Consider the following 57,671-nt stretch of genomic DNA (forward strand, 5'->3'; position numbering starts at 1 on the left):
AAGCGGGGTTGGTCTCCTTAATTGACCACCACCGTCGCTTTCAGAACGTCACGTGAACCGCCGTGTACGGAACCGTACGCACGGTGGTGTGGGAGGACGGCGGGGGCAACCCCGCCTCCTACCCGATTTCAGGCTTCGTCGGGAGGGATTTCCATTTTCTTGCGTGGGGGCCGGCGTTTGGGTTTCGCCTCGGTCACTCCGGTTTCCGGAGTCGCCGCCGGGGTTTTCCGGGCGCGCGGCTTTCTCTTGGGCGCGGGTTTTCCTTCTTCCATCTCAGCTGTGGCTTCGTCCTGCGCGAGCGCATCGACAGGGGCCGATTCCGCAGCCTTCCTGCGCGGAGCCCGGGGCTTGCGAGCTGGCTTGGCGACGGGGGTCTGTTCCTCACCGGTTGTCGGCGGTGCGGCCTCTTCCGCCTTTGTCTCTTGCGCTTCCGGACCGGTTTCGGTGACCGGAAGGGCGGAAGGCTCCGGGGGCACGGAAGCTTTTACGGGCGGTTTTCGACTCCGAGTGCGTGTCGGTTTCTTTTGGGGTGCGCTTTCCGTCTCCGGAGCATCGGCCTTGGTCTCCACGATGGGGGCCGTGTCGGTCGCTACGGGTGTCGGCTGCGGTGTCCTTTCCGGGAGGATATCCGCCGCCGGAAGCGCTTTGGCGCGATCTTCCGCGAATTCCGCCGCCGTCACTGAAGTATCGTCGGGCGCCGTTTCTTCAGTTGCCCGCGTTTCTTCGCTTTCCGCAAAAGCCGGCTGGGCGCCGGCCGGTTTCTTGCGCCGCCGCCGGCGTTTCTTGGCGGGTTTGGCTTCTTCCGGCCCGCGAACTTCGGGGCTTTGCTCATCCGCCGCCTCAGTGGCGGTCTCAAGCGCTTCTTCCGTTTGTTCCGAGGAGACTTGCAGAGGGGATTTCTCTTCTTCCTCTTCCTCCTCCTCTTCGATCGAGTTTTCCGTCGGTTCCTCGCCGTTCGCGGCGGTCGCCGTTCCATCCCCATTCTTTTTCTTGCGCCGCCGCCGCTTGCGCTTCTTCTTCGGTGCCTCTTCGCCTCCTTCGGCGGCTTCGGCGGCTTCGGCGACTTCGGCGACTTCGGCGACTTCCTTCTCGCCGTCGGCTTCAGAGACGGCTTCCGTTTTCGTCGCCTCGACGGGGAAGTTTTCCGCTTCATCGGCGCGCGGATGTTCGTCATCTTCCAGCGCCGCTCTGGTAAAGGAACTGGCGTCGACGAATTCTGCCGTCTGCTCTTCCTTTTCCCGCTTGGCGAAGGTCAGCTCGAACTGTCCCGGTTTGAGATCGACCCGTCCGCGAATGACGATGGAGAGCTTGTGCTGGCGCTCCATGAGCAGCAGTTCCTCGCGCCGGGCGTTGAGCAGGTAGGTGGCGACCTCCATCGGCACCTCGCCTTCGGCCAGGCCGATCTGTCCCTTGGCGATGCCGGCCTGGAGTTTGCGCATGAAGGCCACGGCCTGGGCCTCGGTGCTTTTGATCCGGCCGCTCCCCTCGCAGTACGGACAGGTGAGGAAGGCTCCTTCGGCGAGGGTGGTCTTGATCCGTTGTCGGCTCATTTCGAGCAGGCTGAACTGGCTGCTGATGTGGCCGACGGTGACCCGCGCCTTGTCCATCTTCAGCGCTTCCTTGAGGCTCTTTTCCACCTCGCGCACATGTTTGCGGTCGCGCATGTCGATAAAGTCGATGACGATCAGGCCACCCAAGTCGCGCAGGCGCAGCTGTCGACCGATTTCGGCGGCGGCTTCGAGATTGGTTTTGTAGGCGGTGGCTTCGACCCCCTGTTCGGAGGCCATTTTCCCCGAGTTGACGTCGATGGCCACCAGCGCCTCGGTGCTGTCGATGACGATGGAGCCGCCGGAGGGGAGGGGAACCTTGTTCTTGCTGATGGTCTCGATCTGCTCTTCGATTTGGTAGCGGGAGAAGATCGGGCGTTTTTCCTGATGGAGCTTGACTAGGCGGGCGTATTCGGGCATGACCTGCTGAAAGAAATCCCGGGCTTCCTGAAAGACCTTGGCGTCGTCGACCAGCACCTCGTCGATGTCGGCGCTGAAATAGTCGCGGATCATGCGGATGACTAAGTTCGATTCCTTGTAGACCAGGGCCGGAGCCTTGGCCCGTTTGGCCAGTTCCTGGATGTTTTCGTAGACCCGCAGCAGGTAGTCGAAGTCGCGCTTTAGCTCTTCCTTGCTCTGGCCGATGCCGGCGGTGCGCACGATGTAGCCCATGCTTTCGGGCAGATTCATCGACGCCATCGAGCTTTTGAGCTTCTTGCGCTGGGCTTCTTCCTCGATCTTGCGGGAGACTCCCTTGGTATCGCTCTCCGGCATCAGCACCATGTAACGGCCCGGCAGGGAGAGGTAGGTGGTCAGCGCCGCCCCCTTGGTGCCGCGCTCCTCCTTGACCACCTGGACGAGGATTTCCTGCCCCCGTTGCAGGATGTCGCTGATGCGCGGCCGTCCCTTGTTTTCGCCGCCGGCGGCGCTGCGCCGGTAGCAGAGGGGATGGATCTCCCCCATCTGCAGAAAACCGAGACGGTCGGCGCCGTAATCGACAAAGGCGGCCTGCAGCCCGGTTTCGACCCGGACCACCACCGCCTTGTAAATATTGCCCCGGGTCTGTTCCCGGCCGATGACTTCGATTTCCAGTTCGGTAAGGGCGCCGTCCTCGACGATGGCCGCCCGGTGTTCCTCCGAATGGGAGGCGTTGATCAGCATCTTTTTGCTCATGGAATTCCTTCTGATCCAGCCATGGGCGGATCGCAACGGGGTGTTCGGCGGCGCTCGGAATCGCCGCCGGGGATACGAGGGTTGACCAGTTCCCGGCCGCTTCCGCCTGGGCGGAGATCAGTCGGAGCCGGCACTCTCCCCCGGATCCTTCGATAAAGTGGGTTCGCTATATCCAGAGCCGGAAAGCTCGATGGAGGCGGTTGTTCACGGCGTCCGACTCGACATCCGTTGCGGGGATGGAGGGCAGCCGTAAAAGCGTCGCAACTATAACAGAGCCCCAAGGTTTTGAACAGAGGGAAACTGTGAAAGGGCAAGCTAGAAAATTCAAGGTTTTATGGTGCCGTTCCTTGTGTTATAAAAGGCCTCATGTTGCAACTCAGAAATGTCATTAAAGATTTCGCCGACCGGCGCATTTTCGCCGGTATCGACTGGCATATTCGCCCCGGCGACCGCATCGGCCTCTGCGGGGAGAACGGCGCCGGCAAGACCACTCTGCTGAAAATGCTCGCCGGGCGGATCAGTCCCGACGGCGGCGAGGTGCAGACGGCGCGGGGGACTACCTTCGGCTATCTGCCCCAGGACGGCCTGGAGCATCGGGGGCGCACCCTCTTTGCCGAAGTGCGCGAGGCGTTCGCCGAACTGCTTGCCATGGAGAAGGATCTGGCGGCGCTGGAGCAGGCCATTGCCGTCCGTCACGGGCAAGCGGACATGGATCGCTACGCGACCTTGCAGGAGGCCTTTCGTCAGCGGGGCGGCTATGTCATGGAGACGGAAATCGCCAAAGTGCTGCGCGGTCTCGGTTTTGCCGAAGGGGACTGGGACAAGCCCTGCGAGCACTTCTCCGGCGGCTGGCAGATGCGCATCGCCTTGGCCAAGCTGCTGTTGCAGCGGCCCAATCTGCTCTTGCTTGATGAGCCGACCAACCATCTCGACCTGCCGGCCCGGGACTGGCTGGAGGATTATCTTATCGGCTACCCCTTCGCCGTGGTTCTGGTTTCCCATGACCGTTTCTTTCTTGACCAGGTGGTGGGGCGTATCGTCGAGGTCTGGAACGGCAAGCTCACCGAATACCCGGGCAATTACAGCAAGTATCTAATCGAGCGGGAGGCGCGGGTGGCGGCCCTGATGGAGGCCAAGCGCCGCCAGGATGAGGAGATCGAGAAGATCGAGGCTTTCATCAACCGCTTCCGCTATCAGGCGAACAAGGCCTCGCTGGTGCAGAGCCGGGTCAAGCAGCTGGAGAAGATCGAGCGTATCGATATTCCTCCGGCGCGCAAGAAGATCGCCTTCCGCTTTCCCGAGCCGCCCAAAGGGGGGCGCATCGCCCTCGAACTGCGGGGTGTGACCCAGCATTACGGCGAGCTGACCGTTCTCGACGGCATCGATCTGTGCGTGGAAAAGGGGGAGCGCATCGCTCTGGTTGGAGCCAACGGCGCCGGCAAGTCGACCCTGATGCGCCTTCTGGCCGGGGACGAAGCGCCCAAGGGCGGGGTGCGGGAAGAGGGACACAACCTGCATCTGGCCTATTTCGCCCAGGATCAGGCCAAGGTTCTCGATCCGGAAAAGACGGTGATCGAGGAAATTACCACGGCCGCTCCCTTCGAGATGGTGCCGAAGGTAAGGGACATCCTTGGCACCTTCCTTTTCAGCGGCGACGACGTGCACAAGAAGGTCGCGGTTCTCTCCGGCGGTGAGCGCAACCGCCTGGCCCTGGCCATTCTGCTGTTGCGGCCGGCCAACCTGCTGCTGCTTGACGAGCCGACCAACCATCTCGACCTGCAATCGAAGGAAGTTCTTCTCCGGGCGCTTAAAGGCTATTCGGGTACCCTGGTTTTCGTTTCCCATGACCGTTATTTCGTCGACAGCCTGGCGACCCGGGTGGTCGAGGTCAAGGCCGGACGGATCGACTCCTGTCTCGGTAACTACGAGGATTTTCTCCGTTGGCGGGCCGGACAGGGGGATCTCAGCCATTCCCGGCAGCGGGTCGAACTGGGCGCGGTCGCTGCGATGGCGGAGGGCGCCGACAAGGAAGAGCGCAAGCGCGGGCACGAAGAGCGTAAAGAGGCCCAGCGCCTGGAGCGGCGCCGGCAAAAAGAGTTGCTCGATCTGGAGGCGAAGATCGAGCAACGGGAAGAGGAGCTGCTCACCTTGGAGGGGCGCATGGCCGATCCCGAGCTCTACCGCGACGCCGAGAACTGGCGTCGGACATCGGCAGAGCACGGGCAGCTTAAAGAGGAGATTGAGGCTTTCTATGCCCGTTGGGAGGAGCTGCAGGAGGCCGCGCCCGAGCTTTCTTGAGACAACCTCTTTCGCCGGGATTTTACGCGGCGAACCACACGTCCGATCTATTGGGATATATCACCCGAGTCTTTTTCCGGGGAGGAAAACTTATGGTTCTTTTGCCCAAGGGCAACCCCGTCAAGGAAAACGCCAATCCCGGCAAGATCAATCTTCCCGGTGCTCTCGAAAAACTTCAGGCGGGAAAGTTTTCCGGCTATCTGCGCTTTGATTTCCCCGCCGCGACCGGGGTTATCATCTTCGAACAGGGGCGGCTCATCAGTTCCCTGCTTGAGGATGGGCGGGAACGGCTCATTGCCTACGACGCCATCGCCGCTATTTTCGAGCAGTCCTTGGAGGGACGGGGACGCCTCGACGTCTATCGCCTCAGCCCCGAACTGGCCTTGAGCGTGCACGTCCTGCTCCACGGCGACCTGCTTTACAAGGGGCAGGAACTCAAGCTCATCGATATCAAGCTGCTCCTTGCCCGGCTCAAGGAACTGGCGATCACCGGGTGCCTGCGTATTTACACTGGTGACCGGGTGGCGCTGATCTTTTACCGGGAGGGGACCCCCCTGGGTTTCTTCCATGATGGTTCAACCGCCATCGAGACGACCGCCGATACCTCCATGTCGGTGGCGCGTTTGCCCGGGGCCAAGATTGATGTCCTGACCACCAAAGGGGTGGGGGAGGGGATGCTCGCCGATCTGCTCTCCTCGGCGGATCTGTCCGCTCTCTGGAAACGGATTCAGGATGCCCGCCGCCCCGAACCGGAACCGGTTGCGGCTGCCGTGCCTCCCGTTGCGGCCCCTCCGGTGGTCGATCCGGCGGCACGCGAGGCTGAACGTCGGGAAGTCTTGCTGGAAGCCTGGCGGCAGATCGCCATGCGCCATCTCGGTAAGATCGGCGGTTCGCTGGTGGAGAAGGAATTCGAAAAAAACCTCGGTTCAGTCATCGACGATGCCTCCCTGGCGGTTTTTTTCGAGCGTCTGGGCAAGGGGGCGCGACTGGTAGCCGGGCACGGCAAGGTCAACGGGATGCTGGAGGAGATGGAACATCTGGCGCAGGACAAGCTGTAAATCGGTTTGATGAAAAACTGAAGCTATAACGGGAGGATTGGGATGGATTTTAGCGGATTGCAGGTAGTTCTCTGGTTGGTGGCCGGGCTGGTTTCCTTTTATTTCAGCATCGGCAACGCCCGGGTCTGGACGAGTATCGCGGTGGGCTTTTTCCTGATTCTCTTCGGCGAACTGTTGCCGCAGGCCATGCCGTTTCTCCCTGGGACCAGCATCCCCCAGGTCGAGGCCATGGGGCACATCATCAGTACCATCGCCATTTTGGTGATGAGCCACGGTTTTCAGGAATATTACGTCTTTTCCCGCACCCTAGAGCTGGAAGGGGATAAACGTCAGGTTTATCTTGTCACCCTGGCGGTGATTTTTGCCTCCCAGATCTTCATCTTCATCAATCCGGCCCCGAACGCCGAAACCCTGCGGACCATCCGCATCGTCGGCAATACCAACTGGGTCTTTCTCTCCCTGATCAACATCGACCTGATCCGCAAGATCTATCTCAACGTCAAGGACAGTCCCATCGGCAAGGGCTTTCTCGCCTTTATTGCGGTCTTCGTCTGCATTTTCCTGTGGAAGGGGTCGGAGCTCTATATCCAAGTCTATCGCCTCGATCTGCCGGCGGTGATGCAGGCCTATCCCGTCCGCTACCAGATTTCCCAGATCACCCACCTGGTCGGCAATCTGCTCGCCTCGCTGTCGGTGGGAGGCACCTTCCTCTATCTGGCCAAGCTGCTGCGCTGATCAAGGGGTGGAAGCGGAGCGCGCCGAACGTGCCGCCCCGCTTCCATCGACTATTTCTTCTTGATGTGACAGTCCTTGCAGCCGTAAGGGGCGTTCATCCGCTTGTGGCAATGCCGGCACAGGGCGTGGGAGGCTTCCTTCATGCTGGGGATCGCCGCATCCACTCCGTGACAGTCGCGGCAACCCCCTCGTTCCACCCCCTTGTGGTGGCAGACGGCACATTCGCCGACCTTCTGATGCAGCTTGTGGTCGAAATGGACTTCACCCATGCGCGGGGTGCCGAGGGTGACTTCGGTGGGAATCGCCGCGAAGGCTGCGTTGGCGGATGTGAGAGCGGTAAGGAGCAGGACGGCGCGCAGGAAGAGGTTGAAACCTTTCATTGATTGACCTCCGGAAAGTGAGTCTCGGCAGCTTTTGGCCGCCGGAAATTTTCTTAGATTAGCGTAATTTCCCCCCGGGTGCAGCAGATTTCTCTCTCGCAAAGAGGGAGGGGCGGATGAACCCGCGCAAAAGGCGCGCTGCGGACGTCCCCTTCCCGCCGCGATCGGGGAAAATTCCTTTGACAAGTCGGGGGATGCTTCCTAAGATGGCGCGAATTTAACCAAGCTTTGAGGATGATTGACGGATTATGGAAAAAGCCCTGGAACTTCTCCATGACGACCTGCTCGGGGTCGAAGCTCAGTTCAAGCAGGATCTGACTTCCGATGTGCTGTTGATCCGCAAGGTCGGCGAATATGTCCTTTCCAGCGGCGGCAAGCGCATTCGCCCCATGCTTCTTCTTCTCTGCGCCAAGCTCGCCGGCTATCGGGGGGACAGGCATGTCGGTCTGGCGAGCGTGGTCGAGTTCATTCACACCGCCACCCTGCTTCACGACGACGTGGTCGACAGCGCCGTGCTGCGCCGGGGCAACGCCTCGGCCAACGCGGTCTGGGGGAACGAGGCCTCGGTGCTGGTCGGCGACTTTCTCTTCGCCAAGTCCTTTTCCATCATGGTGCGCGGCGGCAGCCTGAAGATCCTCCAGGCGCTTTCCGACGCCACCACGATGATGGCCGAGGGGGAGGTGCAGCAGCTGGTCAGCACCTGCGATCTCGATCTGAGCGAGGAAAGCTACATCGATGTGGTGCGCAACAAGACCGCCGTGCTCATCGCCGCTGCCTGCCAGGTCGGTGGGATTCTCGGCGAGGTTGATGAGGAGCGCGAGCAGGCGTTGCACGATTTCGGCATGGATCTGGGCATCGCCTTTCAGTTCATGGACGACGCCCTCGACTATGTGGCTGATCAGGCCGAGTTCGGCAAGGCCACGGGGCACGATCTCGAAGAAGGGAAGGTGACCCTCCCCTTGATTCACGCCCTGCGCCACTGTACCGATGAGGAACGAGAGCGCCTGACCGGAATCGTCGAATTGGAGACTCTCAGCGACGAGGATCTCGCCTATGTCGTCGGTCTGATTGAGCGGTACGACGGCATCGGCTATACTCGCCGGCGCGCCCGGGAACTGGTCGAGCGGGCCAAACTCAAGCTTGTCGCTTTCCCCGACGGTCTGGTCAAGACCGCCCTGATGGAACTGGCCGATTATGCGGTGAGCCGCCGCAAATAGTCAGCCCCCCGTCGGTCAAATCACTTGATCGTTCACGTGAAAAGGCCTCCCTGCCAAAGCGGGGGGGCTTTTTTGTCCCTCTTCCATCAGGATTTACCTGGTTTTCGGGTTGGCTCGGGATTTGCTAATTGATTTTCAGCAATCCGGCAAACCGGACACCGTCAATCTTGCCGAGGGGGGAATCATGGAGACGGGCACTCTGATCCATTCCGAACATCTCGATATTCGTGGCCGTCGCTACGAGGTGGCGGTTTTCCAGCGGGCCAACGGCTCGCACGTGGCCCGGACCGTTTTCGCTCCGGGGGATGTCATCATGAATGATGGCCCCTCTCTCGAAGCGGTGCTCGCCAAGCATCAGCGCCTTCTCCCTTTGGCCATCGACTCCCGCGAGCTGCGTGGCGAATCCCGCTGAATTCTCAACATCTTCACATCCTGACCGAATTGCCGCCGGCCGAAATTTTTAATCCTGCCGGCGGCCGCCTCCTGCTATAATGGCGGCCATGCTTCGCGCCCCCTTCTCCTTTCACAAAAAAGTCCTTCTGGCTTTCTGCCTGCTGTCCCTTCTGCCGCTCGTGCTGCTGGTCGTTGTTTCCAGCCGCAGCCTGCGTTCCGTGGAAAGCCAGCTGCTCGCCCATGCGACCCGGGCCCTCGATGAGCAGGCCGCCGAAGCCCTGGAACTGCGGGCGGGGATGGTCGCTGCCGACGTCGAGGATTTCCTTCGCCAGGCCGTCGCCGATCTTTCCGATTTCGCCCTTCTTCCTGTCGACGAAAACGTCTATCGGGAGTTTTATCGTCATCAGCTGCGCCCAGTCTGGTTTCGCCGGGGTAGCAACGCGGCTCCCGAAGAGACCCGGGAAGAGCGTTCCCTCTATTCGGAACTCGCCTGGATCGCTGCCGACGGCCGCGAAGTCGTTCGTCTGGTGGAAGGGGTGCCGGCGGCGCTGCGGGATGTTTCCGACCCGTCCCGGACCACCTACGGGCGCGAGGATTATTTTCTTCGTGCCCGGGCCTTGCCGCCGGGTGGGGTGCATGTCACCCGGGTCACCGGCCGGCATCTGGACAAGCAGCGTCAGCTGGCGGGGGCGCCGACGCCGGAAGCGGCGGTGGAGGGGGAGCGCTACCGGGGGGTGATCCGTTTCGCCATGCCGGTGCATGGTGACGACGGAACCTTGCGCGGAGTCGCGGTCCTTTCCCTCGATCACCGCCATCTGATGGAGTTTACCCAGCACATTCTCCCCCATTCCCCCTTCTTCACCGTCTTTTCCTCCTACGACAGCGGCAATTACGCCTTCTTGTTTGATGATGAAGGCTGGATGATCGCCCACCCCAAACACTGGGATCTGCGGGGTCTCGACGAGCGGGGCGTACTGGTGCCGCCCTACACCGCCGCTTCCCCTCCCGAGCTGGTCGAACGGGGGGCCATTCCTTTCAATCTCTTTCATGCCGGTTTCGTCCACCCCAACTATCCGGTGGTGGCGGCGGCGGTGCTGCGCGGGGAATCGGGGGTGGCCGACGTCACCAATATCGGCGGCTCGCAGAAGATCATGGCCTATGCGCCAATCCGTTTCGGCTACGGCGAATATGCCGACGGCGGAATTTTCGGCGGCGTGACCATCGGCGCCGAAGTTAGCCGCTTTCATGCTGCGGCCCATACCGCTTCGACGGAAATCCGGGCGGAAATGACCCGTTTTGTCGGCAAGGCGGGGCTGATGATTCTCGGCACCGCTCTCTTGGTCGTGGCCGCTGCCTATTTTCTTTCCCGGGGGATTACCCGCCCCCTGTCGACCCTGATCGACGGCACCCGGCGCATGGCCCGGGGGGAACTGGATACCCAGGTGCCGGTGACCGCCCGGGACGAAGTCGGCGTTTTGGCGGTCTCCTTCAATCGCATGGCCCAACAGCTCAAGGATCGGCAGGAGCGCATCGCCGCCACTCTCGCCGATCTCGACCGTTCCCGCCGGGAAATTCTCCGTGAACGGGATTTCAAGGAGACCCTGGTCGAGAACATCGACATCGGTCTGTTGACCCTCGACGCCGCCGGCCGGGTCACCTCGATCAACGGACCGGCGGTGCGGTTGCTCGATCTGTCTGGAACGGTCGAAGGGGAACTCGCTACGCTCTTCTCGGCCTGGCCGAGTCTGCTGACGGCTTTGGCCGTCGGTCTGAAGACCTCCGGCGGCCGCTGGCACGACTATGTCGATGTGACCGTCGCCGGTCGCCCCCGGGTCTTTCGTCTGGCCCTGATTCCCTCGGCGGCGGGGCAGGGAGCGGAGCGGATTTTGACCATCGAGGATATCACCGAGCGGGTGGAGATGCGCCGGCAGCTGGCGCGCATGGAACGCATGGCGGCTCTGGGCCGGCTTTCCGCCGGCATCGCCCACGAGGTGCGCAATCCCCTCACCGGCATCAGTCTGCTCCTCGACGACCTGCACGACCGGCTGTTGGGGCAGTCCGCCGACCAGGAACTGATCCGCCGGGCCCTGAGCGAGATTGAGCGCCTTGAAGGGCTGGTCAGCGGTCTACTCGATTTTGCCGCTTCGCCGCAACTGCGCCGGGAACCGGGAAATATCGGCACGGTGTTGCGTGAAACCCTCTTTCTCATCCGCAAGTCGTGCGAGCGCCAGGGGATTCGCCTGGTCGAGGCGCTGGATGAGGATTTGCCCGGCTTCCCCCTCGATGCCCACAAACTCAAGCAGGCCTTTCTCAACCTCTTCAACAATGCCCTCGACGCCATGCCTGACGGGGGGGAACTCACCGTCGCCGCGAGCTGGGTCGACGGCGAGGTGCGTATCTGTATCCGCGATAGCGGTGTGGGCATTCCCGCCGAGCAACTTCCTATGATCTTCGAGCCTTTCTACACCGGTAAGGGGAGCGGTACCGGTCTCGGGCTTTCCATCACCCAGAACATCCTCGCCGACCACGGCGGGCGTATCGTCGTCGAAAGTTCCCCCGGAGTCGGCAGCGTCTTCACTCTCTGGCTGCCGATTCCCGAGGAAGGGACAAACTGATTCTTCCGTTGGCCAAAATTGGCCATTCTGTTATGCTCTTCGCCACCCCTCCCCTGGGGGACTGCTTCGGTAGTCTTCTCCGGTTCGAGCCTGCGAGGATTCATGGAACGAATACTTATTGTCGACGACGAAGCCTTTATCCGCGAAAATCTCGAACGGATTCTCGCCGAGGACGGCTATTGTCCCCTTTCCGCCGCCGACGGCGAAGAAGCCCTGCGCCAAGTGAGCGAGGCCGAGGTCGATCTGGTCCTGCTCGATCTCAATCTTGGCCCCCGCAGCGGGTTGGAGGTGTTGGCCGCTCTGCGGGACATCGACCCTGAACTGCTGGTCATCATCATTACCGGCTACGGGACCGTGGAGAGCGCCGTCGAAGCCCTGAAGATGGGGGCGTACGATTACATCAAAAAGCCCTTCAAGGCCGACGCCATCCGCCTGATCGTCAAGTTGGCCCTGGAAACCCGCAGCCTGCGCCGGGAAGTGCGCCATCTGCGACGGGAAAGCAAGGGCCTGCCCGCCGACTTGGAGATGATCGGGACGAGCCCGCCCATGCTTCAGGTTTACCATCAGGTGCGGGAAGTGGCCAAGCACGAGACCGCCACCATCCTGATCACCGGCGAAAGCGGCACCGGTAAGGAACTGGTGGCGCGGGCCGTGCACGATCTTTCCTCCCGAAAAGCACGGCCTTTCGTGGAAATTAACTGCGGCTCGCTCCCCTACAACCTGCTTGAAAGCGAGCTCTTCGGCCATGAACGGGGCGCTTTTACCGATGCCAAGAGTCGCAAGATCGGGCTTTTCGAGGAGGCGTCCGGGGGAACGATCTTTCTCGACGAAATTGGCGAGATGGATATGGGCTTGCAAGTCAAGCTGTTGCGGGTGCTGGAGGACCGCCGCATCCGCCGCCTTGGCGGGACGCGCAACATCGCCATCGATGCGCGGGTGGTGGCGGCGACCAACCGCGACCTGAAGAGCGCCATCGAATCCCGGGAATTTCGTGAGGATCTCTACTATCGTCTCAACGTTTTCCCCATCCACCTTCCCCCTCTGCGGGAACGGCGCGAGGACATCCCGCCGCTGCTCGACCACTTCATCAAGCGTTTCAGCCGCGAGTTCCACAAGAACATCCGCGAGGTTTCCCGCGACGCCCTTGATCTGCTGTTGCGTTACCACTGGCCGGGAAATGTCCGGGAGTTGCGTAATCTGGTGGAGCGGATCTGCATCATGCACCACGATACCGTTATCCGGCCCGAGTGTTTGCCCAAGGAGATCTGGGGGGATGCCCCGCGCCGCTTCGATCAGATTCCCCAGGAAATCCCACCGGCGGGGATTGATCTGGAAAAGCTGGTGGAGGATGTGGAGCGGGATCTGATCGGCAAGGCTCTGGCGCTTACCGGCGGTAATGTGGTCAAGACCGCCCGCCTGCTCAACATGGCGCGGGGGACGTTGCGCTATAAGCTGGAAAAATACCGGCTGGCCGGTTCCGATTGAGGGGTGATACGGTTAAAATTTACCCGATGAGATGCGAAAGGTGGTCATTTTTAGCCATCTTTCGTTTTTTGCGGGACCGTGATAACTGCGGGTGAGAAATTTATGAAAATCTCATTTACTCTATGGGTTATAGGTGCTTAGGGAATGTTTTCGAGTTTTTGAAAAGATTTTCTAAGGGTTGGCATCGCTGTTGCTAATGAAATAAGCGTCCCGAGACGTTTTAATCCTTTTCGGGATAAGCGCCCTACCCGAACCGTTTCGCCCTTTCCCCGAGGGCTATTTGGCCCCGTTTCAACCCTCCTTTGAAACGGGGCGTTTTTTATCCGTTCCGGCACGTTTCTTCACGATGCCCTGGCGGAGTTCTCCGGCCCTTTCGCCCCCGCTCCATTTTGTTCCAGATAGTCGAGCAGGGTCTGTAAGTAGCGGGCGGCTTTGTCGGCTTGTTCGGCGAGACGGCGGATGTTGCTTTCGTTATCGAGTTGTTCGACGATGCGCCGTACCGGCAGACGCCCTTCGGTGCCGGAGCGCAGCAGGCGGCTCTTGAGGCTCTGGTAGGCGCCCTGCAATTCTTTCATCTCGCCGTCGTAGACATCGGTTGGATATTCGGGGGTGTAGCTGTCGATGCTGGAGAGCAGGCGCACCACTCGACTGTTGAAGGCATGGATCGCCGTCTGGATCTCCGGGTGTTCCAGTTCCGTGGTCTGTTGATGGGCTTGGCCAACAAGCAAGGAGAGTTCGGCAATTTCACTGTAATAGCGGGATACCCGCAGGGCATTGGGCAGCACTTCCGCCAAGATCGGCGGAAGATTGCTCTGCTGCATACGGCTGCTGTATTCGCCGATGGCTTCCCCCAGTCGGTCCACGGTTTCACGCTTCAGCTGGAAGATTTGTGTGGCCACCCGTTCGCTGCTGATGGCCTCTCGCGCCAAGTCCCGGGTCATTTTGCCGACGCGGGCCAACTCCCGGGTCAGGGCATGCAGGGCGAGTACCGGGGTTGTGGTCAGGGTTCGGTCGAGATATTTCGGCTGCGATTCGTCGGCGTCCCCCACCAGAAAGCGGGTTTCGAGGAGGCGAGACAGGGTTCCGGTCAGGGGCCAGAGGAGCAGCACCCCGAGTAGATTGAAAAGGGTGTGGAAGAGGGCGAGTTCGGTCGCCGGTCCCGCGCCTAGGTCGAAGGAGTGTTGGAGAAAATCAAGAAATTTGAGAAGCAGGGGGAGGGTGGCGAAGGCCACCACCCCGGTGATCAGATTGAAGGCGATGTGCGCGGCCGCCACCCGCTTGGCGCTGCTGGTCGCTCCCAGGACCACCAGCAGGGCGGTCATGGTGGTGCCGACATTGGCGCCGATGACCATCGCCGCGGCGTCGCTAAGGCCGAGCACGCCGCCGGCCGCCGAAGTGAGGACGATGGCGAGAGCGGCACTCGACGATTGCAAGAGCACGGTGAGCAGAAAACCGGCGCCGACGAAGGCCACCGTGGAGAAGAACCCGTACCCGGAAAGGGCGGTGAATTGCAGGCTCTGTCCGAGGTCGCCGAAGACCCCTTTGAGAACGTCGAGACCGCTGAAAAAAAGGCCGAAGCCGGCCAGGGCTTCGCCGAGATGTCCGGCCCGGCTTTCGCCGCGAAAGACCCGCAAAAACATGCCGATACCGATGGCGGGCAGGGCGAGCTTCTGGATGTCGAAATCGAAGCCGACCGTCGCCACCAGCCAGCCGGTCATGGTCGTGCCGATGTTGGTGCCGTAGATCACCGTCACCGCCTGGCGCAGGCTCATCAGTCCGGCATTGACGAAGCCGATGGTCGCCACCGTGACCATCGCCGAAGCCTGTACCAAGGCGGTGATCAACGCGCCAGAGAGGAGCCCGCGTAAGGGGGTTTGCGTCGAGCGTTCGAGAATCCCACGCAGGGCGCGCCCCGCCGCAAACTTGAAGCCGTCGGTCATCAGGCTCATGCCGAGTAGAAAGAGCCCGAGGCCGCCGAGAACGCCCCCCATCATGGTCCAAGTCATGCCGATCTCCTTGAATGTCCGAGTCCATCGCCCGTGCGCTCGTTATTAAAAAGGCCATTCCGAGAAAATTTCAGGCCGTTCATTATCCCCATGAACCCTCATCCTTGTCCAGCCTGGAAATATTGGATTTTATTCCGGCGGTCGGTATCCTATCGCGGCTGAAGTTGCTGACCATCCCTGGGTATGTCGTGAGAGTAGTGCGACGAGTCGCTCTTCAACGCCGTGGCGGTGCTGCTCGGTTTGCGGAATAAAAAGAGAGAAGGGGCTGAACCGGCCCCAGCGATTTAGGGCGGAGCAAGACCCGACCCCGATCGGGAGACGCACGATCAGGGGAGGAACGCGGCGACTTCGGTGATGTCTTTGAGGATGGCGTGGGCGGTTGAAAAGTCACTCTGTTGGTTGAGATGACCGGGGATGACCAGACATCGGAGGCCGGCGGCGACGGCGGATTCCAGCCCCCGTTGGGAATCTTCCACGACCAGACAGCGTTGCGGGTCGCCGCAGCCGCGGGCCAGGGCGGTGAGGTAGGGTTCGGGGTGGGGCTTGGTGTGCCGGTAATCCTCGCGGGTGAGAATGAAGTCGAAGTAGTCGAGAAGGTCGGTATTTCGATGGATGAGGTCGAAATGGTCGCGTTGCGAGCTGGTAACGATGGCCATGCGCACCTGCCCGTGCAGGGCGCGCAGGGTTTCGGTGACTCCGGCGATGGGAGTGATCCCCTGCCCGAGCAGTTCGGCGTAGCGGCGGTTGCGGCGCTCGCGCAGGGTGTCGAGATAGGGTTTGTTTCCCGCAGCGAGATCGAAGACGCTCTCCCCGCGTCGCAGGGAGATTTCGATGAACTGCTCGCGGCTGAGTTCGACGCCGACGTCGCTCAAGACCTCCGCCGAGGCCTGGAAATAGAAATTTTCCGTGTCGACCAGGACACCGTCGTTGTCCCAGAAGATCCAGTCAATTGCTGTCATGGATACCTTCAGGGGGCTGTCGGAAGATCCTGTGGTTTCAACAGAATCCGGATGCGGCGGTTGAGCGCCCGGCCCTCGGGGGTGGCGTTGTCGGCAACGGGTCGGAATTCCCCGTGGCCGACGGCGGCGAGGCTTTCCCCGGGCAGGCCGACCTGTTCTTGGAGAAAGTGAAGAACGCTGGCCGCGCGGACCGCCGAAAGCTCCCAGTTGCTGGCGAACTTCTCGCGCAGGCGTGAACTGATCGGCACATTGTCCGTGTGTCCTTCGATGCGGATATCATGCCCCTGCAGGTTGACGAGGACGCCGCCGAGACGGCGCAGGATTTCCAGCCCCGCCGGTTTCACGTCGGTCGCCCCCGAATCGAAGAGGATTTTTTCCGAAAGATTGATGGAAAGACTGTCGGGATGGGTGTCGAGCGCAATTTCCCGCCGGCCGATTTCCGCTGCCAGCAGGACAGTCAGTTCGTCATAGGTTTCACGGATTTTCACCAAACGTGCTTCCCGGGCCAGACGTTCCTGTTCCAGATCGCGATTTTTTTCTTCCAGGCGGTCGATGGTCTGGCGCATCTCCTTGAGAGCGGCGCCGGTTTCGCTGTTGCGCGAGGCGAGAACCTTCTCCAGGCGGGCAATGTCTTCCTTGGCTTTCTTCAGTTCCGCCCGTTGCCGGCTTTCCTGTCCGGCGGCTTCGTGCAGGCGCCGTTCCAGGTCGCCGTTGAGCTTCACCAGGTAATCCCGGCGATCCTTGACCAACTGGCAGTCGGCTTCCATCTCGCCGAGTTGCCGGGTGATGAAGTCGTTTTCGTCGAGCTTCTGCTGGTAGGTGCTGTTGCTGACGCAGGCGCCGCAAGCCAGAGTCAGGGCGATCAGAACGGGAAGGAACGGTTTGCGGTTCACGAGAAGCTCCGGGGAGAGGGGATGGAAGGAAGGGAAAAGTGCGCCCCGGCAGGCGGTTGCGCGACGGTTCGGGGGCGGTTTGAGGCCGATCCTCTTTCTAGCACAACCACTGAAAATGTAAAGATTAAATCAGCCGATCCGCAGGGGATAAGAAGATTGCCGGCTTTCAGGCTTTTCAGTTGCGGGGGCTTTTGTCAGTGTGCTATATAAAAAGCGTTTTCAATATGTTAGGCAGGAGCGCAAATGTTTGAAATCGATCGGATCATCCAGACGGCATTGCATGAAGATATCGGCCTGGGGGATGTCACTACCTTGGCCACGGTAGCCCCGGGTACCCCCGGTCGAGCGCAACTGGTCGCCAAGGAAGACTTCGTTCTGGCGGGTATCGATGTGGCTGCCAGGGTTTTCCGTCTGGTCGGCGAGGGGGTCGCCTTCGAGAAGATCATCGCGGACGGCCGCCCGGTCAATCGTGGGCAGGTCCTTGCCTGGATCAAGGGAGAGGCGGCGCTGCTTTTGCAAGGGGAACGGGTCGCGCTCAACCTGCTCCAGCGCATGAGCGGCATCGCCACCCTGACCGCCCAGTATGTTCGCGCCGTCGATGGTACGAAAGCGACCCTGGTCGATACCCGCAAAACCACGCCGGGGCTGCGCGTTCTTGAAAAATACGCAGTGCGCATGGGCGGCGGCCGTAACCATCGCACTTCTCTCTATGACGGCATCCTCATCAAGGAAAACCACATCGTCGCTGCCGGCGGCATTGCCGTCGCCATCGAGCGGGCGCGCACCCGGGCGCCCCACACCCTGCGCATTGAAATCGAAACCCAGAACCTCGCCGAAGTGGCCGAGGCGCTGGAAGCCAGGGCCGATATCATCCTCCTCGACAATATGGACCTTTCCATGCTCGCCGACGCCGTCCGTCTCATCGACGGGCGGGCGCTGAGCGAAGCCTCGGGCGGGGTCAATCTCGATACCGTGCGGGGTATCGCCGAGACTGGCGTTGATTTTATTTCCGTCGGCGCCTTGACCCACTCCTACCGCTCCGCCGATATTTCCATGCTTTTTCAATAAGGACAGGCCAGAGACCCCATGGGGCAACGACTGGAACACGAAGACATCCTGCAACTCTTTCGCGCTCATCCCGGGACGCTGCTGTCCGGGGAGGAGATCAGCCGAAAGCTGGGAGTCTCGCGGACCGCCGTCTGGAAAAAGATCCGGCATTTGCGGTCTTTGGGCTATGCCATTGAGGCCCTGCCGTCCCGGGGCTACCGTTTGACCTCCGTCCCCGACGTTCTGCTCGCCGAGGAGGTGCGGGCCGGTCTTAAGACCCGCATCATCGGTCGAGAGCTGGTCTTTTTCGACGAAACCGACTCGACCAACCTGCGTGCCCGCGAGCTCGGCGATAGCGGCCATCCCGAAGGGACGGTGGTGATCGCTGACCGACAGACGGCGGGAAAAGGCCGCCTTGGCCGCTATTGGGCCTCGCCGCCGGCCGTCAATCTCTACACCTCGATTCTGCTTCGCCCTCCGATTCTTCCTTACGATGGTCCGCAACTCACCTTCCTCTCCGCCGTGGCCGTGGCCCGGGCGGTAGCGGAAGTCAGCGGTCTACGCCCGCTGGTCAAGTGGCCGAACGATGTGTTGCTCAACGGTCGCAAGGTGGCCGGGTTGCTCAATGAGATGAATGCCGAAACCGAAGGGGTGCGTTATATTGTCCTCGGCATCGGCGTTAACCTGAATATGCGTCCCGAGCAGTTCCCCGACGATCTTCGTTATCCCGCGACCTCCCTGGTCATCGAAACCGGACGCGAAGTTTCCCGCCTGGCCTTCGCCCGCTCTCTTTATCGCCATCTGGACAGTCTCTACGGCGAGTTCCTGACCTCCGGTTTTCCCCCCGTCATTCGTGCCTGGGAAGCGTTGTGCGATCTTATCGGCCGGGATGTGGAGGTCGATTGCCAGAGCCGCTTGATCCGGGGGCGGGTCGAGGGACTGGATAACGACGGTGGCCTGCTGGTTCGCACCGAAGATGTCCTCGAAAAGATTCTCGCCGGGGATGTCCGTCCCCTGGAACGGACAGTCCCGGGGTGATCCCGAAAACTTCAACCTTCTTAAATGGATGTGCGACTACTTCATGCTTTTGGTCATCGATATCGGTAACAGCAATACGGTCCTCGGCCTCTACGACGGCGAAACCCTGATCCGGAACTGGCGCATCACCACCGACAAGACCCGCACCGCCGACGAGTACGCCATCGTCATCGACCGGCTCTTCGGCCTCTCCGGTCAGTCCTTCGCCGAGGTCGGGGATGTGATCATCTCCTGCGTGGTGCCGCCGGTCCTTGAGACCTTCGTCCAACTCTGCCGGTCCTGTTTCAACCAGGAGCCCCAGGTCGTCGGTCCCGGCATCAGGACCGGCATGCCGATTCTCTACGACAATCCCAAGGAGGTCGGGGCCGACCGCATCGTCAATGCCGTTGCCGCCTACGAGAAATACCACCGCGCCCTGATCGTCGTCGATTTTGGCACGGCGACCACCTTCGATTGCATCTCCGCCCGGGGCGAATACTTGGGCGGCGCCATCGCGCCGGGGGTGGCCATTTCCGCCGAAGCGCTTTTCATGCGCGCGAGCAAGTTGCCCCGGGTCGATATCTGCCGGCCGCCCCAGGTCATCGCCAAGAATACGGTCAACAGCATGCAGGCCGGCATCTTCTATGGGTACGTCGGGCTGGTCGACGGCATCGTCGCGCGCATGCACCGGGAACTGGGCCAGACCGCCCTGGTCGTGGCGACGGGCGGCCTGGCGCCGCTGGTCGCCGCCGACTCCCAGGGCATCGACGAGGTCGAGCCGATGCTTACCCTGGAAGGACTGAAAATCATCCATCACCTCAATAAAGGAGGTAAAACCGTCGAATAAACGACAAGAATTTGTTTTCTCCGCTTTTGGCGGTCGCGTAGAGATTGCCGGGGTTGGTCCCCGTATTCGTTGTTTCCTGACGTCAATCCTGTAGCTGGTTTCACCTCAAGGTGAACTGTAAGGAGGAATCATGGGAAAGTATGAAACGGCCAAACTGCGTAACCTGGGAATTGTCGGGCAAGGGGATGCCGGAAAGACATCCCTGACCGAAGCAATCCTCTTCAACACCGGCATGACCGATCGTCTCGGCCGGGTCGATGACGGCACCTCGACCATGGACTTCGAGCCCGAAGAGATCAAGCGGCAGATCACCATCAGCTCCAGCCTCAACCATTGCGAGTGGGGGGATTGCAGCCTGCATATCGTCGATACCCCCGGCTATACCAACTTTCTTCATGATACCCGCAACTGCCTGCGCATTCTCGGCGGGGCGGTGCTGGTCGTTTCCTCCGTCGACGGCGTCAAGGCCCAGACCCTGAAGATCTGGGAATGGGCCAACGAGTTTGAAGTACCGCGCATCGTCTTCGTCAACAAGATGGACCGCGACCGCGCCGACTTTCTCAAGGCGGTCGACGATGTGCAGAAGAGTCTCGACACCCGCGCCGTCGCCATCTCCATGCCGGTCGGATCCGGCGAGGACTTCAAGGGGATCATCGACCTGGTCGACATGAAGGCCCGGTTCTTCAAGTTCGACGGCAAGGGCACCTATGATGAGACCGATGTCCCCGCCGAATATCTGGAGGAAGCCCAGCGCCTGCGTACCATCATGGTTGAGGCGGCGGCCGAGGCCGATGACGAATTGATGGAAAAATACCTGGAAACCGAGTCCCTCGACCGCGACGAAATCCTTCGCGGCTTGCGCGAAGGGACCCTGACCAAGGTTTTTACTCCGGTTTTGTGCGGCAGTGCCACGGCCAATATCGGCGTACGCAATCTGCTCAATTTCATTGTCAACTGTCTGCCTTCGCCCATCGACAAAGGCATCCAGTACGGTACCAATACGAAGACCGGCGAAGCCGATCAGCGGCGGCCCGATCCGAAAGAGCCCTTTTCGGCGATGGTCTTCAAGACCATCAGCGATCCCTACGCCGGCAAGCTGACCCTATTCCGCGTCTATTCGGGCACTCTCAAGAGCGATTCGACGATCTATAACCCGAACAAGGAAGCCACCGAGCGCATCGGCCAGATCTTCGAGCTGGAAGGGAAGAAGCAGCGCCCGCTGGCCGAGGCCGAAGTCGGCGATATCGTCGCCGTGGCCAAGCTCAAGGAGACCGCCACCGGCGATACCCTCTGCGATGTCGCCAAACCCATCGTCTATCCCAGCCCGCTGGCTCTCAAGCCGGTGATCTCCTTCGCCCTGGCGGCTAAGAGCAAGGGGGATGAAGACAAGATCATGAGCTCCCTGTATCGGATCATGGAGGAAGATCCCACCTACGGCGTGCAGCGCGACGAGGAGACCAAGGAAATGATCCTTTCCGGCATGGGCCAAGTCCATGTCGAGGTCGCGGTAGAAAAACTCAAGCGCAAGTTTGGGGTCGATGTCCTCCTCAAAGAGCCGAAGGTTCCCTATCGTGAAACCTTCAAAAAGACGGTCAAACAGCATTATCGTCATAAAAAGCAGTCGGGCGGTCGCGGCCAGTTTGCCGATGTGCATATCGAAATCGCGCCCCTGGCGCGCGGGGAGGGCTACCAGTTCATCGACAAGGTTGTCGGGGGGGTCATCCCCCGCCAGTTCATCCCGGCGGTCGACAAGGGGATTCAGGAATCGCTGAAACACGGCATCCTCGCCGGCTATCCGGTGCAGGACTTCTCGGTCACCCTCTATGACGGATCGCACCACAGCGTCGACTCGTCGGAGATGGCCTTCAAGATCGCCGGGTCCATGGCCTTCAAAAAAGGGATGGAAGAAGCCAACCCGGTGCTCCTCGAACCGGTGATGCACATGGAAATCACCGTCCCCGACGATTGCGTCGGCGACGTCATCGGCGACATGAACTCCCGACGCGGCAAGGTTCTCGGAGTTGAGCCCCAGGGCGGCAGCCAGAACATCGCCGTGCAGGTGCCCATGGCCGAGGTGCTCAAGTATGCACCCGAGCTGCGCTCCATGACCTCGGACCGGGGTCTTTTCACCATGGAATTTTCCCACTACGAAGAAGTACCGCTTCACCTGACGGCCAAGATTTTGGCTGAGCACAAAAGCGCGGAGGCGGAATGATCGGACTCCGGCGGCCCTTTCGGGGGCCGCCGGTTTTTTGAAGCCCGGGGTTCGGACGACCTGGCGGGTTAACCGGATAAGGCAGGGACACTATGAAGGACGATGACGATAAGGATTTTACATTCGGACAGCTCGACGACGATTTTACTTCCGATGACGGCTGGGGCCAGTTCGACGCCGAATCGAGCAAGGATTTCACTCTTGCCGAGGAGGGCTGGGGGGATGACGGCGCCGTGTCCAAGGAGCCCCCGGCCGATTCCTCACCCCTGCGGGAGGAAGATCATCCCCGACGCAAGAGCTTGCTGCCGTCGTCGCGCATGTTTTATTACGGCGCTCTGGTTATGCTTCTCTCCGCCGTGGGGTTCTACTATTTCACGTCCAGCCCCTTGCCGCCCGATGCCCGGTCCAAGACCGAACCGCTCCCGACCAAACAGACCCTGGAAATGCCGGAACGCCCCGCAGGGGGATCGGTAGCCGTCGGCGAAGGTACGTCGCCACCGGTCGCGGAAGGGCAGGTGGCGGTAGCGACGGAGGTTCCCCGGGGGACGTTGCAGGAAATCCCCCCGGCGGTTGAACCTGAAACGCAGCCGATCGGCGCCGCCTGGTCCACGGATTCGACGACGGCGATCCAACCCCCCGCCTCGGTCTCTCATCCGCCGAAGCCCCAGGAGAGTGGCGAGTTCGCTCAGCCCGCGAAGCGGACGATCGCTCCGCGCGAGGAGAAGACCGTCAAGGCCGCTCCCGAACCGGTGCGAGTCGCTTCCCTTCCCCCGGCAAAGAGCCCGGAACCGGCTCCGCAAAAAATCGTGACAAAAAAAACCACGCCGCCACCGAAACCCGCGCCGGAGAAACCGTTGCCGGGAAAATCCGTCCTGGAAAAATCCGTCCCGCCGGCGGTGGCGAGCGCCGGCGGACCCTTTGTGATTCAGGCCGGTGCCTATGGCGAAACCGCCAACCGCGATCAGGCGATTCGGAAAATCAAGGATCTCGGCTATGAGGCCCAGGTCACGCCCCTGGCCAGAACCCAGGTCATGACCCGGCTTCTGATTGGTGTCTATCCCCCTGAAATCGCCCGGGCGAAGGCGCGGGAGCTGGAGCCCGTAGTGCCCAAGAACTTCACCCTGCCCAAAGGGGAATCCCTGGCCCTTTACGCCGGTTCCTACAGCGACCCGAACAAGGCCCGGGCCGCCATCGAGTCCCTGGCCGCCCGGGGCGTCTCCGTCACCGAGGAGCGAGCCAATCTGGATACCACCTTGTGGCGGGTCTCTTTCGGCGGTTTTGCCGATAAGTCCCAGGCGGAAACCGCCGCCGCTCGAGCCCGAACCGCCGGGCTCGAGGCGCGGGTTCTGCGCAACCCGTGAGGCGGTTATGATGAACCGACGGCGTGAAAGGCTTTTCACGGCGACCGGCGGAAAGGAGGCCGGCGGTGCCGCACAGCGGAACTAGGTCGAACCAGCTGCTGGTGTCGCCGGCGGTGGCCCACCTGGTCAAGGAGGCCTCCCGCGCGGAGCAGCTGGCGGCGTTGCGCGGTGAGGCGTCCCTGTCCCGCAAGGATCTTCTCACCGTTTTCCTCTTTCTCTTCCAGAGTCCCGACCGGGGGGTCAAGGATGCGGTCATTGCCGCCCTCTCCGCCGTGGAGAGCGGCGAACTCGCCAATCTCATCGCCGCCCCCGGGGAACTGCATCCCAAACATCTGGAACTGATCGCGCGGGTGCGCCTGGACGATGTCCAGGTCATCGGCACCCTGCTCAAATCCCCCGACGTCACCCCCCAGACCCTGATCAATATCGCCGGCCATTGCCGGGGAGCAATCTTCGCCCTCTTCGCTTCCCAGGAACGACTGCTCGAAAATCGCCCCGAACTGCGCGAGGCGCTCGCCACCAACCCCCGGGTCGATGCCGAGACCAAGGTGCGACTGGGTCTGGCGGTTCCCACTCGGGAGGCTGAGGAAGCGGGGGATGAGGCCGACGCCGAGTCCGGGGAGGGGAGCGAAGAGGAGGCGGTCAATCTCTCCAAATACCAGCAATCGCTGGAGATGCCCGTGGCCGAAAAGATCAAGATGGCGCTCACCGGCGACAAAGAATGGCGCACCATTTTGATCAAGGACGCCAACAAGCTGGTCTCCGGCGCAGTTCTGAAAAATCCCCGCATCACCGACGGCGAGGTTCTTGCCGTCGCCAAGAACAAAAGTTCCAGTGAAGAACTGATCCGGCTCATCACCCTCAACAACGAGTGGCTGAAGAATTATGAAATCAAGCGGGCGCTGGTCATGCACGGCCGCACCCCGCTGCCCAAGGCACTGCGCTTCATGGGTATTCTCAGCGACAAGGATCTCAAATCCCTGGCCAAGAGCCGGGAGGTGTCGTCGGTGCTGGTCAACAATGCCCGGCGCATGCTGCTGGCCAAGGAGAAGAAGGGCAAGGGATAGGGGAAAAGAGAATATGAAGGAGTCGTTCATGGTTATGAATCCTCCCGACAATATGTTTCAGGCCATCATCGAGGAAATGAACGAAGGGGTGATTTTTCTCGACGCCGAGGATCGGATCCGCTATCTCAACCCCGCCGCTGAACGGATCCGCCGGATCTCCGCCGCGAAATTCATCGGTCGCCCCATTCATGATCTCCATCCGCCGCGGGTGCATGCCTTGGTCGACGAACTGCTGAACTGTCTCAAAAACGGGACGGCGGTGAACCGGCATCGGGTCATCCAGGCTCAGGGGCGTTATTTCGACAATACCTATACGGCGGTGCGCGGCCCCGCCGGGGATTATCGCGGCACCCTTCTTGTCAGCCGCGACATCACCGAAAAAAAGGATCTCTCGGAGGAAAATCTCCAGCTGAAAAAGATCCTGGCCCGCCCCTTTACGGCCGACACCTTCGTCGCCGAAAGCCCGGCGCTCAAGGCCGCTTTGGCCATGGTCGAAGCGGTCGCCCCCCTTGATTCCACCGTGCTGCTCACCGGCGAGAGCGGTACCGGCAAAGAGCTTTTCGTCGCCCGCCTACACAGCCTCAGCCCCCGTCGGGGTGGACCCCTGGTGAACGTCAACTGCGCGGCGCTCCCCGAACAGCTTGTCGAATCGGAACTCTTCGGCCACGTCAAGGGCGCTTTCACCGGCGCCGTCGGCAGCCGGCCCGGGCGCTTTCTCCAGGCTCAAGGGGGAACGCTGTTTCTCGACGAGATCGGTGATTTGCCCGCGGCTGCCCAGGCCAAGCTGCTGCGGGTGCTGCAGGAGCGTTCGGTCCAGGCCGTGGGCGGCAAAGGGGAGACCCCCGTCGATGCGCGCATTGTTGCCGCCACCAACCGTGATCTGGAAGAGGATGTGCGCCGGGGGCGTTTTCGTGCCGATCTCTATTTTCGCCTCAATGTCATCCCCATTCACATTCCCCCCTTGCGTCGTCGGCCCGAGGATATTCTCCCTTTGGCGGAACATTTCCTCGCCCATTTCGCCCGGCGCATGGGCAAGCCGACGCCGGTCCTTTCCGCCGAGGCGCGCGCCCGGTTGCTGGCTTATGACTTTCCCGGCAATGTGCGCCAGCTCAAGCACGCCATGGAGCGGGCGGTGGCCCTGGGCGCGGGGGAGGTTGTCGAACTTGCCGACATGCCAGCGGAATTCGGTGGCGGGCAGCCGGCTCACCCGGTCGCGGCCGTTGTCGGGCAGGGAACTCTGAAGAGCGCCCTGCAGGATTATGAACGGCATCTTCTGCTTGCGGCCTTGCGTCGGCACGGCGGACACCGCGCCGCAACCGCCCGCGCTCTGGGAATCTCCCGCAAGGCCCTGTGGGAGAAATTGCAGCGTTTGGACATCGTCGAAGCGTCACTTTCCAGTAACATGATCGACGCATAGCCGTTACCTTTTAGTGACATCTTGCGCCTCAAAAGGGCGCCGAAAAAACGACCCGGGATCTTTTCATCGAGAAAAGCCCGGGTTTTTTAATGGGTTAAAAAAATCTTGGGGCGCGGCTGCGTAATGGCACAGTTCTGGTAAAGTTTAAGGCACATTTACGACGCAACCTGTATGCGCACGGCCGGTTATCCGTCACGATATTTTTTTCGAGGGGAGGTGAAGTAAATGGGAAAGTTTAAGAAGTTCTTCTGGCTGGGACTGGCCGGAGTCGTTATCCTGATCGCGGTGTCGGCTTTCGTCATGTTCGGGCCGCCGAAAATGCTGGCGCGCAGCAGCCAACCCGATTTCTGCGCCGGCTGTCACGTCATGGAGGCGCAGTACGACGCCTGGGCCCATGTGGGCGCCCACCGCAACATCAAATGCGTCGACTGCCATCTGCCGAACCAGAATGCCACCGTCCACTACATCTGGAAATCCATCGACGGCCTCAAGGATGCGGTTCTCTTCTATTCGGGACAGGTTTCCGACGACATCGAGCTGACCGGTCATGGCCGCAAGGTGTTGCAGGCCAACTGTATACGCTGCCACGAAACGACCGTGTCGATGATCGACGACACCCGGGATTGCTGGAAATGCCACCGGGGTGTTCAGCATCAGACCAGCGGCACCATTCAGACTCTATAACATCCCCTTCGATCCGTTCACCTGAAGAAAAAGGAGGCGAAAACTTATGTTCAGGAAATTCCCTATCGCAGTCCTGTTGATGCCGGCGCTGGCGGCGCTGCTGCTGGCCGGATGCCAGCCGGAGAAGACCGAGGCGGTGCGCCCCGTGAAGATCGCTGAAGGCGAAATGGACCCGGCCGAGTGGGGCAAGGCCTATCCGGTCCATTATGACCTGTGGAAAATGACCGAAGAGCCGCAGCCTGCCGGCAAGAGCAAGTACAAAAAAGGCTGGGACGCCGACGGCATCACCTACGACAAGCTTTCTCAGTACCCCTATATGGCCCTGCTTTTCAACGGCTGGGGGTTTGGTATCGAGTTTAACGAGCCGCGTGGCCACGCCTACATGGTTCGCGACCAGTTGAAGATTGATGAGTCCCGCCTTGGCTCCGGCGGCGTCTGTCTGACCTGTAAGACCCCCTATGCGCCCAAGCTCGAAGAGGAAATGGGCGTCAATTATTACATGAAGCCCTACAAGGAGGTGCTCGCCGAGGTTCCCGAGAAGCATCGTGAGCTCGGGGTGGCCTGTGTCGACTGCCACGACAGCCAGACGATGAAGCTCAAGCTTTCCCGTGAATTCACCCTGGGCAAGGCCCTGAATGTCATGGGCGTCGACCGGAGCAAGCTGACCACCCAGCAGATGCGCACCCTGGTCTGCGCCCAGTGCCATGTCACCTATGCGATTCCCAAGAACGATAACAAGAAATCGGTGGGCCTCTACTTCCCCTGGCAGGGGAGTAAGCTGGGGAATATTTCCATCGAGAATATCATCGCCCAGTTCCGCAATGATCCCACCGTTCTCGAATGGAAACAGACCGTGACCGGCTTCCGGCTCCCCTTCATTCGCCATCCGGAATTTGAACTTTACTCCAACAGCAGCGTTCACTGGATGGCCGGCGCTTCCTGTACCGACTGCCATATGCCTTACACCAAGGTCGGTTCGGTAAAGGTTTCCGACCATCGCGTTGCCAGCCCCCTCAAGTCCGATCTCAAGGCTTGCCAGCAGTGCCATGCCGAAGGGCCCGAGTGGTTGCGGCAGCGGGTTTACGACATCCAGGATCGTACCGTGTCGATGAAGATCCGCGCCGGTTACGCCAACGCCACCGTCGCCAAGCTCTTTGAGCTTACCCACAAGGCCCAGGAAGGCGGGACCGTGGTCGATCAGGCCCTCTACGACCAGGCCAAGGAATTCTACTTTGACAGCTTCTTCCGCCTGATCTTCATCGGTGCGGAAAACTCCATGGGCTTCCACAATCCGCCCGAGGCGGCGCGGGTTCTTTCCGACTCCACCGCCTTCGCCACGAAGGCCGAAGGTCTGCTCCGCCAGGCCCTGGGCAAGGCCGGAGTCGAACTTCCCGTCGAAATCGATCTCGAACTTGACAAGTATCTCAACGACCGCGGCGAAACCAAGGTCCAGTTCAAGCCCGAGCAGATGGTGGAAGATCCCTTCGGGAATCAGGTCCGCTTCAACAGCAAGTCCCTGCCGGTGAAGGTAACGACGGAAAGCCCCACCTCGCGGACACAGCAGGCGGAATAGGCTGGACAGCTTCTCCTGATGCGGGGAAGAATTGCGCGGGCGGAAAGGGGGTTTCCTTTTCCGCCCGCGTCTCTTGGCACAAGGGGGGATGATGGCGCGATGGTTCGCCAGGGGGGATGATACTGGCCTGCTGAGGATCGGCGCTCTGCTGCTGGTCCTGGTCTGGACGGCGCTGGCGGTGGCCGGCCTCTTCTGGAATCAGCGCAAGGAAGAGCGGGAAACGGTAGAACTGGCGAGAGTCCAGGCCCGCACCCTGGCCGAGAAGATGATCGTCTATCGCCACTGGAACGCCCGTCACGGCGGCGTCTACGTCGAGGCGGACGAAACGACGCCTCCCAACCCCTATCTCTCCAATCTCCCCGAGCGGGATGTGGTCACCCCGTCCGGGCGGGTGTTGACCATGGTCAATCCCGCCTATATGCTGCGCGAGGTCTTTCAGCTCGAAACCAGCCTGCTCGGCCTTTCCGGTCGCATCACCAGCCTCCAGCCGATCAACCCCGCCAACGCTCCCGATGCCTGGGAACGGACCGCCCTGGCCCGTCTCGCCGCCGGCGAAAAAGAGGTCGCCGCCGTCATGGACGGCGATGCCGGCGACTTTCTCCGCTATCTGCTTCCCCTGAAAACCGAGGCGGAATGCCTCAAATGTCACGCCCATCAGGGCTACGAGCTCGGTAACCTGCGTGGCGGGCTGAGTGTCTCGGTGGCCATTGCTCCCCTGCGGGAGGTGCGTCGCCCCCGGCTCTGGCTGGCCTATGCCGGCACAGGTTTCTTCTGGCTTTTGGGGCTGGGGATCATTCTCGGCGGCGGTTGGCGCCTGGACAGCCAGGCGCGGCGGCGCAGTCGGGCTGAGTGCCGGGTCCGCTTCCTCGACCATCACGACCAGCTTACCCTGCTCCCCAACAAGGCCGCCTTTCTTGCCGAACTGGCGCGGGAAATCGACCGCTCCCGGCACCGGGACAACGGGGCCTTCGCCTTGCTTCTGATCGATATCGACGGTTTCAAGAAGATCAATCAAGCCCTCGGCCATGGCCGCGGCGACAGCCTGTTATGCCAGGTCGGGAAGCAACTCCAGCGGCTGGTGGGGGAGCGCGGCCTGGTCGGGCATTTAGGCGCCGGGGCCTTTCCCGTCATTTTCCCTTTGGGCGAGGCCATCATCGATGCCGGGCATTTGGCCCGGGAACTGATCTCCTCTTTCGCTTCCCCCTTTATCATCGACGGCCAGGAAATCTTCATCAGCTGCGGCTGCGGCATCACCTTCTTCCCCGACGACGGCGACGAACCCGCGGTGCTGCTGCAAAACGCCGCCGGCGCCCTGCAGGCGGCCAAAGCTCGGGGCCGGGGGCAGATCGGTTATTACGCTCCGGAAATGAATGACCGCGCCCTGGCACAGATGCGTCTGGAAAACGAATTGCGCCGGGCTCTCGACGGGGATGAACTGCTTCTCTATTATCAGCCTCAGGTCGATGCCGACAGCGGCCAGGTCATCGCCGCCGAAGCCTTGGTCCGCTGGCGCCATCCCCGACTCGGGCTGATCGCCCCCGATCGTTTCGTCCCCGTGGCCGAGGAAAGCGGTCTCTCCCTGGCTCTCGGCGACTGGGTAACGGCTACTGCCTGCCGTCAGCTACGGGAATGGCAGCGGCAGGGGAGGGCGCTTGTGCCGGTGGCGATCAATCTCTCCGTCAGCCAGTTTCAGCGCCCCGGGCTCGACGATTATATGCAGCGCAGGGTGGAAGAGGCAGGGATCGCCCCCGCCGATCTCATCCTGGAAGTCACCGAAGGAGTATTGATGCATCATACCCATCAGGTTCGTTCGACCATGGCGAATCTCAAGAAACTGGGTTTCCGCATCGCTATCGACGATTTCGGCACCGGCTATTCCTCCCTCAGTTACCTGAAACACTTTCCCATCGATGCTTTGAAAATCGATCAATCCTTTATCCGCGATCTGCCCGAGGATGCCGATAGCCGGGGGATTGTCGCCGCGATCATCGCCCTCGGGGCCAATCTCGGTCTCAAGGTGGTGGCCGAAGGGGTGGAGACACGGGAACAGTTCGATTATCTTCTTTCCCGGCGCTGCATCAACATTCAGGGCTATTACTACAGCCCGCCCCTCGCTGCCGAGGAGTTCGCCCAATGGCTCGATGCTCGGATGGGGCGCTGACTATTTTTGTCCCGTCCACATTCGGCTGTGGATGGCCATGTGGAAAAGTCCCATTCTTTTTTCTAACCCACCGTGCCTCGGGATGAATTGGCATTTTGCCTAATAAATAGGCAGATCATTTTACTCTATCGTCCTCTAATCTTCGCTGAGCCCCATCTTCCGCCTTTTCCATTGACTATTGCCCCGGCCCTGTGATATTCAAAAAAACATTTTGAAAACAGTAAGATAACGTTTTAAAACAAAAGTTTCGCGGGGCTGAACAGGGGTTTGATCCCGCCCATTGAAGGAGTTTTTCGCCATGTCGAACCTGCTGCATTTCACCATGGGCGCTCTGCTCGAAGATGCCGCCCGGCGTTTTCCCGAGAACGACGCCCTCGTCTATCCCGATCGCGGCCTGCGTCTCAATTACCGGGAGTTCGACGCCCTCTGCGACCGGGTCGCCAAGGGACTGCTGGCCATCGGGGTGAAGAAGGGGGAGCATCTGGCGATCTGGGCGACCAACGTCCCTGAGTGGGTTGTGTTGCAGTTCGCCACCGCCAAGATCGGCGCCGTGCTGGTCACCATCAATACCAGCTACAAGTCGGCGGAACTCGAATATATCCTCAACCAGTCCGACGCCACCACCCTCTTTCTGGTCAAGGGTTTCAAGGATACCGATTACGTAGCGACGGTAAACGCCGTTGTTCCTGAGCTGGCGACCACACCCTTGGGCCGTCTGAACAGCGCCAAACTCCCTTTTCTGAAGAATGTCGTCTTCCTCGGTGCGCCCGCCCCCGCCGGGATGCTCGCCTACGCCGAGTTGGAACGGTTGGGGGAAAAGATCGCCGACACCGAACTGGCGGCGGTGAAGGCCGGGCTCGACGAGTACGAAGTCATCAACATGCAGTACACCTCGGGGACGACCGGTTTCCCCAAGGGGGTTATGCTCACCCATCACAATCTCGTCAACAACGGCTTCAATATCGGCGAGTGCATGAAGTTCACCGAGAAGGATCGACTTTGCATTCCCGTCCCCTTCTTCCACTGTTTCGGCTGCGTTCTGGGCGTGCTCGCCTGCGTTACCCACGCCTCGACCATGGTGCCGGTGGAGACTTTCAATCCCGAAGCGGTGCTCAAGGCGATCGAGGCCGAACGCTGCACCGCCGTGCATGGCGTGCCGACCATGTTCATCGCCGAAATGGAGCATCCCGCCTTCCGCAAGTACGACCTCTCGACCCTGCGCACCGGCATTATGGCCGGCTCCCCCTGTCCCATTGAGGTGATGAAGCGGGTCATCCGTGACATGCACTGTTCCGAGATCACCATCACCTACGGCCAAACCGAATCGTCTCCCGGCATCACCATGACCCGTACCGATGATCCCATTGAATTGCGGGTGGCGAGCGTCGGTCGCGCCCTGCCCAACGTGGAAGTGAAGATCGTCGATATCGAGACCGGTGTGGCCCTTCCTCCCGGCAAGCAGGGGGAACTCTGCACCCGCGGTTACCATGTGATGAAAGGCTATTACAAGATGCTCGAGGAGACCGCCAAGGCCATTGACGGCGACGGCTGGCTGCATACCGGCGACCTGGCGGTGATGGATGAGAACGGCTACTGCAAGATCACCGGCCGCATCAAGAACATGATCATCCGCGGCGGCGAGAATGTCTATCCCCGGGAGATCGAGGAATTCCTCTACACCCACCCGAAGGTGGCGGACGTGCAGGTCTACGGCGTGCCCGACGTCAAATACGGCGAGCAGGTCATGGCGGCGGTGAAGCTGAAGGAGGGGGTGTCCTGTAACGAAGAAGAGATCAAGGACTTCTGCCGGGGACGCATCGCCAACTACAAGATTCCCCACTACGTCAAATTTGTCGACGAGTACCCGATGACCGCCAGCGGCAAGATCCAGAAATTCAAGCTGCGGGAAATGGCCATTCGCGAACTCCGCCTCGAAGACGCCGCCGGGGTGGAGACAGCTTAAATTCAGACCGAAGGCTGAAGACTGAAGGCTGAAGGAATCGTTTTCCCTTCGGACTTCAGTCTTCAGTCTTTTTCCGAAGGGAAAAATCCATGCGCCTTACTCCCGCGAGCGAACTGGAAGCTCGCTGTAAAAAACTCCAGGCCTTGATGGAACCGGCCGGTCTCGACGCCGTGCTGATAATCCAGAGTGCCGATCTTTTCTATTTCACTGGCTCCGTGCAGCAGGGGGCGCTCTATGTTCCCGCCGACGGCGAACCCCTCTATCTCGTCCGCAAGGATTACGGCCGGGCGCGGATGGAATGCGGCCTGCGCGAGGTTCATCCCTTCACAAGCCCGAAGGACATTCCCGCTCGCCTCGCCGACTTCGGTCATTCTTTACCTCAGCGTCTGGGCATGGAGCTCGACGTAGTGCCGGTGGCCCTTTTTCAGCGTTTCCAGGCGGCCTTGCCTGTGGCGAAAGTGAGCGACGCCACGCCGCTCATCCGCACCGTGCGGGCGGTCAAATCCGCCTACGAAATCGACATCATGAAGGATGCCGCCCTGCAGGTGGATAAGGTCTACCAGCGGGCGAAAGAGGTCATCCGCGTTGGTATCACCGACCTGGAACTGGCCGCCGAGTTGGAGTTCGTCGCCCGCAAGGAAGGCCACCAGGGGATCACCCGTATGCGCGCCTTCAACAACGAACTCTTCTTCGGGCACATCTTCTCCGGCGTCGATAGCGCCGCCCCGGCCTTTCTCGATACCCCCCTCGGCGGCATGGGGGTCAATCCCTCCATCGGCCAGGGGGCGAGCTACAAGTCGATCAAGGCCAACGAGCCGATCATCGTCGACTTCGCCGGTGCTTTCGACGGCTACCTGGTTGACCAGACCCGGGTCTTCTGCATCGGTGGGTTGCCCGAGTCGCTGCGTAAGGCCTATGCCGACATGTGCCAAATTCAGGAACGGCTCAAGGAGATCGCCCGCCCCGGCGTTAGCTGGGGGGCGCTCTACGATGACTGTCACCACCTCGCCTGCGAGCTCGGCTACGCCGATCACTTCATGGGCTCGAAGGGGGCCCAGGTTTCCTTTATCGGCCACGGCATCGGCGTCGAGATCGACGAATATCCCTTCATCGCCCGCGGCTTCAACGAACAGACGCTGGAAGAAAACATGACCTTCGCCTTCGAGCCGAAAGCGGTCTACCCCGGCCTCGGCGCCGTCGGCATCGAGAACACCTTCCGCGTCGGCGGTCAGGGCCTGAAAAACATCACCTTCAGCAATGAGGAATTGGTGATTTTGTAGGATTGGTGACCAGTGCCAGGTGACAAAATCAAAACGGCCCCTTCCAGAAAACCGGAAGGGGCCGTTTTTGCGGTGATCCTCACTCCTCACTCCTCACTCCTCATTGAACCACCGATTTCCACCGCCAGCCGCTCAAGTAGGCGGTTCTGGGCGGCGACGAGGGTTTCGATACTCTTCCCGGCTGGTTCGCTGTAGGTGGCGGTGCGACTGAGGATCAGGGTGCCGTCGGCGGTGTGCAGGCTCCAGCGCGCTTGCAGATCGGCCGTGGCGCCGTGGCGGCCGTCGAAGCGGCTGACGGCGAGGCGGATCTGCCGCTCGGGGTGAAAATCCGTGGGCCAGGGATGGGTTTCGACGCGTGGGCTTTGCGTCAACCGGGCGAGGTTTTCGCGCAGCACGCGCCGCACCTGGCCTTCGAGGGGGGCGGCCCAGCGGTGCAGTTCCTGGATATCGAGACGGTTTTCGCCGCTGCGCAGCATCAGCTGCGGGCGGTCGAGGGCTTCCGGGAACTCGCTGAGAGTCAACCCCAGGGTCAAGGGGATGACTGTCCCCGGTGCGGCAAGGCCGGGGCTCAAGGTATAGAAGGCGGCGGGCGGCGTGGTCGCGCAGCCGAGCAGGCCGAGCAGGAGCAGATAAGGCAGATAACGGATCATGGGGCGGTCCCTTTCTTGCCGCGCAGCAGCGATTCGGGGTGGCGTTCGAGATAGTCGGTGAGGTCGCGGATGCCTCGCGCCGCCTTGGAAAATTCCTCCAGTGCTTTACGGGCGTCGCTGCTCAAGGGGGAGTCGGAGCCGAAGTTGGCCCGCAGCTCGTGCAGGGTGCGTTGCATCTCTTCGATGGCGGACTTCGCCGCCGGCGCCAGTTCGCGGTCGAGATGGCCGGTCAAGTCTTTCAAGCCGCTCAGGGTGGTGTCGAAGGATTCAAGGGTGCCCGTCGCCGCCTTCAAGGTCTGGTCGAGACTCGCCAGATCCTGTTCCACCCCGGCAGCGAGACGGTCGAGGGGCAGGTCGTCGATCTTTTTCAGAATCCGCGTGACCGTCCCGGTCAACTCTTCGAAGGGGGTAGGGATGGTGGGGATGCGCGGATAGGGATCATCCTCGCTCCGCGCAAGCCTCGGCACCTTGGGTTCGATGGAGAGGGCAATGGCGAGCTGGCCGGTGAGCAGGTTGGCCTGTTTCAGCTGGGCGGTCAGCCCCTTGTCGATGAGCTTCGGCGTGAGATCTTCGGGATAAAGCTTGCCGTCGCCGGTGAGACGGATGCGCTCCGGCTCGATTTCCACCACCACGGGAATGCGGAACTCCATCTTTTCAGTGTCGAATTCGAGTTCGACGGAGACCACCTGGCCGACGCGGATGCCGCGAAACTCCACCGGAGCGCCGGGCACGAGGCCGCGCACCGACTCGTTAAAGTAGAGCAGGTAGCGCTGCTTGAGGTGATGCACCGGTTCCAGCGAGGCGCGGCGGTTGGGGTAAAGGATGAACTGACTGTTCTCCCCGGCGATCTCCCCGGTTTTGGTCGGCTCGGGCGAGGCGAAGGCGATACCGCCGGAGACGATGGTCAAGAGCGATTCGCTGTCCACCCGCAGGCCGTTGGCGTCAAGGGCGAAATCGAAGCCGTCGGCGTTCCAGAACCGGGTGCCGGTCCGCACCCGCTCGTGGTGCGGCGCCTCGATGAAGATGCCGAGTTCGATCTCTTCGCTCGTTTCGCTCAGGTGGTAGCTGATGACCCGGCCGACCTGGATCTGCCGGTGATAGACCGGGGAGCCGACATCGAGGGAGCCGAGGCGCTTGGTTTTGAGGATGTACTTGCGCCCCGGCTGGTCGCCGGTGAGCGCCGGCGGGGTTTCCAGGCCGATGAAATGGCTGGCCGGGGTCTTGCCCCGGCCGGGGGCGAGAGCGATGTAGGCGCCGGAAAAGAGGGTGCCCAACCCCGACACCTCGCCGGCGGCGACCCGCGCCCGCACCACCCAGAACTGGCTGTCATCGACCAAAAAAGGCGCGGCGCGGCGGTCCATGCGCGCCGAGACCAGCACATGGGTCAGATCCTCGTCCAGGCGCACCGCCTCGACCAGACCGATATCCACATCGCGGTAGCGGATCTTGGTCTTGCCCGCCTCCAGGCCGGTGGCCGAGTCGAAGCGGATGGTGATTACCGGCCCCCGGTCGTTGACCGCCTTCACCGCCAGCCAGGCGGCGATGACGGCGGCGACGATAGGGATGATCCAGATCAGCGACGGCAACCGGCGGCGTCTCACCACCACCTCGGCCGCTTGCGGTTGTTCGGTCGTTTCGGTCATGGGGTGTTTTATCCTTGAAAAAGCTATTTTGTGCGAGGCGGCAATCTGCCCATGAAGCCTCCCCCTTTGAAAAAGGGGGAACGAGGGGGATTTGCTTGTAAGCGCCCCCTGTTAAATCCCCCCCAGCCCCCCTTTGTCAAAGGGGGGAGCGAACGTAAGGGCGCAGCATGCTGCGCCCTTACCTGCCGAATCAACGAATATTACTGTAGGGTCGCACCGCGTGCGCCCTGTTCGGTCCGCGTCCTCCGCCTCGATTCGGGCAGGGTGCGAATTTCACCAAAGAGTTTGAACCGGGGATCGCCGGATTTTTTCGTCTTTTGTGATAAGGGGGATATCGTGATGAAGTGCCGAGGCGGCAATCAGACGATCCGGCATGTCGGGAACATCGTTGCGGGGGATCTCTCTAACGGCAAGGGCGGCATTCAGATCGACCGTATCGACGACGAGTCCGGTAGCGGGGTCGTCAACGGCTTCCAGTAATAATTCGAGGGCTTCTCGTGGAATTCTGCCCTTTTCGACAAGGTAAACGATTTCGACAATCGTGATGGCCGAAATATATAATTTACTGTGGGTTTTCCCGGTCTGCTCGATGGCTTCCGAGGCGATTGGCGATAGCTTTTCAGGTTCGGACAGAAGCCAGATCAGGGTATGGGTATCAAGGTAAATATCGCTCATTTTTCGTTGCCTCTGGGGAAATTCTCCCACAGTTCTTTACGGAGATCCGAGATTTCCCGTTCTGAGATATGAACGGAAAATCGACTCCAGAGGTTTTTCAGGCTGCGGCGTTCGCTCTTCACCGTTTTTGTTTTTAGAAATTCAATAAAATCAATAATCTCAGATTTTTTTTCGGGTGGAAGGGCGCGCAGAGATTCAAGGATTTTTTTTTCTTCAGCAGATTGTCTGGCCATGAGAACCCCCTTGCTCGATTTGTAGACAAAATCTAGCATTTGTCCGAACACCTGTCAAAACAGACGGAGAGTTGCAGGGTGCGTACATACTCTGATTATTACAGGGATGAAAGGGATGCATGGGATACAACCTGGAAAGCCGGTTGTCGGACCCGCGAACAGGCGAACGTAGGGGTAGGCCCTTCGGCTCCACTCAGGGTGCGGAAAAGACTCTAATTATTACATGGATGAAGGGGATGCAAGGGATAAAATTCGGAAAGCCTTATCCCCTTCATCCCCTTTATCCCTGTTGAAACGCCTTTGCTTTTGCCCTCTTCGACTCCGCTCAGGGACTGGGCTGGGTCTGGGGAAATTTGTTCTGGTCAAACACTTAAAACCTGATGCCTGAAGCTTGAAACTATCCTTTAATATACTGATTTCTCGGTGTTCTCTGTGACTCTGTGGTGAGAAAGATCTTTACTTTCTTCCCCCATCCGGTCCCAAATCAATCGCGGATCGAAGGCCATGGCGGCGAACATGGTCAGGACCACCACCAGGGCGAAATGGGGGGCGGCGGGACCGGCTTCGATGTTGGCCAGCGCCCCGAGTTTGACCAGGGCGACGAGGATCGTCACCACGTAGATGTCGACCATCGACCAGCGGCCGATGATTTCGGTCATGCGGTAAAGTCGGGTGCGTTCTGCCGGCCGCCAATGGCTGCGCCGTTGCACCGAAATCAGCAGGTAGGCAAGCACCAGCAGCTTGAGCAGGGGGACGAAGACGCTGGCGATGAAAATGACCAGGGCGATGGGCCAGCTGCCCGAAGCGAAGAAATAGAGCACCCCGCTCATGATGGTGTCGCTCTGCACCTTGCCGAGAAAGCCGGTGTGGGTCATCGGCAGCAGATTGGCGGGAAAGTAGAAGATCACCGCCGCCAGCACCAGTGCCCAGCAGCGCGCCAGGCTGTCGGTCTTGCGCCCATGCACGCCGGCGCCGCAGCGCGGGCAGCGGTGCCCGGTGGCGGCAAGCTCTCCGACGGGGATCAGCCGATTGCAGACATGGCAGGCGGCCAGTCCGGCCTCTTTCGCGGTCAGGGCCATCAGCGGTTCTCCAGCGCTTCCCAGACCAGGTGCGGGTCGATGGCGGCGAAGGCGGCGGTGAGGACGACGATCAGCGCGCCGAAGGCATAGACCGCCACCCCCGGCACAATCGTCGCCATGCTCGCCAGTTTCACCAGCGACACGAGAATGCCGAGCATGAAGACTTCCATCATGCTCCAGGCCCGCACCCGCGCCATCACCCGCCAGACCGGCGCCAGCAGGCGCGGGCGGCGGCCCAGGCGCAAGGGGGCGAAAACATAGAGCAGGGCGCACAGTTCCACCAGCGGCAGCAGCAAGGTGGTCAGCGCGACCAGCGCCGCCACCAGATAGACCTCTTCCCGGTAGAGCTCGAAAATCCCCGTCGCCAGGGTCATCTTCCGGGTCAGTCCGGCCTTTTCGATGGCGAGAAAGGGGAAGGTGTTGGCGACGATGAAGAGGATCAGGCCGGTGAGGGCGAGGGCCAGGGTGCGGTCGAGGGGATTGCGCTTGTAGCGGTAGAGAATTGCCCCGCAACGGGCACAGAGCGCGACCCCACCGGGGGGCAGGGGACGAACCTCGTGCAACAGGTCGCAGCAATGGCAGGCAATGCGTTTATCCAAGGGAAACTCCAGCGAAAGTCCGTTGCTTTATACTCTATGAACTCTCCCGCCACTAAACACCTGCCGGTGTTGTAGTGGGGGTTTCCCGGTTCCGCGAAGACGGCGCTCGGGGCGTTGGCTCCCGAACGGCTGACACCTTCTCCCCGGGCGTAACTTCGGACCGTTCCGGCCCTAGTTGTTTCCGTATGCCGCTGCGGCGCGGCGCTTTGAACTCGATCTCCCCCGCAAGAAGTAACCGCACACCCCGGAATTTGACGACTCCGGCGGCGTTAAAATCGGCGTTCTCGGCGTGTCCGCAGCGTTGACAGGCGAATTCGGCTTGGGTGAGCCGATTGCCCGGGGAAGTGAAGCCGCAGAGGCGGCATTCCTGCGAACTGTGGTGAGGCGGCACGACGATGGCGAGCTTGCCCATGCGCCGGGCCTTGTAACGGGTGAACTGATGAATCCGGCCCCAGGCGCTGTGCAGAATCGCCCGGTTGAGTCCGGCTTTCTGGCGGACGTTGCGCCCCGGTTTATCGACGGTCCCCTTGGCCGAGCGGGTCATGTTTTTTGTCCGCAGATCCTCGAAGACGAACAGCCGGGCCTGAAGATCGTCCACCAGGGCTCGACTGGCTTTGTGAGCCATGTCGGAACGGACCCGGGCTTCGTAGAGGGCATACCGGGCCGCCCGCTGATGGGCCTTGGTTCTCCGGCGCGAACCCTTTTCCCGCCGGGCGGCGATCTTCTGCCAGCGTTTGCGGTGGCGCTCGGCTCCGGTCAACCGCTTTTTCTGGATGGGAGAGAAATCGAACCGGCTGCCGTCGCAGACCGCCGCCGGAATTGCCACGCCCCGGTCGATGCCCCGGGCCGCCTGAAGCAGAGTCTCTTCGCCCAACCGTTGAAGCTCGGCGGCGATCTGGGCTTCGGTCTGTTCCGGCGCTCCGTCCTCGACGGCGAAGGACAGATGCCATTGTCCCGATTCGACGCTGAGAATAATCGACGCGGGCGTCTTCTCGACCGGCCGGTGCGCTCTTACCGGGATCTCGCCCAGAGGGAACTTTTTGCTTCCAACCGCCAAGCGGATTCCGTCTTCGTGAGGGGCCAACTCGAAGAGCTCGCGGGTGAGCAGGACCGATTGCCGACCCTTGCGGGATTTGATTTTCGGGCGGCCCTGGCAGGCCCCGGAGAAGAACCGTTGGTACGCCTGCCGCCAGCGGTAGGCTCCGTTTCGCAACACGACGGCAGGGACTTCCCGCAGAAAGGCGGTCTGTTCGGTGATGAAATGGGCATACTGCTGATCCCGGGGGATCGGCTCTCCGCACAACGCCGGAGATTTCCGGTGGAACCGGCGGAAATAGCGGTCCTCGCCGACCTTGGCGTTGTAAATGAACCGTTGGCAACCGATCCAGCGCAAAAGGATCTGCTGCTGTTCTGGCGTCGGGTAGATGCGGAATTTATTGCCGATTTGCATACTGTTATGATACATTAAGCCGCATGGGAAATCAAACAACAAAATCGCTAAGTCATGCCGTCTATTCGATTAGGCTGCATATTGTTTTCGTCACCAAATATCGGCGGCGAGTGCTCTCCCCGCCGATTCTCGACTATCTCAAGACGGCGTTCTCCGAGATTCTGGACGACTGGCGATGCGAGTTGATCGAGTTCGGCGGCGAGGCCGACCATGTCCATCTGCTGGTATCCATCCATCCGGCGCTGGACATTTCGGTCTTGGTCAACAACCTGAAAACCGCATCGGCCCGGAGAGCCCGGAACCGCTTCGCGGAGCATATCTCCCAGTTTTATTGGAAGCCGGCCTTCTGGCACCGGGCTTATTTCGTTGGCAGCGTCGGGGAAGTATCGCTGGAAACGATCCGGCGGTACATCGAGGCCCAGGGCATGAAGGAAAAACCGCGAAAATCAAAACCCCTCGCTTGACCCGCCTCCTGGCGCTGCGCGTCTAGCAGGGGGAATGCGCTCGGTTTTGTTCAATCGGGGGGAGTCAACGGCATGTGGCGGGAGGGAGGATGCGGTCCATCAATCATCACCACAGAGCGCACAAAGGACACCGAGAAAATCCCCTTGATTTTTTCACCCCGCCTCTTTATTTTAGGATATAAAATAAAGTTAAAATAAAGCTGAATCTTATTTTAGGTTCGAGGCATTCAGGATGAAGCGAGAACTCCAAGGCAGATACGTGACCATATCGACGGTGGGGGAGAAGGCCCGGGCCTTTGTGCCCGCGCCGCTGCCGCCGCGTCCGCCTATCGACTGGACGCCGGAGCTGCGCGGCAAGTTCGATCAGGCGCTGCTCGCCCTTGGGCGGCTGGACAGCGTCTCGACCCTGCTGACGGATACCTCGCTCTTTCTCTACATGTACGTCCGCAAGGAGGCGGTGCTCTCTTCGATGATCGAGGGGACGCAGTCGTCCCTGTCCGATCTGCTGCTCTTTGAGTTGGATCAGGTGCCCGGCGTGCCGCTGGATGATGTGCGGGAGGTCAGCAACTATGTCGCCGCCCTTGACCAGGGTCTGCGCCTGCTGAAAGAAGGGCTGCCGCTGTCGCTGCGGCTCTTCCGCGAGATTCACGGCGTGCTGTTGGCCAAGGGCCGGGGGAACAACCAGACTCCGGGTGAGTTCCGGCGCAGTCAGAACTGGATCGGCGGCACTCGGCCGGGCAACGCGGCCTTCGTTCCGCCCCCCGCCGAAGAGGTGCCGGAGTGCATGAGCAAGCTCGAGCTTTTCCTCCACGACCAGCCGGAGCCGACGCCGGTCTTGCTCAAAGCGGCGCTGGCCCATGTGCAGTTCGAAACGATCCACCCGTTCCTCGATGGTAACGGTCGTCTGGGTCGGCTGCTGATCACGTTGCTGTTGTGCGAGCAGCGGGTTTTACGGAAGCCGATGCTCTACCTCAGCCTCTACTTCAAGACCCATCGTCAGTATTATTACGAGTTGCTGGGCAACGTGCGGCTGACCGGCGACTGGGAAGCCTGGCTCGATTTCTTCGCCGAGGCGGTGATCGTCACCGCCGGCCAGGCGGTGGAAACGGCCCAGCAGCTTCTCGACCTGTCGAACCGGGATCGCGACAAGATCAGCGGCCTCGGCCGGGCGGCGGCGACCACCCTGCAGGTTCACCGGGCACTGATGGAACATCCCATCGCCACATCCAACTCGCTGGTGGAGAAGACCGGCATCACCCCGGCCACGGTCAACAAGGCCCTCGGCCATCTGGTGCAGCTCGGCATCGTCAAGGAACTGACCGCCCAGAAACGCAACCGCCTGTTCAGTTACGCAGGCTATATCGAAATCATGAATCGCGGCACGGAGCTTCCGGGTGGATAGATCGTCCCTCGCCCCAATCGGGCGCACATCGGTGCGATTCGGAAGCTGGTAGGATGCGGTGACGAAGGAACCGCATCGTTTCCCGTTCCGGTGACAATTATTGTCAAAACCCCTGCCGCAAAATGTTGAGGTTCTCTTACTTTTATCTGACAGGGGCGGATATATTTTTCTTAAGCCTTGAAATTCCGTAGGTTAATGCTATATCAAAAGGCAACGTCGCATTTGGCACGCCGATTGTATACAGACAAGGCATACAAACCAATTCAAGATGAGCGACCCGGCAAGTGGACTGACCGGTCACCCTTTGGCGGCGCTCCCGTTCTTCAACCCGAAAGGAGAAAAAACACATGTTGAACAAATTCAGAAAGTCTGAAAAGGGTTTTACCCTGATCGAGCTGCTGATCGTCGTCGCGATCATCGGCATCCTGGCGGCGATTGCTATCCCGCAGTTCGCTAGCTATCGGCAGAAAGCGTACAACTCTGCGGCCAACTCGGACCTGAAAAACATTAAAACCGGCATGGAAGCCTATATGGCTGACAATCAGGAATACCCTGTTGATCTCAGTTATCGTTAATAATTCTACCCTTCAATAAAAAAGGAGTTCGTTCATGAAAAAAATACTAATAATTAGTGCTGCACTTCTTTTGTTCGGAACCTCTGCTTTTTCTGCTAATACGCTCGATATGGATTTGAGCTCTAAGGATACAACGGGGAAAACTGTTTATGGATCCTCAGATGATGCTACAGCGAGTACTGCGACTAACATCGGGAAAACTTCAACAGGTGTAGGCGTTGCCGCTCTTAGCGGTGTGAATGGTTATGCCTTGGTCGCTCAGCATATGAATGGAACTAAGACTTACGGTAGTTATTTCGATAGTACCGCTATCTATCAGACTATCGGGGATGTTGTCGTTGGGACTGAAGCCGATACCCCCACAGCTAGTGATAGTTCTGAGTTCGATGCCACAACTTGGCGCGCAATGTAAAAATCGATTACTTTCACAAAAAAAACGGGATGTTTAGGCATCCCGTTTTTTTTTAAAAAAATATTATTTTGTCCAATGTAAATTAAGAAGAGGTTTCATGTTTAGCATTACGTTACGGGGAATTTTTCGGGATCGGATTTTTCAAGGGATTCTCACTGCTTCACTGATTTTCTTGGTGATTCCTTCCATTAGTACTCTTTCCATGCGTCAGGTGACGGAGCTCTCGCTGACCCTTTGTCTTTCCCTTGAGTCGTTTATTTTATTACTACTGGCGGTTTTTCTTGGCGGTATTTCTCTGTGGAAGGACATGGAGCGACGATATACGCATAGTGTTCTTACACTTCCTCTGAGCAGAACAAGGTACTTGTTAAAACGTTTTTCTGGGATTTCTTGTTTTTTGTTATTGGCCGCTGCTTTGCTTGGCCTACTTTCCATTTTGGTGGTTTTTTTTGTCTCTCTCGGTTACCCGCCGGATCGCCCTGTCGTTTGGGTTAATGTCTTGGCGGCTATTGGCTTCGACGCCCTCAAATGTATTTTGCTGGTAGCGATCGCCATGTTTTTTTCGTCGGTGAGCACATCTTTCTTCCTGCCTATCTTCGGCACGATTGCGACCTTTCTGGTTGGCGGCGCCAGCCAGCAGGCCTATGACTATGTCCATTCTTCAGCCGGACAAACGCTTTCTCCATTGGTGCGGCAAGCGGCCTCGGCTCTTTATTATATTCTTCCGAACTTTTCCGCTTTCGATCTCAAAGTCAATGCTATTTATGCTTTGCCTCTCGACCTGCCGGGGTTGGGTCTGACTTTGGGCTATTTTGTTGTCTATACAGCTATGGCCTTGACGTTGGCCGCTTTAATCTTCACTCGGCGCGAATTGGGGTAGGTAGCAATGATCTCGGTTCGTCGATATTTACTGCTTTTTACGTTCTTGGTTCTGATCTTTGGTACGATCATTGGACCTTTCTCCCGACATATGGGCCAAAAGCCTTATGCTGAAAAATTGGGGCTGATTCCCAGGTCGGAAGTTCTTAAGGCCCTGTTTCCCGACTACCAGGAACTGGTTGGAACATCGATTCTGACCAAGGTTTTTCTCTATTTTGGAACGTTATCTGAAATATCGAATGTACGGAAACTAGCTCAAATCGCTGATTATCCGTCCATGTCACGAGCCGTGCATGCCGCCTTGCAGCTTGATCCCTATAATATGGACGGCTATTATTTCGGGCAGGCGATTCTTTCCTGGGATGTCGGTCAGCACCAACTGGCCAACGAACTCCTTGAATACGGCATGAAATACCGCACCTGGGACTGGCAACTACCTTTTTTTGCCGGGTTCAATTACGCTTACTTTTTAAAGGATTACGATTCAGCTGCGCGCATGTATATGCGTGCCGGCGAACTTTCAGGGGAATCTCTCTTCACGCGATTGGCCGGACGCTATCTGCAGGAATCCGGGGAAACCCGCATCGCAATCGATTATCTTGCCTCGTTGGAAAAGGGCGCTCGGAATCCGGTGATTAAAAAGACATTCAGTGTACGTATTGCCGCATTCGAGGCCGTTTTGGCTATCGAACAAGCTCGTGATCGTTTTTCCGAAGCAGAAGGCCGGTTACCTGACAGTATTCATGAACTGCTCAAATCCGGTTTTCTTGCCGAGATCCCTGCTGACCCCTATGGGGGCACATTCTATTTCGATGAAAGCGGGCAGGTTCGTAGTACCAGCAAGTTCAGCTTTTCTACTCAGTCTTCAAACCCTGCGTCGAATCCATCGACGGTTCCGGATTCAGCCGAGTGAGCCAAGTGTCAATTCTTCCTATTCAAATCAGCTACCTGTCAAAAATCTATCGAGGTAAAAAGGGAAAGCGGGTGAACGCTTTGACCTCCCTTTCCCTGGAAATCAAGCCGGGTGAAGTGTTCGGTTTTCTCGGCCCGAATGGAGCGGGTAAGAGTACCACCATCAAGACATTGATGGGGCTGATCAGGCCTACAGCCGGTGATGCCCGACTTTTCGGAGTGCCGGTGGCTGACCCGGCGGCGCGCAAGCGGGTCGGTTATCTGCCCGAAAATCCGGCGTTTTACGACTTTCTCACGGCGCGGGAGTATTTGCGCTTTGTCGGTGAGGCTTTCGGCATGTCAAATGCCGCGATCCTTACCGAAAGTAACCGAGTGCTTACCCTGTTGGATTTGCAGGCCGCCGCTGATCGCCCCATGCGGGGTTACAGCAAGGGCATGGTGCAAAGGTTAGGATTGGCCCAGACCCTGCTGCATGATCCTGATCTGTACATTCTCGATGAGCCGATGAGCGGTCTTGACCCCATTGGTCGGGCGTTGGTCAAGGAGATCATTCTCGATCTCAAGAAACGTGGGAAAACGGTCTTTTTCAGCACCCATGTTACCGCCGATGCTGAGCGGGTTTGTGACCGTATCGGAGTGATCGTCAACGGAGTGTTGCAGGAAGAACGAGTGGTCAGTGACCTGTTGCGCGAAGGGGTGGATGGCTATTTCTGCCGGTTGTGCGGTGTCGCCTTGGCGTCCGTGAGTTCGTTCGGGGCGGTTGATTGTGGCGACGGCATCGTTGAGATTTTTGTACCCCGTGACCGATTCGATGCGTTTGCCGCGCAAATGCTGGCTACCGGAGGTTCCTTCGATCTGATCGAACCGCATCGCCGTGATGTTGAGGATTATTTCCTTTCCCTGGTCCGTGATTCCAAGGGTGTTTCATGCGGTTGAAGCTGTGGCATGGCCTGCTGATTACCTGCCTGTTGACGCTGCTGGTTTATTATCCGACCTTGCATGCAGGTTACAACTCGGTCGATGACCTTAAAATGATCAACGGCATCGAAAATGCCGGACCTTTCGACTTGCAGAAGCATTTTTTCCCCGATTCGAAACGCTATTATTATCGGCCGTTAAACAGTCTGACTTTTTATTTCGATCGAGATGTCTGGGGCACGCTACCCTCGTTCATGCACCTGGAAAATATTCTGCTGCACCTTGGCTGCGCCCTCTTGGTCTATGCCATTACCCGCCGCTTGACCCGTCTGTTCGACCACTCTGAAGAAATCATTCCCCTCTTTGCTGCCTTGTTTTTTGCCTTGCATCCATTGACGGCCGAATCGGTTTGCTGGATTTCCGGCCGCACCGATCCGCTGTCGGGATTGTTCATGTTGCTCGCGGTCTGGTTGACCCTGATTGGTTTGCAGTCCCGCAATCTTCTGGCTTCGATTGGCGCGGGGGTGGCTTTGCTCTTGGCTTGTCTTGCCAAGGAGGTGGCGGTTTTTATCTTGCCGGGTCTGTTCTGGATGGTGGTGGTTTATCCCGAGCAGGGCCTTTCGTTTATAGGTCGTTTGAAGCGGCAGTGGTTCGCCTTGACGGCACCGGTGCTGGCGACGGTCGGTTATTTCGTTATTCGTCATTTGGCCATAGCTCGGGACACCGGGGTCAGTACGGCGCTTAAGGGCGTTGCCGCCGGCGATTACGATCTGTTGAATAAAATCCGCGTGGCGTTGAAGGTTTATGGCTTCTACTTCAAGAAACTGCTCATCCCTTGGCCGTTGAACTTCGGCATTATAGAAGTCTCCGGCTGGTATGTGTTGGCTGGGCTGCTGCTGGCGGGAGTGCTTTTCTGGCTGGCTGTACGGCGGCGGGTTCTGGAAGCTTTTGGCCTGATGGCTTTTTGTGTGCTGGCGCCGGCGGTTCTGGTACCCTTCGGCAAAATGGCCTGGACTCCCCTGGCCGAACGTTATCTTTATACTCCGGTGGCGCTTTTCGCGCCGATGGCGAGTATCTATCTGTTTCGCGGCCTGGCTCGATTGCGCCCCTTGCTCCAACGGCGTGGCTCGCAAGCGTTGATTCTCCTCTTGCTGGTATTCTTCGCCTCGACCCTGCACCGTGCCTGGATCTGGCAGGACAACGAGCGTCTGTATCGCGACACGGTGGCGAAGAGCCCTAATCTGCCGGCTGCGAAAGCGGAACTGGCCTCGGCTTTACTGCGCAAGGGGAAGATGGAGGAATCGGAAGCGATTCTGGTTCAAATGCAGAAGGATAATCCGACGAGCGGGTATCTGGTCGACGATTTTAATCTGGCGCAACGTTATGCTGCCCGTGGTGATCATGCCCAAGCCCGTGATCTGCTGATTATCCATCTGGACAAGAAACACAAGAAATATCATGATCTGCTTCTGGCGCTGGTCAAGATCAACGATGCCCGTCTGGGCACGGTTACCGAGCAAGAACAACGGGAAATCCAACGGGAGTCCCTTGACTGGTTGCTTGAAGCCCAGCGGGTGCGGCCGAATGCCTTTACTCGTTACCGGATCGGCAAATACCAACTGCAGTTGGGGGATGAAGAAGCTGCGCTCGAATCATTCCGGGCGGCTTTGGAGAAAGCCCCGGCCGATGCCCATTATCTGCAAGCGGCTAAAACATTTATCAAGAAACTGGAAGGGTCATGAACCCCTGGGTTGTGCTCAAGCTGCTGCGCCCCCACCAGTGGCTGAAAAACCTCCTTCTTTTCTTCCCGCCCTTTCTGGGGGGCAGTCTTTTTTTGCCGGGGGTGTGGCAAAAGGGTCTGGCCCCCTTTGTCGCTTTTTGTCTCGCTTCTAGCGCTACCTATGTTTTCAACGATCTGCGCGACTGCGAAAGCGACCGGGTGCATCCGCGCAAGCAGCATCGGCCGTTGGCCAGTGGCGCGGTGTCGCCCTTGTTTGCTGTCGGCTTGGCCGTGGGGATGCTCGCGGTTTCGCTGGTTTTAGGCTGGGGCATCTCTTTGCCTTTTATTGGCTGGCTGCTGGCTTATCTTGGCCTGTCCTTTGCTTATTCATTTGCTTTGAAAGACCAGCCGGTTTTCGATATTTTCTGTATCGCCTCGGGTTTTGTCTTTCGCGTCTTCGCCGGTGGCGTGGCCTTCGATGTCAAGGTTTCGGACTGGCTCTTTCTCACGGTCTTGCTGTTGGCGATCTTTCTCAGTTGCGGCAAGCGGTTGAGCGAGAAGCAACTCCTCGGCGAGGCGTCCGCCGACCATCGCAAGGTGCTGGAAGGGTATCCCCCAGGAACGCTGGAAGGGTACATGTACATTTCCGGCGCGGCGGTGCTGGTAACCTACACCCTGTACGTCATCACCAATCATCGCTTGGTCTATACCGTGCCGCTCTGTTGTTTAGGTCTGTTTCGTTACCTGCTCATCGTCAAACGCGGCCAGAGTGGCGATCCCACCGAATCGCTTCTGAAAGACCCCGTGATGTTTCTGGTGGGGTTGGTGTGGTCGATCCTGGTGGGTTACTGGATTTATTTGGGGTATTAACTCAACTTTCGCAGCAGCATGACAGGGCCTAAAGTCTTGAAATCAAATTGATCTTTCAAAAGACATGGGCCGGAAGTAGCGTTGCTCGTCGCAACAAGGCCGGTATCTGGGCCATGAAGTCCTCCAGCATCCCCCTTAGCGGGGCGGTCGTGAGTTCGGCGAAGGCCTTCAATCCCTGCTCCTGATGGCTCAAGAGCAGTCGGAGTGCTTCGGCAAAACTGACCTGCCTCAACTCATCGCATCCGGCATGAAACAAGGTTCCCAGGGTGCGCGGATCGTTGTGCGTGCGCCGGGCAACCTCCAGCATGATATAGCGGGAGAAAACAATCGTCGTATGGGCGACCAGCGCATCGTAGCTGCGGCTCTGAAATCCCTTGGCTAACCGCAGATAGCTCTTGGTAATTTTGAAAAACACCTCGATGTCCCAGCGCCGCGTGTAGAGCTTGGCGATCTCTTCGTCGGCAAGGTTGACATCGGTGGACAGCAATGCCAGCCACTTTCTGGTACTGCGATTTCGGACGAAGACGATTTTGGCCATGACGGCCTTCCCCTGGTCATCCGTGCCCAGCTCAACAAGAACCGAGGCCAGAATCTTCGCCCGGCCGCTACGCTTGCGGACGCTCTTGTACAGATCGCCGAGGGTGAGGTCGACCCCCTGATAGCCGTAGGTGATGGTCTTCATGGCCTTGAGCATGCAGATAACCTGCTGCTTTTGTTGGAGCAGCCCGAGGATCGTTGCCGGGAAGGCGAACCAACTGTCGAAGAGCAAGTAATCGGCGGTGATACCGCTATGGCGGGCTTGCATCACCAGGTCCTTGAGCGCTTCCGGAGCCTTGCGCAGACTCTCGGCCCGGCGCTTGAAACCGTTGGTCCGTTTGTCGATCTCGGCCATCGGCATCAGGCGATTTTTCTCCTTGGCGGAGCTCAGCAGGCTGAACGATACCGGCACACAGGTGGAGCCATCGGACCAGCCCAGCGTCAGCAACCGGAACCCGCGGTAGTAGCGATTCTCGTTATGATCGTGGACACGGGCCAGAAGCTCCACTTTTTTGCTGCGGTTGCGGTTTTAGAGCGAGTCATCGACGATGAAAACCTTCGGCGTCTGCTCCGACGTCAGCGGCAGAATCTGCTTGCGGATCACTGCGGCGCTCAACAAATGCAGGAACTTGCGCCAGTTGGCGTTGACCGAATTGAGAAATCGGTACACGGTGTCCTTGCCGATTTCGTCCCCGGCAGGATCGGCCTGCAAATAGCGGAACAGATTCTTGCCGGTGAAAACCAGGCAGAAGATAAACCGCATCACCGCGACGGGTGCAATTCCGCACTGCTTGGCCATGTTGCTTTGCTTCAAGAGTAAAGCGACACGCTGATGGTCAAAAAACGAATTAATTTGGTTCTGACATGAAACAGTCTCTGCTACACTCTGATCCAAAGCGTCATCTCCTGAGGGTAGATTGGTTGTTTGGCGACAACCCATTCTATTACAGTTGATGGCGCTTTTGTTCAATTATTTCATATATTTATTTGTTGTGGGTGCCTGCGAAAGTTGAGGTATTAATATGGAACCAGAGTTCGATCTAATTATCGAGCCAGGAGGAGGGATCGGTAGTTATTGGCGGGATTTGTGGCGTTATCGCGAGCTTTTCTTTTTTATGGCGTGGCGAGATATCCTTGTACGTTACAAACAGACAGTGATTGGAGTGGCCTGGAGCGTTATCCGCCCCTTGATGATCCTTGTTGTCTTTACTGTAATTTTCGGTAAGATTGCCCGTTTTCCTGTGGAAGGGAATGCTCCCTATCCGGTGATGGTCCTTGCCGCTCTTCTGCCGTGGCAACTCTTTTCAAATTCTCTTTCTGAAAGCAGCAATTCTCTCATCCTTAACGCCAATATGATTTCTAAAGTTTACTTTCCTCGTTTGATAATCCCGGCAAGCGCGGTGATCGTTAGTCTGGTTGACTTTTTAATCTCCTTTTCTCTTCTTGTCGGAGTCATGCTCTGGTACCGGTTTGTGCCTGGTTGGCATATCTTGACCTTGCCACTGTTTCTCCTTCTTGCCTTGATTACAGCATTGGGGGGTGGTTTGTGGATGTCTGCCCTCAATGTTAAGTATCGAGATTTTCGTTATATTATTCCCTTTATTGTTCAGTTTGGTCTGTATATTTCTCCCGTTGGTTTTAGCAGTGGAGTTGTCCCGGACCAGTGGCGTCTTCTTTATTCGATCAATCCAATGGTCGGTGTTATCGATGGTTTCCGCTGGGCCATTCTGGGCGGCGGTGTTGTTTTTTACTGGCCAGGTTTTTTTCTCTCACTCGCACTATGCCTAACCCTCTTTTTGTCGGGACTGGCTTTCTTCCGTCGGTCCGAGCAGCAATTCGCGGACGTGATTTGAGGAGAGTGCTTTGAGTAGTGTTATCAAGGTTGAAAATCTCGGGAAAAGGTACATCCTGAACCATCGGGAGAAGAGTCGGTTTCCGACGCTGCGCGATGAGATTGTCCAGAAGGCCCAGGGCGTGGGCCGCCGTCTTCTTCATCCCTTGCGCACAAGCTCCGTGCCATTGGAGGGGGCTGCCGGGATGGAGGAGTTCTGGGCGCTCAAGGATGTCTCTTTTGAGGTTAAGCAGGGAGACCGCGTTGGCATCATCGGTCGCAACGGCGCCGGAAAGTCGACCCTCCTTAAGATCCTTTCCCGGATCACCGAGCCGACCACAGGCAGGGTGTCGATAAAGGGGAGAGTGGCAAGTTTACTTGAGGTAGGGACGGGGTTCCATCCGGAATTGACCGGGCGGGAAAATATTTATCTCAATGGCGCCATTCTGGGTATGGGGAAGTTCGAAATCCGGCGAAAATTCGATGAGATAGTTGATTTTTCCGAGGTGGAAAAGTTTCTCGATACGCCGGTGAAGAGGTATTCCTCGGGGATGTATGTGCGACTGGCGTTTGCCGTGGCGGCACATCTTGAGCCTGAGATCCTGATTATCGACGAAGTGCTGGCGGTTGGTGATGCCCAATTTCAGCAAAAATGCTTGGGGAAGATGGAAGAGGTAGGAAAAGCGGACCGCACTGTTCTGTTTGTTAGCCATAACATGGCGGCAATCCGTGCCCTTTGCACGCGTGTTGCCCTCTTTGAAAAGGGGCAGGTAATCGGCCAAGGCGATGCAGAGCATTTCATCAGGGACTATTTAGCCGGTGCCGATTCGACCACTGCTCTGTGGACCAGAGATAACAGTATTTCTCGACCGGATGGAATATGTTTCACGGCAGCCCGGATCGAAACCCTCGATGGGGATTTATGCTCCAGTGTTTCATTGACAAGTTCATTCCGATTGATCATCAAGACGTGCTCTACATCTGACGTTATTGGGGCACAGATAGCCGTCCGGGTTACAAACCAGGAAGGTGTTCCTGTCTTCACCACTACCAACTGTGACCAGTATGGATCTCTTCAAACGATGAGGAAGGGAGAGCACACATTTATAGTTATAATGCCGGGGAACCTGCTCACTCCAGGACGGTATTCTCTCATCATCGCAGCAATTATTCCAGGGGTGAAGCGATTCGATGTCCTTGAAGACAATCTTAGCTTTTGTGTCGAAGATTATGGTGCGCATACGGCTTTGATGAAAGACGGCCGGCTTGGGGTCGTCAGTCCCCTGTTGAAATGGGAATGGGATTGAAATGCAAAACATGGTGGCTCTGGGTCGACTGGCATCAGTGACTTACCAGTTTCTGGTATGCACTGCAAGACTTGCAAACAACAAGCGATGGTCTAGATATTGGAAGAAAGTATGGCATTTTTGCTGCCAATATTTCCATGGGTTGGTCGTGACTACGATTCACGGTAAATCAGTCGTGGTGAATTTTGGGTTCACTTATCCTGTCTTTGCGCGGCGGTTTCCGCTTTTGAATGCTCCCCTTGTTGAACTTGCCTATCAATTGCGGGAGTCAAAAGGACGACCGATATTTTTCGTTGATGTCGGCGCAGCAGTCGGTGATACAGTGCTTTTACTATACGCAAATATCCCAGATGGATTTTCCGGATTTGTCTGTATTGACGGGGATCCTGAATTCTTTTTCTGCTTGGGAAAAAACCTTGGCCACTTGCCGGGAGGGCGCTTGGTCCATTGCCTTTTATCAGACAGTGAAAACGAGGTCGCAGGGTTGATTAGGACACATTCGGGCACGGCCAGCGCCCAGGGCAATGCCAAGAGCAAGCCGATGACTTTGTCTTCCATTGTGTCTGAGGAAGTCGATTTGCTGAAAGTTGATGTCGACGGCTTTGATGGACGAGTGATTTTGGGAGCGCTAGCTTTACTAAGACGCTGTCGCCCCACTGTTATTTTCGAGTGGCACCCCATACTTTGTCGTCAAACGTCCAACAGCTGGAATGATCATTTCGCTGCGCTCGTCGCAGAAGGCTATAATACGTTCTTGTGGTTCACAAAATATGGTAATTTCAGTCATTACATGTTCGGATACTCTCAACGCGAAGTCGATGCAATGGCTGAATATTGCCTTGCCGATATTTCTCTCGATTGGCATTACGACGTTATTGCCCTTCACGATTCGAGCGATATTTCACTCGTGGAACTGGCAAAACTCGACTTCGCCTCAAAGCGCCCTTCGAAGTGGTAGTGATGTTTCTGAAGAAAGTTAACCACTAATCGTGTTTGGTCACCAACTCTCAGCCGGTCGATTTTGGCGACTATTTCCCAGAAAGTTGCAACCTGGTTATCTTAGGCATCGGCTTTCGCTGGAACGGTCGTTCTGGGCTAATCGCTACGCCCTATGGAAATTTCTGCGAAAAGGCGGTCATAATGCTTCAAAGTGTCATGTCATAGCAATCTGCCAGGCGGTTCACCTTGGGGATATTGTGGCGTGTGAACCTGTCGTGAGACACCTGCGCAGAGAGAACCCAGGTGCTATCCTGATTTTTGCGTTACAGCGAAATTACCGGGAATTGGTAGACTCCCACCCTGATATCGACTTCGTTCTCCCTATATTGTGTGTCTCCGAATGGGCCAGGTTTTCAAAATTTAAGTGTTTCGATGAGGTTGTAGATCTTAATATTTATGGTCGCTCCTGTAGTTCTTGCAAGAGCCACTGGTATCAATCTGACGGAAGCAATGGTGTAAATATTTGGAATTATTATGAATATGGTAATTTGCTTCAGGTTTATTGTCGGACAGCTGGGATTGAAATACTTTCTGCAAGTCCACTTGTTTATCCGACATCGGAGGATAAGAACTTTGTTGATAACCTCAAATTACCTGAAAAATTTGTTTCGTTGCATTGTGGAAGCAATGAAGTTGTCAGAACTCTCCCTGCGGCAAAATGGCAACGTATTGTCAATTACTTAAATGAACGTTGGGGGATTCCTGTTGTTGAGGTAGGACTTGATCCGATTCTTTTTTTATCTAATGATAATAATAACATCTCTCTGTGTGGTCAGTTATCTATATTGCAGACAGCGGAAGTGATACGGCGCAGCGAATTATATCTTGGAACAGATAGTGGTCCAGCTCATATTGCAAATGCGGTCGGAACTTACGGCATTATTTCTCTTGGCTATTACAAAGGATTTAAAAAATATATACCTTACTCAGGTGGCTATTATAAAGGTGATAGTTGTACATTGATTTACCATGATGGTCCGGTTTTTGAAATGGATGATAAACTCATTATAGATGCAATAGAACAAAGATTCTGCACTATATTCAATAGGGCTCTGTAATATGAAGCAAATTAAGCCGATTGCAATAGTGTTACCGCAATTTCATCCGATTCCTGAAAATAACTTGTGGTGGGGGGAGGGGTTTACGGAGTGGACTAATGTCGTCAAAGGGCGACCTCGCTTTCGGGGGCATTACCAGCCGCACTTGCCAAAAGATCTTGGCTACTATGATCTTCGGCTACCTGAAATTCGTGAAGCACAGGCGCAACTGGCGAAGCGATACGGGATTTACGGCTTCTGTTATTATCACTATTGGTTCGGTGGTCGGCGCATTCTGGAAAAACCTGTCGACATGATGATAGCAAGTGGCCGGCCAGATTTTCCTTTCATGCTCTGCTGGGCTAACGAAAACTGGTCGCGAAACTGGGACGGCGGCTTCAGGGATATTCTCATAGAACAGACATATTCCAGGGAAGATTTCGTCGCTCATGCCCGCCATCTTGTTAATATTTTCGAGGATAGGCGCTATATCAGAGTCGACGGGAGGCCGGTGTTTGCCATCTACAAGGACGGAAATATTGAAGATTTAGATGCAGGGCTTGACGTCTTCCGCTACGAGTTGAAACGGCACGGGATCGACGTTTATCTGCTCAGATTTGAGCGGAGAGTCGGGACGAGAACGGATTTTGCGAAAGCCTTTGCGGTGTTTGACGCCGGTGCGGAATTCCAGCCTCTCAGTCGGCAATTGGCTATGCTTGACCCATCATGGAAACGTATTGCTTTGTTTAGCCGCCTCAAACCCCTACGTCTGGGCAGTCGCCTGTTCAGTAATAGGGATGTTGGCGTCATTTATCGTTACCAGGATATTGTCGAGAATGACCTGAACTATAATTTTCAGCAAGGTTGGCCGATTTATCCCGGAGTAAGCCCCGGCTGGGACAATTCGCCCCGGCGTGTTGGTCGGAGAGCGCTTGTAATTGATGGTTCGACGCCGGAATTGTTTAAGCGCTGGGTCGTAGGCAAACTCCGAAAGACGGTGTGGGATGGGCTGCCCGAAAAATTCCTGTTTATCAACGCGTGGAACGAGTGGGCCGAGGGGTGTCACCTCGAGCCTTGTGAACGCTGGGGGACGCAGTTCCTGCAGGCATTGCAACAGGGTATCGAGGACGCCTGCGATAATTGCAACGACACGAACTGTTAGGCGAATTCGAAGGTCTTGTTATGCTTGATAGGGTCTCCATCTCTCTTGCAACCTACAACGGTGCGGAATTTCTTCCGGAGCAGCTTGCCAGCTATATCGATCAAACTAGGCGCCCAGACGAACTTGTCGTGTGCGATGATTGCTCGACAGACGGTACGGTCGGCATCGTTAAGGATTTCGCACGTTCGGCACCGTTTGCCGTCAGAATTTATGAGAATTCATTCAATCAAGGTTACGTCCGAAATTTTTCGAGGGCCCTTAGCCTTTGCACTGGCGATGTTGTTTTTCTGAGCGATCAGGACGACGTATGGCATCGCGACAAAATTGCAAAGATGCTGGCGTATTTCGACGCGAATCCGGAAGTGCAACTGCTTATACACGATGTGCTGTTTTGCAGAAAGGACCTGTCGTCGATCGGGCAGACCAAGATCGAGAGGATGACAGGTGTGTATGATCTCCAGACGCAGTATGTTGTTGGTATGGCCACGGCCATTAGGGCGTCATTTTTGCGTATATGCTTGCCGGTCCCTGATGAGGATGGGTTGACTCATGATCTCTGGCTGCACAGGTGTGCTGTCGCCGTGAACAGAAAGGGGGTCGTTCATGACGTTTTGGCTTTTTACCGGAGACATGGTGCAAACGCCACAACACACGCCCTGAACTCAGAATTCGCCACGACCAGAAAACAATTGAAAAGAAATTTCCCCGGAACGTTGAGTTGCATGACTTCAGCGAGAATTATTGGCAGTACCGATCTTACTGCCTTGTCTCGGTGGTTGCAGACAAACAAGGCTGCGCTGGTCGGACGAGGATTTTGCCTCGAGGAGCAGGTTGAGGGGCTGGTAGCCCGCGACATGGTCCGGGCATCTTGTTCTAGGGAACGTTTAGAGATCCTTTCGCGACCGAGATGGCACCGACCATTGAAGGTTTTGCGGTTTTATATGAAAGGCGGCTATGGATATTTTGTTGGTTGGAAAAGCGCCGCGAAGGATCTATTGATCCGATAGGGGTTTTGATTTCTAAGAAGAGGTCAAACAGGAGGAAGTCTTTGTTTGCTAAGTCTATTAAATCTTGATTGGTGTATATTCATGAGCTTCCCTGTCGGGTAGACATTTGAAAAAAAGAGTTCCCGGCATTTCTTGACATGTTGTTCAGCGACTTGGTAGAACAGAAATGGAGAATATTGAAGTGAGTTCGATGCCTTTAGTGTCTGTTGTTATAACAACCTATAAACGTTCGGAGATGCTTCTTCGTGCTATAGAATCCGTACTGATCCAGACATATAAAGATATCGAAGTTATTGTTGTTGACGATGGCTCACCCGAGCCTGTTTGTGATTCTTTGCAGCAGATTTTTGGTGACCGAATTCGATGTGTATCGCACCCCCAAAACTTAGGTGCCCCTGCAGCCCGTAACACCGGAATTAGGCAGTCTAGGGGGAAGTATGTCGCCTTTTTGGATGATGATGATGTGTGGTTGCCTCAAAAATTAGAGAAACAGATGCTTCTGTTTGATGAGGGGGTAGCCATGGTCTTCTGTGGTGAAGCTATTTACGCTGACGGTAAACTCGTTCGAGAAAGGCCGGCGAAATGGCTGGCCGGTGGCAATAACGGGCTACTCAGATACAACCCTATTGGTGGAACATCCGTTGCAGTTATTGATAAAAAATGCCTTGATGATGTTAAGGGGTTCGATGAAGCGCTTCAAGCGGCCCAAGATTGGGATCTTTGGCTGCGGATATCCCAGAAACACTCCATCAGATGTGTCCCGGAAGTACTAATTTGCCGGCATCTGCATGGACTGCAGATTAGCAGTTCGTTAAAAAAAAGAATTTGTGGAAGAATGCAGTTTATTGAAAAGCATAAGGATTTACTTTCTACCGAACCTTTTTCCTTGGCGCAAAATCTTCGCCGCTTAGCGTGTCTTCAATATATAGATAATAATAAAGAAATAGCCAATAATTATTTTATGGAAGCAATTAGGGCTTATCCTTTCTCAAGGAATAATTATATTTGCTACTTTGTTAGCCTATTTTTTCCAAAGAAACTTGCTGATAAAATATTGTCTTTATTTGCAGTATCTATTTATAAAGACAAGATGATGTACCATTAAAAACTTTTTTCTACGGATATGGTTTGCAGATTGACTTGCACATGCCTGTATCTTTGATCCATTAATACTAATTACCAATACTCAATACGGTTTTCAGTGAAAATAGCTATATACTGCAATAATATTCCGCAATGTAGATTTTTTCTAAGACTTGTTGATGCCTTGAAATCTCGTGGAGACCAAGTGCTCTTTTGGTCAAATCGTTTGTCTGTTGTGCTTATGGCGCGCCAATTTGGACAGCAGGCTTTTTTGCTTAAAAGGTTTGGCCGTATCGGAGATGGTAACCTTATTGAGAACCCGGAACTTTCTTTTGAAAACAAGCATGGAATTCTGACCAGAGCTGCCGCAAGTCGTTGTATTACCAGAGCAGAAGCTGCTGTAAGGTGTTTTTTTCAAAATCATCAACCAGATCAACTTTGGGTGTGGAATGGATGCAATCTTGTCAGGCAAACTATGGTAGCTGAAGCTGTCCGGATGGGCATTGGAAGACTTTTCTTTGAGGTCGGAAATTTCCCAGGAAAGCTGTTCGTTGATAAAGAGGGTGTAAATTGCCGGTCCTGGTATTTCAAGCATCGACATGAATTACGAAAATCCTATGTAGATATGGGCGGCTTTAAGGTTTGGAAGGAAGCATTTCTTGCGACCAAACGACAACAGCATCTTGTGCCGCAGGCACGTTTTGCCGATACCTTCAATCTTAAATTCATCTATGATCTAATTGGATTCTGGTTTTTGGGGGCCATTACATCCGATCCTCCTCGCCCAGTCTGGCGAACCATTGATTTTATGCAGAAAATGTTGCATCAGGTTCCAC

General features: G+C 57.7%; 48 protein-coding genes and 1 pseudogene (1 of these 49 running past the window's edge). 36 read left to right on the forward strand and 13 right to left on the reverse strand.

Going from position 1 to position 57,671, the window contains the following annotated elements; all coding sequences use genetic code 11:
- Nucleotides 1-128 precede the first annotated feature (128 nt).
- On the reverse strand, nt 129-2,720 hold the full coding sequence (locus RBR25_RS07375) for an Rne/Rng family ribonuclease (protein ID WP_432818901.1): 2,592 nt from the start codon (nt 2,718-2,720) through the stop codon (nt 129-131).
- A 366-nt stretch (nt 2,721-3,086) separates the two neighbouring features.
- Between RBR25_RS07375 and RBR25_RS07380 the strand changes: the two genes are divergently transcribed.
- From RBR25_RS07380 to RBR25_RS07390, 3 genes are all read left to right on the forward strand, one after another.
- On the forward strand, nt 3,087-5,018 hold the full coding sequence (locus RBR25_RS07380) for an ABC-F family ATP-binding cassette domain-containing protein (protein WP_432818902.1): 1,932 nt from the start codon (nt 3,087-3,089) through the stop codon (nt 5,016-5,018).
- A 92-nt stretch (nt 5,019-5,110) separates the two neighbouring features.
- Nucleotides 5,111-6,076 carry a GTPase-activating protein gene (locus RBR25_RS07385; protein WP_432818903.1) on the forward strand — a complete coding sequence of 322 codons (966 nt, stop codon included), beginning with the start codon at nt 5,111-5,113 and terminating at the stop codon, nt 6,074-6,076.
- 42 nt (nt 6,077-6,118) lie between these two features.
- Nucleotides 6,119-6,811 (forward strand): hypothetical protein, encoded by a 693-nt coding sequence (locus tag RBR25_RS07390; protein WP_432818904.1) that lies wholly within the window; start codon nt 6,119-6,121, stop codon nt 6,809-6,811.
- A gap of 50 nt (nt 6,812-6,861) precedes the next feature.
- On the opposite strand, the gene RBR25_RS07395 is transcribed toward RBR25_RS07390, so the two are convergent.
- Nucleotides 6,862-7,191: a cytochrome c3 family protein gene (locus tag RBR25_RS07395; RefSeq protein WP_432818905.1), complete on the reverse strand. Its 330-nt coding sequence runs from the start codon at nt 7,189-7,191 to the stop codon at nt 6,862-6,864.
- A gap of 248 nt (nt 7,192-7,439) precedes the next feature.
- On the opposite strand from RBR25_RS07395, the gene RBR25_RS07400 reads away from it, so the two are divergent.
- The 4 genes from RBR25_RS07400 to RBR25_RS07415 all read left to right on the forward strand — a co-directional run bounded on the left by RBR25_RS07400 (nt 7,440) and on the right by RBR25_RS07415 (nt 12,901).
- The gene (locus RBR25_RS07400) at nt 7,440-8,408 is read left to right on the forward strand and encodes a polyprenyl synthetase family protein (protein ID WP_432818906.1); all 969 of its coding nucleotides are present in this window, start codon (nt 7,440-7,442) and stop codon (nt 8,406-8,408) included.
- A 184-nt stretch (nt 8,409-8,592) separates the two neighbouring features.
- Nucleotides 8,593-8,820 carry a hypothetical protein gene (locus tag RBR25_RS07405; protein ID WP_432818907.1) on the forward strand — a complete coding sequence of 76 codons (228 nt, stop codon included), beginning with the start codon at nt 8,593-8,595 and terminating at the stop codon, nt 8,818-8,820.
- An 88-nt stretch (nt 8,821-8,908) separates the two neighbouring features.
- Nucleotides 8,909-11,416 (forward strand): ATP-binding protein, encoded by a 2,508-nt coding sequence (locus RBR25_RS07410; protein ID WP_432818908.1) that lies wholly within the window; start codon nt 8,909-8,911, stop codon nt 11,414-11,416.
- A gap of 102 nt (nt 11,417-11,518) precedes the next feature.
- Nucleotides 11,519-12,901: a sigma-54-dependent transcriptional regulator gene (locus RBR25_RS07415; protein WP_432818909.1), complete on the forward strand. Its 1,383-nt coding sequence runs from the start codon at nt 11,519-11,521 to the stop codon at nt 12,899-12,901.
- Nucleotides 12,902-13,242: 341 nt separating this feature from the next.
- Here RBR25_RS07415 and RBR25_RS07420 read toward each other — a convergent pair whose 3' ends face one another.
- The 3 genes from RBR25_RS07420 to RBR25_RS07430 all read right to left on the reverse strand — a co-directional run bounded on the left by RBR25_RS07420 (nt 13,243) and on the right by RBR25_RS07430 (nt 16,759).
- Entirely contained in the window at nt 13,243-14,907 is a 1,665-nt protein-coding gene (locus RBR25_RS07420) for a Na/Pi cotransporter family protein (RefSeq protein WP_432818910.1), read from the reverse strand.
- Between the two features lie 326 nt (nt 14,908-15,233).
- Complete coding sequence (locus RBR25_RS07425; protein WP_432818911.1) at nt 15,234-15,866, reverse strand: HAD family hydrolase; 633 nt, start codon at nt 15,864-15,866, stop codon at nt 15,234-15,236.
- Nucleotides 15,867-15,874: 8 nt separating this feature from the next.
- The gene (locus RBR25_RS07430; RefSeq protein WP_432818912.1) at nt 15,875-16,759 is read right to left on the reverse strand and encodes an OmpA family protein; all 885 of its coding nucleotides are present in this window, start codon (nt 16,757-16,759) and stop codon (nt 15,875-15,877) included.
- A gap of 243 nt (nt 16,760-17,002) precedes the next feature.
- On the opposite strand from RBR25_RS07430, the gene nadC reads away from it, so the two are divergent.
- The 12 genes from nadC (at nt 17,003) to RBR25_RS07490 (ending at nt 33,391) form a co-directional block, all read left to right on the forward strand.
- Complete coding sequence (gene nadC / locus RBR25_RS07435) at nt 17,003-17,827, forward strand: carboxylating nicotinate-nucleotide diphosphorylase (RefSeq protein ID WP_432818913.1); 825 nt, start codon at nt 17,003-17,005, stop codon at nt 17,825-17,827.
- 18 nt (nt 17,828-17,845) lie between these two features.
- Nucleotides 17,846-18,844, forward strand: coding sequence for a biotin--[acetyl-CoA-carboxylase] ligase (locus RBR25_RS07440; protein ID WP_432818914.1), 999 nt, complete (start codon nt 17,846-17,848; stop codon nt 18,842-18,844).
- Nucleotides 18,845-18,887: 43 nt separating this feature from the next.
- The gene (locus RBR25_RS07445) at nt 18,888-19,670 is read left to right on the forward strand and encodes a type III pantothenate kinase (RefSeq protein ID WP_432818966.1); all 783 of its coding nucleotides are present in this window, start codon (nt 18,888-18,890) and stop codon (nt 19,668-19,670) included.
- A 130-nt stretch (nt 19,671-19,800) separates the two neighbouring features.
- The gene (fusA, locus tag RBR25_RS07450; protein ID WP_432818915.1) at nt 19,801-21,885 is read left to right on the forward strand and encodes an elongation factor G; all 2,085 of its coding nucleotides are present in this window, start codon (nt 19,801-19,803) and stop codon (nt 21,883-21,885) included.
- A gap of 92 nt (nt 21,886-21,977) precedes the next feature.
- Nucleotides 21,978-23,246, forward strand: a complete 1,269-nt coding sequence (locus RBR25_RS07455) for an SPOR domain-containing protein (protein ID WP_432818916.1) — start codon at nt 21,978-21,980, stop codon at nt 23,244-23,246.
- A gap of 65 nt (nt 23,247-23,311) precedes the next feature.
- Entirely contained in the window at nt 23,312-24,313 is a 1,002-nt protein-coding gene (locus RBR25_RS07460; RefSeq protein ID WP_432818917.1) for a hypothetical protein, read from the forward strand.
- Nucleotides 24,314-24,341: 28 nt separating this feature from the next.
- The gene (locus RBR25_RS07465; protein WP_432818918.1) at nt 24,342-25,730 is read left to right on the forward strand and encodes a sigma-54 interaction domain-containing protein; all 1,389 of its coding nucleotides are present in this window, start codon (nt 24,342-24,344) and stop codon (nt 25,728-25,730) included.
- 225 nt (nt 25,731-25,955) lie between these two features.
- On the forward strand, nt 25,956-26,414 hold the full coding sequence (gene nrfH, locus RBR25_RS07470; protein ID WP_432818919.1) for a cytochrome c nitrite reductase small subunit: 459 nt from the start codon (nt 25,956-25,958) through the stop codon (nt 26,412-26,414).
- 46 nt (nt 26,415-26,460) lie between these two features.
- The gene (locus RBR25_RS07475) at nt 26,461-27,987 is read left to right on the forward strand and encodes an ammonia-forming cytochrome c nitrite reductase subunit c552 (RefSeq protein WP_432818920.1); all 1,527 of its coding nucleotides are present in this window, start codon (nt 26,461-26,463) and stop codon (nt 27,985-27,987) included.
- 88 nt (nt 27,988-28,075) lie between these two features.
- Nucleotides 28,076-30,148, forward strand: a complete 2,073-nt coding sequence (locus tag RBR25_RS07480; RefSeq protein WP_432818921.1) for a putative bifunctional diguanylate cyclase/phosphodiesterase — start codon at nt 28,076-28,078, stop codon at nt 30,146-30,148.
- Nucleotides 30,149-30,446: 298 nt separating this feature from the next.
- On the forward strand, nt 30,447-32,111 hold the full coding sequence (locus RBR25_RS07485) for an AMP-binding protein (protein ID WP_432818922.1): 1,665 nt from the start codon (nt 30,447-30,449) through the stop codon (nt 32,109-32,111).
- Between the two features lie 89 nt (nt 32,112-32,200).
- The gene (locus tag RBR25_RS07490) at nt 32,201-33,391 is read left to right on the forward strand and encodes a M24 family metallopeptidase (RefSeq protein ID WP_432818923.1); all 1,191 of its coding nucleotides are present in this window, start codon (nt 32,201-32,203) and stop codon (nt 33,389-33,391) included.
- An 86-nt stretch (nt 33,392-33,477) separates the two neighbouring features.
- Here RBR25_RS07490 and RBR25_RS07495 read toward each other — a convergent pair whose 3' ends face one another.
- The 7 genes from RBR25_RS07495 to RBR25_RS07525 form a co-directional block, all read right to left on the reverse strand.
- Nucleotides 33,478-34,041, reverse strand: coding sequence for a PqiC family protein (locus RBR25_RS07495; protein WP_432818924.1), 564 nt, complete (start codon nt 34,039-34,041; stop codon nt 33,478-33,480).
- Nucleotides 34,038-35,684, reverse strand: a complete 1,647-nt coding sequence (locus RBR25_RS07500) for an intermembrane transport protein PqiB (protein WP_432818925.1) — start codon at nt 35,682-35,684, stop codon at nt 34,038-34,040. The genes RBR25_RS07495 and RBR25_RS07500 overlap by 4 nt, the downstream gene beginning before the upstream one ends.
- 273 nt (nt 35,685-35,957) lie before the next feature.
- On the reverse strand, nt 35,958-36,359 hold the full coding sequence (locus tag RBR25_RS07505) for a type II toxin-antitoxin system VapC family toxin (protein ID WP_432818926.1): 402 nt from the start codon (nt 36,357-36,359) through the stop codon (nt 35,958-35,960).
- Nucleotides 36,356-36,592 (reverse strand): DUF2281 domain-containing protein, encoded by a 237-nt coding sequence (locus RBR25_RS07510; RefSeq protein WP_432818927.1) that lies wholly within the window; start codon nt 36,590-36,592, stop codon nt 36,356-36,358. Before RBR25_RS07510 ends, RBR25_RS07505 begins: the two co-directional genes overlap by 4 nt.
- A 404-nt stretch (nt 36,593-36,996) precedes the next feature.
- Nucleotides 36,997-37,671: a paraquat-inducible protein A gene (locus tag RBR25_RS07515; RefSeq protein WP_432818928.1), complete on the reverse strand. Its 675-nt coding sequence runs from the start codon at nt 37,669-37,671 to the stop codon at nt 36,997-36,999.
- Complete coding sequence (locus RBR25_RS07520) at nt 37,671-38,270, reverse strand: paraquat-inducible protein A (protein WP_432818929.1); 600 nt, start codon at nt 38,268-38,270, stop codon at nt 37,671-37,673. Before RBR25_RS07520 ends, RBR25_RS07515 begins: the two co-directional genes overlap by 1 nt.
- A gap of 52 nt (nt 38,271-38,322) precedes the next feature.
- Nucleotides 38,323-39,735, reverse strand: a complete 1,413-nt coding sequence (locus tag RBR25_RS07525) for an RNA-guided endonuclease InsQ/TnpB family protein (RefSeq protein WP_432818930.1) — start codon at nt 39,733-39,735, stop codon at nt 38,323-38,325.
- A gap of 8 nt (nt 39,736-39,743) precedes the next feature.
- Between RBR25_RS07525 and tnpA the strand changes: the two genes are divergently transcribed.
- From tnpA to RBR25_RS07570, 9 genes are all read left to right on the forward strand, one after another.
- Nucleotides 39,744-40,184, forward strand: coding sequence for an IS200/IS605 family transposase (tnpA, locus tag RBR25_RS07530; protein ID WP_432818931.1), 441 nt, complete (start codon nt 39,744-39,746; stop codon nt 40,182-40,184).
- 232 nt (nt 40,185-40,416) lie between these two features.
- Nucleotides 40,417-41,586, forward strand: coding sequence for a Fic family protein (locus RBR25_RS07535; RefSeq protein WP_432818932.1), 1,170 nt, complete (start codon nt 40,417-40,419; stop codon nt 41,584-41,586).
- A 347-nt stretch (nt 41,587-41,933) separates the two neighbouring features.
- Nucleotides 41,934-42,161: a type IV pilin protein gene (locus RBR25_RS07540; RefSeq protein WP_432818933.1), complete on the forward strand. Its 228-nt coding sequence runs from the start codon at nt 41,934-41,936 to the stop codon at nt 42,159-42,161.
- Between the two features lie 34 nt (nt 42,162-42,195).
- A complete protein-coding gene (locus tag RBR25_RS07545) occupies nt 42,196-42,573 on the forward strand; it encodes a hypothetical protein (RefSeq protein WP_432818934.1) in 378 nt (125 codons plus the stop codon).
- A 97-nt stretch (nt 42,574-42,670) separates the two neighbouring features.
- The gene (locus RBR25_RS07550) at nt 42,671-43,453 is read left to right on the forward strand and encodes an ABC transporter permease (RefSeq protein ID WP_432818935.1); all 783 of its coding nucleotides are present in this window, start codon (nt 42,671-42,673) and stop codon (nt 43,451-43,453) included.
- 6 nt (nt 43,454-43,459) lie between these two features.
- Nucleotides 43,460-44,365, forward strand: coding sequence for a hypothetical protein (locus tag RBR25_RS07555; protein WP_432818936.1), 906 nt, complete (start codon nt 43,460-43,462; stop codon nt 44,363-44,365).
- 71 nt (nt 44,366-44,436) lie between these two features.
- Nucleotides 44,437-45,300 (forward strand): ABC transporter ATP-binding protein, encoded by an 864-nt coding sequence (locus tag RBR25_RS07560; protein ID WP_432818937.1) that lies wholly within the window; start codon nt 44,437-44,439, stop codon nt 45,298-45,300.
- Complete coding sequence (locus tag RBR25_RS07565; protein ID WP_432818938.1) at nt 45,291-47,024, forward strand: hypothetical protein; 1,734 nt, start codon at nt 45,291-45,293, stop codon at nt 47,022-47,024. Before RBR25_RS07560 ends, RBR25_RS07565 begins: the two co-directional genes overlap by 10 nt.
- Nucleotides 47,021-47,872, forward strand: coding sequence for a decaprenyl-phosphate phosphoribosyltransferase (locus tag RBR25_RS07570; RefSeq protein WP_432818939.1), 852 nt, complete (start codon nt 47,021-47,023; stop codon nt 47,870-47,872). Before RBR25_RS07565 ends, RBR25_RS07570 begins: the two co-directional genes overlap by 4 nt.
- A gap of 55 nt (nt 47,873-47,927) precedes the next feature.
- Here the strand turns inward: RBR25_RS07570 and RBR25_RS07575 are convergent.
- Nucleotides 47,928-49,304, reverse strand: a pseudogene (locus tag RBR25_RS07575) (IS4 family transposase).
- A 127-nt stretch (nt 49,305-49,431) separates the two neighbouring features.
- Here RBR25_RS07575 and RBR25_RS07580 point away from each other — a divergent pair.
- From RBR25_RS07580 to RBR25_RS07615, 8 genes are all read left to right on the forward strand, one after another.
- Nucleotides 49,432-50,262: an ABC transporter permease gene (locus RBR25_RS07580; protein ID WP_432818940.1), complete on the forward strand. Its 831-nt coding sequence runs from the start codon at nt 49,432-49,434 to the stop codon at nt 50,260-50,262.
- A gap of 10 nt (nt 50,263-50,272) precedes the next feature.
- Nucleotides 50,273-51,547, forward strand: a complete 1,275-nt coding sequence (locus tag RBR25_RS07585) for an ABC transporter ATP-binding protein (RefSeq protein WP_432818941.1) — start codon at nt 50,273-50,275, stop codon at nt 51,545-51,547.
- Between the two features lie 148 nt (nt 51,548-51,695).
- Nucleotides 51,696-52,505: an FkbM family methyltransferase gene (locus tag RBR25_RS07590; RefSeq protein ID WP_432818942.1), complete on the forward strand. Its 810-nt coding sequence runs from the start codon at nt 51,696-51,698 to the stop codon at nt 52,503-52,505.
- Between the two features lie 256 nt (nt 52,506-52,761).
- Nucleotides 52,762-53,604, forward strand: a complete 843-nt coding sequence (locus RBR25_RS07595) for a glycosyltransferase family 9 protein (protein WP_432818943.1) — start codon at nt 52,762-52,764, stop codon at nt 53,602-53,604.
- Nucleotide 53,605: 1 nt separating this feature from the next.
- The gene (locus RBR25_RS07600; protein ID WP_432818944.1) at nt 53,606-54,745 is read left to right on the forward strand and encodes a glycosyltransferase WbsX family protein; all 1,140 of its coding nucleotides are present in this window, start codon (nt 53,606-53,608) and stop codon (nt 54,743-54,745) included.
- A gap of 20 nt (nt 54,746-54,765) precedes the next feature.
- Nucleotides 54,766-55,752, forward strand: a complete 987-nt coding sequence (locus tag RBR25_RS07605; protein WP_432818945.1) for a glycosyltransferase family 2 protein — start codon at nt 54,766-54,768, stop codon at nt 55,750-55,752.
- Between the two features lie 166 nt (nt 55,753-55,918).
- Nucleotides 55,919-56,857, forward strand: coding sequence for a glycosyltransferase family 2 protein (locus RBR25_RS07610; protein WP_432818946.1), 939 nt, complete (start codon nt 55,919-55,921; stop codon nt 56,855-56,857).
- Nucleotides 56,858-56,953: 96 nt separating this feature from the next.
- Nucleotides 56,954-57,671 carry the 5' portion of a hypothetical protein gene (locus RBR25_RS07615; RefSeq protein WP_432818947.1) on the forward strand. 485 nt of this gene lie beyond the right edge of the window, so 718 of the gene's 1,203 nt are visible here — the first part of the coding sequence; its start codon is at nt 56,954-56,956; its stop codon lies beyond the right edge, outside the window.

Source organism: Trichloromonas sp. (assembly GCF_034006665.1).
Classification (GTDB): domain Bacteria; phylum Desulfobacterota; class Desulfuromonadia; order Desulfuromonadales; family Trichloromonadaceae; genus Trichloromonas.

What these genes read in the sequence shown, in the direction of transcription:
- RBR25_RS07375 (WP_432818901.1), bottom strand. Translation starts at nt 2,720, where the DNA reads ATGAGCAAAAAGATGCTGATCAACGCCTCCCATTCGGAGGAACACCGG.
- RBR25_RS07380 (WP_432818902.1), top strand. Translation starts at nt 3,087, where the DNA reads ATGTTGCAACTCAGAAATGTCATTAAAGATTTCGCCGACCGGCGCATT.
- RBR25_RS07385 (WP_432818903.1), top strand. Translation starts at nt 5,111, where the DNA reads ATGGTTCTTTTGCCCAAGGGCAACCCCGTCAAGGAAAACGCCAATCCC.
- RBR25_RS07390 (WP_432818904.1), top strand. Translation starts at nt 6,119, where the DNA reads ATGGATTTTAGCGGATTGCAGGTAGTTCTCTGGTTGGTGGCCGGGCTG.
- RBR25_RS07395 (WP_432818905.1), bottom strand. Translation starts at nt 7,191, where the DNA reads ATGAAAGGTTTCAACCTCTTCCTGCGCGCCGTCCTGCTCCTTACCGCT.
- RBR25_RS07400 (WP_432818906.1), top strand. Translation starts at nt 7,440, where the DNA reads ATGGAAAAAGCCCTGGAACTTCTCCATGACGACCTGCTCGGGGTCGAA.
- RBR25_RS07405 (WP_432818907.1), top strand. Translation starts at nt 8,593, where the DNA reads ATGGAGACGGGCACTCTGATCCATTCCGAACATCTCGATATTCGTGGC.
- RBR25_RS07410 (WP_432818908.1), top strand. Translation starts at nt 8,909, where the DNA reads ATGCTTCGCGCCCCCTTCTCCTTTCACAAAAAAGTCCTTCTGGCTTTC.
- RBR25_RS07415 (WP_432818909.1), top strand. Translation starts at nt 11,519, where the DNA reads ATGGAACGAATACTTATTGTCGACGACGAAGCCTTTATCCGCGAAAAT.
- RBR25_RS07420 (WP_432818910.1), bottom strand. Translation starts at nt 14,907, where the DNA reads ATGACTTGGACCATGATGGGGGGCGTTCTCGGCGGCCTCGGGCTCTTT.
- RBR25_RS07425 (WP_432818911.1), bottom strand. Translation starts at nt 15,866, where the DNA reads ATGACAGCAATTGACTGGATCTTCTGGGACAACGACGGTGTCCTGGTC.
- nadC (WP_432818913.1), top strand. Translation starts at nt 17,003, where the DNA reads ATGTTTGAAATCGATCGGATCATCCAGACGGCATTGCATGAAGATATC.
- RBR25_RS07440 (WP_432818914.1), top strand. Translation starts at nt 17,846, where the DNA reads ATGGGGCAACGACTGGAACACGAAGACATCCTGCAACTCTTTCGCGCT.
- RBR25_RS07445 (WP_432818966.1), top strand. Translation starts at nt 18,888, where the DNA reads ATGCTTTTGGTCATCGATATCGGTAACAGCAATACGGTCCTCGGCCTC.
- fusA (WP_432818915.1), top strand. Translation starts at nt 19,801, where the DNA reads ATGGGAAAGTATGAAACGGCCAAACTGCGTAACCTGGGAATTGTCGGG.
- RBR25_RS07455 (WP_432818916.1), top strand. Translation starts at nt 21,978, where the DNA reads ATGAAGGACGATGACGATAAGGATTTTACATTCGGACAGCTCGACGAC.
- RBR25_RS07465 (WP_432818918.1), top strand. Translation starts at nt 24,342, where the DNA reads ATGGTTATGAATCCTCCCGACAATATGTTTCAGGCCATCATCGAGGAA.
- nrfH (WP_432818919.1), top strand. Translation starts at nt 25,956, where the DNA reads ATGGGAAAGTTTAAGAAGTTCTTCTGGCTGGGACTGGCCGGAGTCGTT.
- RBR25_RS07475 (WP_432818920.1), top strand. Translation starts at nt 26,461, where the DNA reads ATGTTCAGGAAATTCCCTATCGCAGTCCTGTTGATGCCGGCGCTGGCG.
- RBR25_RS07480 (WP_432818921.1), top strand. Translation starts at nt 28,076, where the DNA reads ATGATGGCGCGATGGTTCGCCAGGGGGGATGATACTGGCCTGCTGAGG.
- RBR25_RS07485 (WP_432818922.1), top strand. Translation starts at nt 30,447, where the DNA reads ATGTCGAACCTGCTGCATTTCACCATGGGCGCTCTGCTCGAAGATGCC.
- RBR25_RS07490 (WP_432818923.1), top strand. Translation starts at nt 32,201, where the DNA reads ATGCGCCTTACTCCCGCGAGCGAACTGGAAGCTCGCTGTAAAAAACTC.
- RBR25_RS07495 (WP_432818924.1), bottom strand. Translation starts at nt 34,041, where the DNA reads ATGATCCGTTATCTGCCTTATCTGCTCCTGCTCGGCCTGCTCGGCTGC.
- RBR25_RS07500 (WP_432818925.1), bottom strand. Translation starts at nt 35,684, where the DNA reads ATGACCGAAACGACCGAACAACCGCAAGCGGCCGAGGTGGTGGTGAGA.
- RBR25_RS07505 (WP_432818926.1), bottom strand. Translation starts at nt 36,359, where the DNA reads ATGAGCGATATTTACCTTGATACCCATACCCTGATCTGGCTTCTGTCC.
- RBR25_RS07510 (WP_432818927.1), bottom strand. Translation starts at nt 36,592, where the DNA reads ATGGCCAGACAATCTGCTGAAGAAAAAAAAATCCTTGAATCTCTGCGC.
- RBR25_RS07515 (WP_432818928.1), bottom strand. Translation starts at nt 37,671, where the DNA reads ATGGCCCTGACCGCGAAAGAGGCCGGACTGGCCGCCTGCCATGTCTGC.
- RBR25_RS07525 (WP_432818930.1), bottom strand. Translation starts at nt 39,735, where the DNA reads ATGTATCATAACAGTATGCAAATCGGCAATAAATTCCGCATCTACCCG.
- tnpA (WP_432818931.1), top strand. Translation starts at nt 39,744, where the DNA reads ATGGGAAATCAAACAACAAAATCGCTAAGTCATGCCGTCTATTCGATT.
- RBR25_RS07535 (WP_432818932.1), top strand. Translation starts at nt 40,417, where the DNA reads ATGAAGCGAGAACTCCAAGGCAGATACGTGACCATATCGACGGTGGGG.
- RBR25_RS07540 (WP_432818933.1), top strand. Translation starts at nt 41,934, where the DNA reads ATGTTGAACAAATTCAGAAAGTCTGAAAAGGGTTTTACCCTGATCGAG.
- RBR25_RS07545 (WP_432818934.1), top strand. Translation starts at nt 42,196, where the DNA reads ATGAAAAAAATACTAATAATTAGTGCTGCACTTCTTTTGTTCGGAACC.
- RBR25_RS07550 (WP_432818935.1), top strand. Translation starts at nt 42,671, where the DNA reads ATGTTTAGCATTACGTTACGGGGAATTTTTCGGGATCGGATTTTTCAA.
- RBR25_RS07555 (WP_432818936.1), top strand. Translation starts at nt 43,460, where the DNA reads ATGATCTCGGTTCGTCGATATTTACTGCTTTTTACGTTCTTGGTTCTG.
- RBR25_RS07565 (WP_432818938.1), top strand. Translation starts at nt 45,291, where the DNA reads ATGCGGTTGAAGCTGTGGCATGGCCTGCTGATTACCTGCCTGTTGACG.
- RBR25_RS07570 (WP_432818939.1), top strand. Translation starts at nt 47,021, where the DNA reads ATGAACCCCTGGGTTGTGCTCAAGCTGCTGCGCCCCCACCAGTGGCTG.
- RBR25_RS07580 (WP_432818940.1), top strand. Translation starts at nt 49,432, where the DNA reads ATGGAACCAGAGTTCGATCTAATTATCGAGCCAGGAGGAGGGATCGGT.
- RBR25_RS07600 (WP_432818944.1), top strand. Translation starts at nt 53,606, where the DNA reads ATGAAGCAAATTAAGCCGATTGCAATAGTGTTACCGCAATTTCATCCG.
- RBR25_RS07605 (WP_432818945.1), top strand. Translation starts at nt 54,766, where the DNA reads ATGCTTGATAGGGTCTCCATCTCTCTTGCAACCTACAACGGTGCGGAA.
- RBR25_RS07610 (WP_432818946.1), top strand. Translation starts at nt 55,919, where the DNA reads ATGGAGAATATTGAAGTGAGTTCGATGCCTTTAGTGTCTGTTGTTATA.